Here is a 57671-nt window from a genome sequence, read left to right as displayed (position 1 = left end):
ACGACGCGACGCCGAGGCGTCGGCCGAGCAACCGACGGCGACGCGGTGCCGAGGCCTCGGTCGCGTTCGACTCGAGGTCGTCGAGCAATGAGGCGACGGTCTGCGCCGAGTCGGTCTTGTTGGTGCCGATGAAGCCCGACGGACCGCGCTTGATCCAACCGGTCACATACATCCCGGGTACGGGCTCGGTCCCGTCGAGCACGCGGCCGTCGAGGTGCGGGATGATCCCGGCCGCGTCGTCGAACGGGAGACCCGGGACCGCGACACCGCGGTAACCGACCGAGGTGAGGACGAGCCCGGTGTCGAGCCCCACCGTCTCGCCGGTGGGTTCGATGCCGACCGCGGCTCCGGAGTCGTCGACGACCGGACGGTTGCGGCCGGCGGTCAACGTGCGCGCGCGGCCGTCCGCACCGGCGGTCACCTCCATCGGAGAGGCGAAGAACGCCAATCGGATTCGACGGCCCTCGGGTTCGGGGCGGGCGGCGCACTCGGCCAGGAGATCGAGCTTGGCACGAGTCGTGGTGTCCAGGTCGGCGGGTGCGGGCAGCGCTTCGAGGTCGGCGGCGTCGACGGTGACCGGGACCCCCGAATCGACCAGTCCGATGAGTTCGGGCAGGGTGAAGGCCGCGTGCGCGGGTCCGCGGCGGCCCATCACCACCACCTCGCGGACCGATGAGGACCGCAGCTTCGCCAGTGCCGGACGGGAGATGTCGGTGGCGGCGAGGGTGCCCGGGTCGGCGACGAGGATGCGTGCGACGTCGAGGGCGACGTTGCCGTTGCCCACGACCACGACGCGCTCGGTGTCGAGATCGACGTCGAGGTCGGCGAAGTCGGGATGGCCGTTGTACCAACCCACGAAGGATGTCGCGCTGGACACTCCGGGGAGATCGAAACCCGGCAGCGCGAGTTGCCGGTCGGTGGGTGCCCCGCCCGCCCAGATCACGCCCTGGTGACGGGCGCGCAGGTCGGCCAGGGTGAGGTCCCGCCCGACCTCGGTGTTCAGCAGGATCTCCAGTCGGGGGTTGCGCGCGATGTCGTCGAACAGCTCCATCACCTTGCGGGTGTGCAGATGATCGGGCGCGACGCCGAACCGTGCCAGCCCGAACGGCCGGTCGAGACGTTCGTACATGGTGACCGAGACCTGTGGCTGCCGCAGCAGCTCGTCGGCCGCGTACATCGCCGACGGGCCCGAACCCACGATGCCGATCGAGATCGAGGTGTCGACGGCCAGCTGCCGCGGACGATCGATGGGCGCGAGGGGTAGCCGACGGGCCGGGTCGACGGGGAAGCGCGCGGCTCCGTCGGCCGGATCGTGGTACTGGGTCGCGTTGACCTCGACGAACCGTTCCTGCCCAGCCGGCAGGCGATGTCCCGGGACGATGGCGCCGACCGGGCACGCACTGACACATGCGCCGCAGTCGACGCAGGTCGCGGGATCGATGTACAGCATCTCGGCGATGCCGAAATCGGGCTCTTCAGGCGTGGGGTGGATGCAGTTGACGGGACATGCGTACACGCACGACGCGTCGCCGCAGCACGCCTGGGTGACGACGTGGGGCATGGTCTCGGGTTCTACCTGCGTTCGGGGTTCGGGTTCAGGCCGCGGTGTAGGTGGGCTCGCTGCGGAACCGCGACGGGCGGCCGCTGATGCCGAGCGCGCGCCACAGCAGGCGCGAGACCGGGTTCATCAGTCCGCTCTGCTCGCCGAGCATGCGGACGTCACCGAAGACGTTGCGCAGGAACCGCTTCGACTCCGGCGACCGCCAGAAGATGTCCTTCATGACCGCGTCGGGCACGTCGAACCGCTTGGCGAAGCTCCGCGGGGGCACCACGATGGCGCCGCAGAGGATGCGCATGGTCAGCGGGAGAATCAGCGACAACAGGAAACGCTGGACGCGTCCGCGCTGCGGCACCTGCTCGCGGATCAGGTGGTGGGCGAAGGAGATGTGGCGTGCCTCCTCGGCGACGTGCAGCTGCATCACCGCGGCCATCGTCGGGTGCAGGCTCGCGCGGGTGCGCAGGAAGTCCTTCTGGATGTGGTCGATCGGCTCCTCGCCGCCGAGCACACCGAAGAAGAAGACGGTGGGGAAGACCGTCGAGACCAGCGGAACGAGAGGAGAGATGAGGCGATAGCCCAGCTTGGCCCCGGGAACGTCCATGCCGGTTCGGTTGACGAACTCCTGGAACATCAGGGTGTGGTTGCACTCCTCCTTGGATTCGTGCGTGGTGTAGCGGAATTCGCGGGCACCGTTGGGGAGTTTGAAGCTGTACTGCATCAGGCCGCGGATCAGGAGCGACTCGAACTGCAGGCCGACCTTGGCGACATTGGCCTGGCGCCACATGCCGATCTCGATCTGCTTCTCCTGCGGCAACTGCTGGTACCACGGGTGGCGGCCGATCGGGTCGACCTCGTAGGACAGAATCCACCGCGGATCGTTCTTGACGATCGCCATGTCCGGCGCGTCCCAGTCGATGTCGACGTACGGGTCGAAGTTGCGATGGACCGATGCCGCGGACAGGTCGTCGAGGACCTGGTCGTAATCGTGGTCGCTGCCGGACTTGTCGTGCTGCGGCACGTAGCGGGCGGGGGCCTCGTGCTCCCGGTCGGTCGGGGTCAGTGCTTTCGTCATCGTCGCATCCCTTCGGGGTGGGCGGCTCGGCCGGTGAAACAGACCACAGCGGATGACTCGAACGTATTTCGACGGGCCGCTATTGTCAACACTCGATGTCACGTTCGATACCGGCACAATGCACCGGTGCGTTCACCGGCAAGCCTGCCCGACTCCGCGCAGTTCAGGGGCTGACCTGGTGCGACGGGTGTAATTCGTTCGGGTTATATAACCCCGTCGCGAGCATCGCCGCGGGTTAGAGTTACCGCACCATCCGTGCCCGCGTCTGCTCACCTGGAGGAGCGATGTCCCGTCGTGTTCCGCACGCGTCCCGGCATTCTCGGGGCGCGACGCATGCCGCCCGCGTCGGTCGACGCGGCCTGCCGGCGGTACCACGCACCCGGGTCCGGTCGTGACCCAGCCGCCGCACGGTCCGACGCGTGTCGTCCCCGACCCCGGAGGGCCCCTGCCGGGCGCACCGGGTCCGCGGCCACCGGGGCCCGCCCCGCGTCGCCCGGGACCCCCACCGCCCGTTCCGCCTCGTCCCGGACCGATGCCCGGCCAGGCGCCCCCCGCGCCGCGGCCGGGCCCTGGGCCTGTTCCGGCGCCCGGACGAGGCGCTCCCGGGCCCGCGGGCGCCGTCGGCGATCTGACACCGGGGCTGGTCGACACCGACATCTGGACCGATGCGATGGTCGAGGCCGCGGGCATCCCGATCGTCGACGTCCCGTTCGTCACGGTCGGCTCGGGCATCGGGTCATTCGTGACCGTCGACTATCTGCGCATCTGCGGGGTGCCGCTCGACCGGATCGCGGTGCTCGGCCCCCAGGACGTGCCCTGGCACAGCTACGAGTACCTGACCCGGGTGTCGCAGATCCCGCGCACGGAGCGCCTGCGTTCGGATTCGGCGTCGACCCCGGACAACATCTGGGGTTTCCCGTCGTACGCGGTGCGGGAGGCCTGGGCGGACAAGAAGCTCAAGCCACTGTGGAATGTGCTGGTGGAGCCCGTTTTCGCGAACTTCTACACGCCGAGGGCCGGGCAGGCGTTCGAGTCGATGCAGAAGGAATGCGAGCGGATCGGCTATCTGAAGTGCCTGCACCGTGGTCAGGTCCGGATGATCCGACGCCGCGCCGCCGGTGGCTACTTCACGATTCTCACACCGCCGCAGGGGACTTCGCCCACCAAGCGGGTGGCCTTCCGCAGCCAGTGGGTCCATGTCGCGATCGGATACCCGGGGATCAAGCTCCTGCCCGATCTCCAGGCGTTCCGCGAGACCTACCGCGACGCCAGCAAGGTCGTCAACGCCTACGAGTCGCACGAGCACATCTATCAGTCGCTGCAACGCAAACCCGGCACCGTGGTGATCCGCGGTGCGGGGATCGTCGCGTCGCGGGTCCTGCAGCGGCTCATCGACGATCGCGACGCGTACGGGCTCCAGACGCAGATCGTGCACCTCTTCCGCACGTATTACGACAAACCCCACGGCCCACACATCTTCATGCGGCGCAAGGGCAAAGACGGTTGGGCCTACCAGGGCTTCAACTATCCGAAGTCGGTCTGGGGCGGGCAGCTCAAGGCCCGCATGCGCAAGCTCGAAGGACACGAGCGCGCGGAGGCGTACAAGCAGATGGGCGGGACGAACACCCCTGTCCGCGACGACTGGCAGGAGCAGTTGGCCCGTGGGCGGCGCGAGGGCTGGTACCGCGTCGCCGTCGGCAAGGCGGAGAGTCTGCTGCCGGCTGCGGGCGGGCAGGGGGTGGTGACCACCGTGCGGGTCGACCCGCATGCACCGATCCGGCAGGACCACCGGCCCGACGGCACCTTCGAGATCTACGCCGACTACGTGATCGACTGCACCGGACTCGAAGCCGACGTCCGCGAGCACCGCCTGCTGCGTGATCTGCTGGACCACACCGGCGCCGGCATCAACCCGGTCGGCCGCATGGACGTCGAACGCGACTTCGAGCTGAAGGGGACACGCAGCGGAAACGGCAAGCTGTACGCCTCGGGCAGCGCGACGCTCGGCGGTTACTTTCCCGGCGTCGACACCTTCCTCGGTCTGCAGATCGCCGCCCTCGAGATCGTCGACGACCTTGCCCGCCAGGGGTTCTGTCGACGACTGACGCCCTGGCGATCGACCGCCCAGTGGTGGCGCTGGATGAACAACAAGGGAGTCGACTGACATGTTGCCCACCCTGTGGGGGCGAATCCAGACCCGCGTGCTGGTGCTCGGCATCCTCGGCGGCCTGTGGACCATCGTGCTCGTCCCGTTCCTGTGGCTCATCTCCTCGGGGGACCCGTCGATCCTCGACGTCTACCGGGTCGCCTTCACCGTGCTCGTCACCGTCATCGTCCTCGGGGTGCTCTGGGAATTCCTGTACCACTTCCTGCAGCAGTTCCGCTGGGAGAAGGACTGGCCGACGCTCTTCGGGCTCCTCACGGCGATCAACGAGGGCATCCTGGTGTGGATCGTGATCGATGGCACCGGACTGATCCCGGAGTCGCTGCAACCGTCGCCCGTCGTGTTCACCGTCCAGTTCGTCACCACCTGGTTGCTGGTGTGGGTGGCGGTCAACGGTCCACTACGCGCCGTCTTCCCCCACTGGCGATTTCAGGGAGGACGGTTCCTGTGACCGGTCCGGGCGACATCCCGAGCGTCACGCCGACGGTGACGCTGATCCCCGGTGCGGGGATCGTGATCCGTACCCCGGCGTTCCTGTGCCTGACGAACGACGCGGTGCCCGTGTCCTTCCTCACCGATCTGCTCGACATCGAATCTGCGGTGGTCGTGCCGGATTCGGCACCGCGGCGGGGCCGGCACCTGGTACGGGCGCTGGCTCAGCTGGTGGCCACCGCCGACGACCCGGTCGACATCGCCTTCGCGGCTCCCGACAATGCCGGCATCGCGATCTTCCTCTCGGGCCGGGTGTACGGGGAGACTGACGGCAAGCGGATCGAGCCGCCCGCGGGCGATTCCTATGACCGCGCCGTGCCGTGGCCGTTCGAGGGTCTCGGGCTCTACCTCGCCGGCACGAAGCCCGCGGAGGTCGGTGACGAGCGCTTCGACCTGGTCCAGGGCACGGTGCCTGCCGCGGGCGCGCTGCTGCACACCCCGCTGGGGTTGCGCGGCACCGAATTCCACTCCCTGGCGGAGCGACCGGCGCAACCGCGGCCGGAACCGGCGGCGGCGCGGCCGGAACCGGCCGTCGAACCGTCCCGACCCGACCCGGACGCGGGTCCACCGACCGAGGCCCTGGACGATCTCGACAAGCCGGCACCCGGGGCGTCGGAACCCCCGGCGCCCGAGCCCATCCGGAAACGGTCGCCCTTCGACGACTTGCCGCCGGAGCCGGACCCGATGGGCACGACCGAGCGGATGGCGCCCGGCGCCGATGGTGGTGCCGACCTGCCGGCACCCGATCCGTTGCCGTTCACCTCGACTCCGCTGGGCGGTCCGTTCGGGTCGGAACCGTTGTCCCCGAACGTTTCCCACCCACCTGAGCGGCCGCCGCGGGACGCCAACCCGCCGAGCGGCCGGCCTCGCGTCGAGCCGGCTCCCGCGCCGAATCCGTTCGCCGAACCGCTCGAACCGCGCGCGCCGCTGCCCAAGGAGGAGCATCAGAAACCCGCGACCGAGGTCGTCAAGATCGAGGCGTCGCGGGCCATGGTGCACGGCATCCGTTGTTCGCGAGGCCATCTGAACCATCCGCAGTCGTGGCTGTGCGGGGTCTGCGGAATCCGGATGGACCAGTTGACGACGTTCCTCGTCGAGGGGGAGCGGCCGCCGCTGGGCTGGTTGCTGCTCGACAACGGGTTCACCTTCCTCCTCGACGAGGACCTGGTGATCGGCCGGGAACCGGGCTCGGCCGGCGGTGGACCGGCGGGTTCGCCCAAACCGATTCGCGTGCAGGACGAGACAGGTCAGCTCTCGCGTCGCCACGTGGAGATCCGGCTGGTGGAGTGGACGGTGCAGCTCGTCGACCTCGGGTCGGCGAACGGCACCTTCGTCACCGATCCGAGCAGCGGCAACCGGGAGACCCGGCTGCTCCCGCATCGTGCCCACGTGCTGGTGCCGGGGTCGCATGTCCGGATCGGCGGGCGCCACTTCATCTTCGAGTCACACCACGCCCGTATCTGAGAACGGATCCGAGGTCATGGACAAACACACGGTCGCCTTCCTGCTGCTCGACGTCGCGATCGTCATCGCCGCCGCCCGGGTGGGTGGGATGATCGCGCGTGCCTGCCGTCAGCCGGCCGTGGTGGGCGAGATCGCCGCCGGGATCGCGTTGGGTCCCAGCCTGCTCGGGCTCCTGCCCGGCAATCCCGACCAGTGGCTCTTCCCCGACGACGTCCGGCCGCTGCTGGGAGCACTGGCCCAGATCGGCCTCGTGCTGTTCATGTTCATCGTCGGCCTCGAACTGGACATGCGGCTGACCAAAGGGCGTGAACGCGCGGCGGCCAGCATCTCGGCATTCTCGATCGCGCTGCCGTTCGCCCTCGGCGCAGCCCTCGGCCTGCTGCTCTATCCCTCGCACGACATGGTCGGGGGAATGGAGATCGAGCGGCTGGGGATGGTGCTGTTCATGGGTGTCGCGATGTCCATCACCGCCTTCCCGGTGCTGGCGCGGATCCTCACCGACCGCGGGATGATGAGAACGATTCCCGGGGTGTTCAGCCTGGCCGCGGCCGCCATCGACGACATCCTCGCCTGGACGCTGCTGGCGTTCATCATCGCCATCATCCAGGGCGGCAGTCCGCTCGAGGTCGCCAAGATCGTCGGACTCACGCTCGTCTACGCCGCGGTGATGTTCGGTGTCGTCCGTCCACTGCTGGCGAAGCTGATCGCCTGGCGCGACAGCGCCGGCCGGCTCACGCCGGACATCCTGGCGGTCATCCTGATCGGACTCTTCCTCTCGGCGACGGCCACCGACGTCATCGGCATCCATCAGATCTTCGGCGCCTTCGTGTTCGGCGCGGTGATGCCGAAGGTGGGAGCCGAACAGCTGCACCGGGAGATCCTCGAACGGCTCGAGCAGGCGAGCGTGCTGCTCCTGCTGCCGATGTTCTTCGTCGTCACCGGCCTCAACGTCGACCTCACCCAGATCGGCGTCGCGGGCATGGGGCAGCTGCTGCTGGTCCTGCTCGTCGCGATCGCGGGCAAGTTCCTCGGCGCCTATGCGGGCGCGCGGGCGAGCGCCATCCCCACCAGACAGAGCGCGGCCATCGCGGTGCTCATGAACACGCGGGGACTCACCGAGCTGGTGATCCTGGCCGCGGGGCGCGAACTCGGTGTGCTGAGTGACGAACTGTTCGCGATGCTCGTGGTGATGGCGCTCGTGACCACGATCCTGACCGAACCCCTGCTTCGCGTGGTGTATCCGGACAAGGTGGTGGCCAATGACATCGCCGCCGCCGAACGTCGCGCCCTGGCCACCGCCACTGCCCCGCGGGTTCTGGTGCTGTTGCGTGATCCCGTCGGCACGACCGCCGACCTGCGGGCGCGGCATCGGCGAATGCTGGACTGCACCACGGGATTCGACGTAGTCCTGGCCGGGTTGCTCACCGCCCCGGACCGGTCCGTGCGTCCGCTCGAGGTCGGGATTCCGGTCGTACCGGACTTCGCGGCGATCGCATCGGCCGTCGAGCGCCTCAACGAGCTGGGCTCGTCGCTGACCGGCGCCGGTGCGGTGTCGGTGCTGTGCCGGTTCAGCGCCGATCCCGCAGCCGACCTCGAGGCCATGTCGGAGAACGCCAATGCCGACCTCGTCCTCGTGGACAGTGGCGACCGGCTCTTGGGGGAGTCGCTGCGATCGGCTCCGGTGGCCGTCGTCGACGAGACCGCCGATGACACCGTGGCACCGAGTCGTAGCACCATCACGTGTATCGCCGCGGACGATCGCAGCGGGCGGACCGCTGCGCTGATGGCCGCGGGTCTGGCGCTCTTCGGGTCGCGGTCGCTGACCGTCGTCGCATCCGGCTCTCGGCGTCGGTGGCTGGCCGACCTCAACGCTGTTGCCGAACAGGGGGTTTCGGTGTCGGTGCAGGATCCCCGCCGACACCGCGACAATGCCGTGTCGTTCACCGTCGCCGGATCGGACGAAGGCGATCCGGCCGTACCCGTTCCGGTCACCGTCGTCGACAACACCGAGACGAGCGAGGAATCGCTGGGCGACCGCGTCGCGATGCTCTACCCGTCTCCGGCCGCACCATCCGCACCCACGAGGGCGGCCGACGACCCGTCCAGTCCGAACATCGGTTCATCATCGGAGAGGCACTGACATGCCAGAAGTCGAGATCCCGCAGCAGCTGGCGGATTTCACGGTGCTCGAGAAGCTCGGCATGGGGGGCAACGGCACGTTCTATCTCGCCGTACCCCCCGCGCGACTGGGCCTGGCCACCGACCGCGTCGTGGTGAAGGTCTTCGGCGGCGTCTGCAGCGACGACGCCTACCGCCGCGGGGTACGCGAATTGCGGGCGTTCGCCGCCGTCGTGTCGCCCTACCTCGCCGGGCTCTACGACGCCGTGCTGCAGGGCCAGTTCATGTATGCGATGGAGTATTTCCCGCTCGGCTCGCTGGGTAGTCCGGCGCGCGAGCTCAGTCGAGACGAGAAGCTGGCGGCGATCGCGGACGCGGCGCGCGGCGTGGACGCATTGCACGAAGCCGGTATCGCGCACGCCAACGTCACGCCGTCGAGCATCATGGTCACCGAGACCGGCGGCAAGATCTCCGATCTCGGTCTGGCCCGGGTGCTGGCGGCCGACGAGCCCATCACGAGCTTCGCCCAGCCCGGGGCGGTGCAGTACATGGACCCCGCATTGTTGGCCGGCGATGTGCCGTCGCGGGCGACCGACATCTGGTCGCTCGGGGCGTGTCTGCACCGTGCCCTCACCGGCGACGGGGTGTACGGGGAGGTGCCGGACACCCAGCCGCTGCTGGCGATCCGGGCGGCGCTGTCGACGCCGCCGGCACTCTCGGAGAACCTGGACCGCGACGAGCGCACCCTCATCGCCAACTGTCTCGCCCTCGCCGGCTCCCGTCCCTCGACCGCGATGGAGGTCGCCGTCCGGATCGACGGGCTGCGCGGGCGCTGACGACAGACGTCATCGGGCGGTTCGCGCCCCCTGCTCCCTGCGTCACGAAGGGTCGACCTTCGTCTCGGTTACGGTCGTCAGCCGAGGGGCGCCGTGCGCCACCAGTCGTCGAGGATGTCGCGGCCGGTGTGTCCGGGCCACGTCGTCACCAGCGTGTACTGCGCATGCGCTGGCCCGCTGAAGTTGGTGACGACCCAACCGTCGACGACGCTGTCCCGGCTCGCCGACGCCGGACCGTCGCGCCAGCTGATCTCATTCCCGGGGTAGCCCTTGAGGCCGGTGGTGACGGCAGCGCGTGATGGTGATGTCGGCGTGTGCCACACCACGAATCCGACGTTCGCGACGTCGGTGCACGAGATCCCGTCGATGCCGTCGCGGACGACGGGCTCACAGTCGGCATCTCCCCACCCCGGCGCCTCGGGCGTCTCCGGCAGGAGTTGCGGGAAGGCGGCGGCGATAGGGGCGACGCCCGCCGGCCACGGCGGCGGTGTGGTGCGCGCGCCGAGCAGCATCACCGTTCCGACGACGACCGCGACGATCGCCGTGGCGACGAAGAACGGCGCGATCAGCCGTCGTCGACGCATCGACGGGGAGGCCGTCGGCGGGGGCGCCAACGGTGGGGGTGTCGGCGGCCGGTTCACCGGCCCGGCCCCCCGCGGCCGGTCGGTGACGACCTCGGTCGGCCGATCCGGATGACCGGCGGGCTGGAACACGCGCGGGACGCCGGCGGCCGCCCCCGCGTCCACGACCTCCGTCGTGTCGGAATCGGTTGCGGCGGACTCATACTCGGATTCAGGGTGGCTGGCGGGGATGATCTCGGTCGGCGGTTCGCCGTCGGAGTGGGTGAGGTGCAGGGCGAGCTCGGCCGCTCGGACGAATTCCGCGCAGGTGCGGTATCGGTGTTCTGAATCGGCGTCGAGCGCCCGTGCCAGCACGGCGTAGAACGCCGGCGACACTGCACCCGACACCCGGTGCCGAGCGACCGAGCTTGTGCCGGTCACATTCGGCCCGCTCGCTTCGCTCCCGGCGCCGGTGAGCATTTCGACGAGGGTACGTCCCAACGAGGCGACATCGGCTGCCGGGTGCGGCATCTCGTCGCCCGCTATCGGTGCGGTGAGGCCGAAACCGGTGAGCGTGACGGCACCGGGCACCGACGCCCCGGCGACGGTCGGGTCTGCGGAGCCGTTGAGCAGGATGTCGGCGGGGGAGACGTTGCCGTGGACCAGGCGCCGGCGATGGGCCGCGTCGAGCGCCTCGCCGACGACGGTGACAACGCGCACCGCCAGAGCGATGTCGATGCCGTCGGGGTGGCGCCGGATCAGCAGGGCGGCGTCGGAGGCGGGCACGGGAGCCACCGCAACCCAGGCGCGTCCGTCGACGATGCCGTGTCCGGTGATGCGCGCGATCCCGGGATGCGCCATCGCGGAAGCCTTTTCGATCGCATCCCGGAACCAGTTGCCGTACGCGGGAGTAATCGAGGCGGCCCGGTCCACGACGGTGAGCAGCACGCGCTCGGCGGGCGCCCCCGGATATGGGGCCGTCGCCAGGTAGTCGGCGCCGGCGACGCGTCTGCGCAGGAGGCGCTCGATGCGGTGACGCCCGACGAGAGCGCCCGGAGGAAGTGGTTCGTCGTGGGTCGGACCGACGGACACGGCGCCTCCCTCACCTCACGTGAAAGGACCGACTCTACCGGTCAGAGGGCGTCCACCGGCGCGAACAGGCGCCGGGCGACCCCGCCCGGGTCATTCGAAGAGGACCGGCGCGGAGTTGAACAGCATGACGATGAAGAAGAACAACAGGAACCACGCCGCCCCCTGCCACACCTGCCAGCGACCGTTGCGTTTCCAGACCCGGTACGTGCGGTACAGCATGGTGCTCGCGCCCAGGAGAACCACGACGGGAGAGGCGACGACCAACACGGTCTGGAGGGGATCCGACGACGCATGCGCGAAGAACAGCAGGCCGAGTCCGAGTGCGACGGTGATCCCGATGTGGATCATGATTGCGCGAAAGTCGTTGGTGCCGTTCTGCGGAAGGGGTGACGTCATGGTGTCCGCCAGGTTACACGGCGCCCGAATCGTGGAGAAAGCGACGGTGGTCGGGACCTCGTACTCATTGCCGCGGCAACGGCGCCGGGGCAGGATGGGGGCCGGGGCCGACACCGGGCCGTCCGGGGCGAGCCCGGGCCGACCCGCGGCCGAACCGAAGACCCCGCCAGGGGCCGTCGCGATCAGAGGAGATGAGCCACAACATGAATGCGATACTCGTCGGCGTGGACGGGTCGGACGCGGCCACGGGCGCGGTGCGCTGGGCGGCGCGGGCGGCCGCTGCCGAAGGTCTCGACCTCAAGGTCGTCGGTGCGTACGACGCCAGCACGAGTGACTACGCCCCCGGCCTGATCATCCCGCAGGACGTCGTCGACGCCATCCGCCAGGACGCCTCCGACGCGGTCCATGCGGCCGCCGACGCCGCCAAAGAAGCGGCACCCGGCGTGACGGTCGCCACCTCGATCGTCGACGGCGACGCCGCGCGCGTGCTGCTCGAGCTGGGCAAGGACGCCGCGATGATCGTCGTCGGCACGCGCCGTCTCGGCAGCGTCAAGGGCCTCTTCCTGGGTTCGGTGAGCACCAGTGTCGCCGCTCACGCACACGGCCGGGTCACGGTCGTCGCCGCCGAGGGCAACCCCGACGGACCGGTGGTCGTGGGGGTCGACGGTTCACCGGTCAGCGATGCCGCGGTCGCCGAGGCGTTCCGGCAGGCCTCGCTGCGCAACGTGCCGCTCCGCGCGGTACACACCTGGACCCCGCTCGACGCGGACGCGCTCCACGGGTACGGCATCGGCGCCGACGAGGTGGCACGGATGACCCAGGACGCGGTCGAGGTACTCGCCGAGCGCCTCGCCGGATACGCCCAGGACTACCCGGACGTGACGATCGAACGATCAGTCCTGCCCGAGGAGCCGGCGAAGGCGCTGCTCGACGAGGCGGGCGCGGACGCATCGCTGCTCGTGGTCGGCAGTCGCGGCCGCGGTGGCTTCCGCGGACTCCTGCTGGGCTCGACCAGCCAGAAGGTGATGCACCACGCCGACTGCCCGGTGATGGTCGTCCGCACCTGACCCCACGGTGAGCGCTGCCCGTCGTCCCCGGTCGCGCACCGGGGACGACGCCGTCGGTGGCGCATACCATCGACCCATGACGCTGAAGAAGCCGGAGCTCTCGGTCGGCGAGCTGGCCCAGCGAGCTGGGATCGCCCCGTCGGCGGTCCGCTTCTACGAGGACCAGGGCCTGATCTTCAGCCGGCGCACCTCCGGGAACCAGCGCCGGTATCACCGGGCGATGCTGCGGCGCGTCGCATTCATCCGCGCGTCGCAGGTCGCCGGGATTCCGCTGTCGGTCATCGGCGAGGTGCTCGCCGAACTGGGCGACCACGAGTCGCCCCCGAAGTCGATGTGGGAAGCGGCGTCCAAACGCTGGATGGACGACATCAACCAACGCATCGCACTGCTCGAGAACATGCGGGACATGATCGGGTCCTGCGTGGGTTGCGGTTGCCTGTCGCTCGGGGAGTGCCATCTCCTCAACCCCGGCGACGAACTGAACAAACTCGGCCCGGGGCCGCGGCGACTCCTCACCGAGCAGTAGCCGTCTCCGCCAGTTGCGATGTCGGGGAGCAGAACAGGCGGCGGTACTGTTGGCCCATGGCTCGACCGTCGCGCGTGGCGCTGGCTCTGGGAAGTGGCGGCGCCCGCGGTTACGCGCACATCGGGGTGATCGCCGAACTCGAGGCGCGGGGGTTCGAGATCGTCACCGTCGCCGGCTCGTCGATGGGTGCTCTCGTCGGCGGGTTGTATTGCGCGGGGAAACTCGACGACTACGTGGACTGGATCTCGGGTCTGTCCCAGCTCGACGTCGTCCGGTTGCTCGACGTCTCGCTGACCAAGCCGGGCGTCATCGGGGCCGAGCGGATCCTGCTGCGGGTGCGGGAGATCCTCGGAGACACCGCGATCGAGGACCTGCCCGTCCCGTTCACCGCGGTCGCCACCGATCTGAACGCCGGCCGCGCGGTCTGGTTCCAGCGCGGTGTCCTCGCCGACGCCCTGCGTGCGTCGATCGCGATCCCGGGCGTCATCAGCCCGCACGAGCACGGTGGGCGGCTGCTGGCCGACGGCGGGATCCTCGACCCGCTGCCGGTGGCGCCCACCTCGACGGTGCCGAGCGATGTGACCATCGGCGTCATCATCGGTTCCGACGGTGGCCCGGAAGCGGGCGCCACGCGCGAACAGAAGGCCAGGGGACTGCTGCGGCGCAACGTGGCGCCGATCCTCGACAACGAGTTCATCCGCGCGGTCCGCGACCGGCTCGGCCACGAGATGCCCTCGGAGGAGGCAGCGGCGTCCGATGCGGCGGTGGCCGCCACCGGTGGCGGCGCCGTCGCGGTCGATGCCGCGGCCGAGTCCGGCTCCGTCCCGTCCGCCGAACAGGTGGCGCCCGCGTTCGGCGTCGACGAACCGGCCCGGATGGGACGCGTGGAGGTGCTGAGCCGGTCGCTCGACATCATGCAGGAGGCCCTGACCCGCTACCAGGTCGCCGGCTATCCGCCCGACGTGCTGATCCGGGTACCCCGCCGGACGGTCCGCACGCTCGACTTCCACAAGGCCTCGGAGATGATCGAGCTCGGCCGGACCCTCACCGCGCGGGCCCTCGACGACCTCCCCGAGCTGCCATGAGGCAGATCCCCCGCGGCATCTGGGTGCTGCTGTCGGCGAACGTCGTCATCGCACTCGGATACGGGTTCATCGCGCCCGCGCTGCCGACCTTCGCCCGCACCTTCAACGTCTCGTTCACCGCCGCGACCGCGGTCATCTCGGCGTTCGCGGTGATGCGCCTGGCGTTCGCGCCCGCAACGGGACGGTTGGTCACCGTCTTCGGCGAGCGGCGCATCTACCTGACCGGTCTGCTGATCGTCGCGGCCAGCACTCTGGCGTGCGCGTTCGCCCAGTCCTACTGGCAGCTGCTGATCTTCCGCGGTCTCGGCGGCATCGGGTCGACGATGTTCAGCATCTCGGCGATGGCCTTGCTGATCCGTATGGCGCCGAGCGACATTCGCGGTCGCGTGTCGGGCTTCTTCTCGGCGGGGTTCCTCATCGGCAGCATCACCGGTCCGCTCATCGGGGCGGCGCTGGTCGGTTTCGGACTCCGGGTCCCGTTCGTGGTGTACGCGGTCGCGCTGCTCGTCGCGTCGACGGTGGTGGCCACCCAGTTGCGGGAAGTGATCGCACCGGATCAGGCCGACGTCCCGACGGGCGGGCTGATCGGTTTCCGGACCGCCTTGCGCGACAGCGCCTACCGGGCGATCCTCGCGTCCAACTTCACCCAGGGCTGGGCGTCGATGGGGGTCCGGGTCGCGGTGGTGCCGCTGTTCATCACCGAGAGTCTCGGTGCCGGAGCGGGAATGGCGGGAATCGTGCTGGCGATCTACGCCGCGGGCAACGTGCTGGCGATCCTGATCGCGGGCCGTCTGTCGGACCGGTTCGGACGGCGGCCCATCATGCTGCCCGGACTCGTCATCACCGTCGTCGCCACCATCGCGCTCGGGTTCTCGCCGAACGTGGGCGTCGCACTGGCGTTGTCGGTGGTCGCCGGGGTGGGCTCGGGACTGTTCGCACCCACCCATCAAGCCGCTCTCGCCGATGTCCTCGGCAACCGTCAGCAAGGCGGTTCGGCGCTGGCCGCCTACGGCATGTCGTCGGACCTCGGTGCCGTCACCGGTCCGGTCATCGTCGGATTCGTCGCCGATCGGGTCGGCTTCGGGCCGGCGTTCGTGCTGACCGGGGTGGTGGCCGCGGTGGCGCTGGTCCTGTGGATCTTCGCGCGCGAGACCGCGCCGGTGATCGTGGGCGACGGTCCGACGATGACGCCGACCGACACGAAGGCCCGCGCAGACGATGAGTGATGTGCGCGCGCGGACGACGAATTACGGTTGAGCGATGACCGCGCTCGCCTACGACTACGCCCTCGGCGCCGACTCGGAGGTCGGCACCCTGCGAGCGGTCATGCTGCACCGCCCGGGCGACGAGTTGCGCCGGCTCACCCCGCGTAACAGCGACCAGCTCCTGTTCGACGGGCTGCCGTGGGTCGGGCGTGCGCAGGAGGAGCACGACGCCTTCGCAGAGGTGCTGCGCGAGCGGGGAATCGACGTCTATCTCCTCGGTGACCTGCTCGCCGAGACCATCGCGCACAGCGGTGCGGCCCGCATCCAGGGCATCGCCGCGGCGGTGAGCGCGCGGCGGCTGGGCACACACCTCGCGGAAGATCTCGCGACCCATCTGCGAGGGTTGTCGCCGACCGACCTCGCGTACGTGCTGACGGCCGGCATGACGTTCGACGAGCTGCCGATCACACCCTCTGCCGAGCGGTCCTCGCTCGTGCGGCGGATGCACCACGGACCCGAGTTCGCGATCGAACCGCTGCCGAATCTGCTGTTCACCCGCGACAGTTCGTTCTGGATCGGCGGCCGGTTCGCGATCACCTCGCTCGCGCTTCCCGCCCGCGCGCGGGAGACGTCACTGACCGATCTCATCTACGCCCACCACCCGCGATTCACCGGGGCGCGGCGGGCCTACGAATCGCAGGTCGCGCCCATCGAAGGCGGTGACGTGCTGTTGCTCGCCGCCGGTGTGGTGGCCGTCGGGGTCGGCGAACGGACGACGCCCGCCGGGGCGGAAGCGCTGGCGCGCAGTCTGTTCGACGACCACCTGGCGCACACAGTGCTGGCGGTGCCGATCGAGCAGTCGCGCGCCTTCATGCACCTCGACACCGTCTGCACGATGGTCGACACCGACGCCGTGGTGATGTATCCCAACATCCGCGACACCATGTCCGCATTCACCCTCGTGCACGACGCCGCGACCGACGCGGTCCGGATCACCGGGGAGCGGCCCTTCGTCGACGCCGCCGCCGAGGCGATGGGCATCACCAAGCTGCGTGTCATCGACACCGGGCTCGATCCGGTGACGGCCGAGCGGGAGCAGTGGGACGACGGCAACAACACCCTCGCCCTCGCGCCCGGGGTGGTGGTGTCCTACAACCGGAACGTGGAGACCAACCGGCGACTCCGGGACTCGGGCATCGAGGTCATCGAGATCGAGGGTCGGGAACTGGGATCGGGCCGCGGTGGGCCGCGGTGCATGTCGTGTCCGTTGGCCCGTGATCCCCGGTGAGGAGGGATATCCGGTGACCCCCGACACCCCGGTGGCGCTCGACGCACTGCAGATCGACCCGGCCTCCGACCGGCCGCCCTTCGAGCAAGTACGAGTCGGCATCATCGAGCTCATCGAGTCCGGCGAACTGCTCAGCGGCGAGCGTCTGCCGACGGTCCGGGCGCTCGCCTCGCGGCTCGGCGTGGCCGCCAACACGGTCGCGCGGAGCTATCGGGAACTCGAGGCGGCCGGCGTCATCGAGACCCGCGGGCGGCAGGGCTCGTTCATCAAGGCGGGTCGCCACGATGCGCTCGACGCGGGTTTCGCGGCTGCCAAGCAGTACGTCGAAACCGCTCGCGAGCTGGGCCTGGACGATCTCGTGATCGTTGAGATACTCAACCGTGCGCTCGGGCGAACTTGAATACCTGAACCGAGATTGATTGGCTTGACGAATGACAAGTGAACAGGATGTGATCACCGGGCGTCCGAAGCAGACACTGGACCCGGTGGTCTTCACGGTCACCGCGGTACTGGTCATCGCGTTCGTGATCTGGGGGATCGGGGACAAGGAGAGTCTCAACACGACGACCACCGAGGTGCTGGGTTGGATCACCAAGAACCTCGGCTGGCTGTTCATCCTCTCCGCCACCGGCTTCGTGATCTTCGCGGTGTTCCTCGCCGTGTCCAAGTACGGCCGGATTCCGCTCGGCCGCACCGGGGAGAAGCCGCAGTTCCGCACCGTGAGCTGGATCGCCATGATGTTCAGTGCCGGCATGGGCATCGGCCTCATGTTCTTCGGTGCCTACGAGCCGCTCTACCACTTCGCCAGTCCGCCACCGGAGATCGGCTCCGACGACATCCGCGCGGCCATGGCGACGACGATGTTCCACTGGGGCTTCCACCCGTGGGCCATGTACGCGGTCGTCGGGCTGGCGCTGGCCTACAGCACGTACCGGCTGGGCCGGACCCAGTTGATGAGCGCGGTGTTCACCCGGCTCCTCGGACCGCGGGTGGCCAACGGCCCGGGCGGGAAGATCATCGACATCCTCGCGATCTTCGCGACGCTGTTCGGGACGGTGGCATCACTCGGCCTCGGCGCGCTGCAGATCGGATCGGGACTCGACACCCTCGGTTGGGTCAACGAGCCGACGAAGATGCTGCTGGTCGCGATCATCGCCATCCTCACCGCCGCGTTCGTCGCGTCGGCCGTGTCGGGGATCGCGCGCGGCATCCAGTGGCTGTCCAACATCAACATGGTGCTCGCCATCGTGCTGGCACTGTTCGTGTTCGTCGTCGGACCGACGATCTTCATCCTGAACCTGCTGCCGACGACCCTCGGCGCCTACTTCACCGATCTGACGAGCTTCGCAGCCCGCTCGGACGCCACGATCATGACCGAGGAGGGTCATCAGTGGCTGGCGGACTGGACGATCTTCTACTGGGCATGGTGGGTGTCCTGGACCCCGTTCGTGGGTCTGTTCCTCGCGAAGATCAGCCGCGGCCGCACCATCCGCGAGTTCGTGATCGGTGTGATGGTGGTACCCACGACGGTCTCGCTGGTCTGGTTCTGCGTCTTCGGCGGTACCGCGATCCATCAGGACATCGAGGGCACCCTGGCGTTCGATCCGGCCACCGCGGCCAGTGAGAGCACGCTGTTCGATGTGCTCGCCCACCTGCCGTGGACCGGGGTGGCCTCGGCGCTGGTGATGATCCTGGTCGGCATCTTCTTCGTCTCCGGCGCCGACTCCGCGTCCCTCGTGATGGGCACTCTCTCGCAGCGCGGCGTCGAACACCCGTCGCGTCCCCTCACCGTGTTCTGGGGTGTGCTGACCGGTGTCGTGGCTGCGCTGCTGCTGGCCATCAGCGGCGACGACGCCCTCGACGGCATCAAGACGATGGCGATCATCGCCGCGTTGCCGTTCGTCGTGGTGATGATCGGCATGTGTCTGTCGCTCTATCTCGACCTCCGACACGATCCGCTGATCGTCTCCCGCCACGTGCTGACCGCTCAGGTCGACGAGCATGTCCGGGACCAGGCCAACGCCATCGCGACCGGGGAGCTCGAGGCGATCGATGCCGACGCGATACGACACCTCGAGAAGATCGACCCCGACTACGTCGACCAGGCAAACGGATCGGCGCCCGCCGAGCCGACGGTCGACCCGGGGCCGGACGACGAGCCTCGGGACAAGGGCACTCACGGCACCGACCGGTTGACCGGACCGACGGTGTGACAACCCCCACCGGGGTCGGCAACCGATCCCGGTGGGTGAGTCGTCGTCGGGTCGGTGGGTCCTCAGCCCTGTCCGACCGCCCCGGCGAGCGCTGTGCCGAAGGTCTTCGCGGTCGCCCGGTCGAGCCGGGAGGTGGTGACGCGCAGACCATTTCGCTGCTCGGCCCCGTCGACGGCGAATACCGTCCCGGGTTGCACGGCCCACCCCAGGCGCGCCAGTTCGACGCCGACCCGCTCCGCGGGCACCTCGGGCGGAAGATCGACCCACACGTTGATCCCGTCGGGCGGTCCCATGGTCGACGCCACCCCCCGGGCATCGAGCACGTCGGTGAGAAGTCGTGTGCGACGGGCGTATTCGAGGCGTGCGGTGGCGATGAGCTCGGTCGTCGCCGGATCGGTGAGCAGGTGCGCCGCGGTGGTCTGCAGCAGGTGGCTGACCCAGGGGCGGCCGGAACGCAGCCGGGCGTCGAGCGCGGCGGCCGTGGTCGGGTCGGCATCGACGAGCGCGACCCGCAGATCCGGACCCAGGAATTTCGCGACGGACCGGACGACCGCCCAGTGTCGGCTGTTGTCCGGGATCACCCGCTGATAGTCGCGAACCGACAGGAGTGAGAAGTGGTCGTCTTCGATGACGAGCACCTCGGGGTATCGCTCGAGAACCGTGCGTAGTTCATCGGCACGAGCCGCGGAGAGGGCGATCCCGCCGGGGTTGTGACCGCGGCAGGTGACGATGACCGCTCGGGCGCCCGCACCGAGCGCCCGCGCCAGATGATCGGGGCGCATGCCGTGCTCGTCGAGCTCCATGGGGAGCGCGCGGTACCCGTTGACGCGGATCGTGCCGACGCTGGCGAGGAAGCACGGATTCTCCACTGCGACGCAGTCGCCGCGGACGAGGTGGGTGTTCAGCAGCCGCTCCATCGCGTCGACGGCTCCGTGGGTCGCGATGAGTTCCCCCCGTTGCGGGTGCTCCCCGAACAGCACCGACGCCGCCTCCCGCAGTGCCGGCGCCACCGCGGCGGTTCCGTACATCGTCGGTCGGTAGGGGGCCGCGGCGATCGCGGCGCGCAGGTCGGGCAGGAGATCGGGATCGGGATTGCCATCGGCGAGATCGATGGTGTCCGCGGGAGCGGCGAGTTCACTGCCGGGGTGGAGCCGGTCGGCGACCACCGTTCCGCCCCGGCCGCGGGTGTCCGCGGCGCCCACCGAGACGAGCTGCCGGTACGCAGCGGCCACGGTGTTGCGGTTGACTCCCAACTCGGCTGCGAGTTCACGGATCGGCGGCAATGAGTCGCCCGGTCGCAGACGGCCGGAGACGATGGCGTCTCGCACGCTCTGGACGATGGCCTGCACCGTCTGCCCGGTGATCACGACGCTCACCACGACCTCCCTGCTGATCAAGATCACGTTCTTTTGTCCTAGGACAAATGCTACGGTGGTCGCACGGCACCGAGATCAGGAGTTGTGCGCCATGAACCGAAGTCCCGAATCCGCCCGTCCGACCTGGGGTCGCCAGGTTGCCTACTGGTACGGCGGGCGACTGCCCGCCTCGATGACGGAATGGGTCGGCAACGACCTCGCCGGTCCCGGTGCGTCCGTGCGGATGGTCGCCCGGTGGTCGATACCGTGCATCCTGCTCCTGCTGCCGATGTTGTTCGTCCCCGCCCCGTGGGGAGTGCGGATCACCATGACGATGCCGATCCTGCTGTCGTACCTGTTCTTCTCCATCGCCCTGAACCGGGTCTACCGTCGCTACCGACTGGTCCAGCACGGACTGGACCCCGAGCTCGTCAACGCCGTCGATCGTGTGAAGAACGCCGACCTGTACGCCGAGTACCACCGGAAATACCGCGGCGAGAACGGCCGGCCGGTGTCCGTCTCCCGGTAGGGGACCAGGCCGCGTCACGGTTGCTCAGCCCCAGCTCGGCAGCCAGATCTGCTGCCGCCAGAGGCCGGGCGAGATCGGGGAAGCGGTGAGGATCGGCCACAACCACACGAAGTTGGTGACGACCAGACCCACGTAGATCGCCACCACCATGATCGCGAGGGCCCGACGCTCGGGCCGGGCGCGGGCGGTCGCCGCGGCCGAACGCAGCAGGTCGCCGCAGCACAGCGCGAGGCCCATCACCAGGAACGGCGCCAGCACGGTCGCATAGAAGAAGTACATCTGCCGGTCCAGGGCGAGGAACCACGGCAGGATCCCGGCTAGGTAGCCGACCAGGACCGCCGCGTACCGCCAGTCACGCCGCACGATCCACGACCACAGTCCCCACAGCAGCATCGGCAAGGCCAGCCACCAGAGAGCCGGCGACCCGATCAGCATCTGCGCGCGCACGCACTCGCCCGCGCCGCACTGGTCGGGACCGTTCTCGAGCGCGTAGAGCATGGGGCGCAGGCTCATCGGCCACGTCCACGGCTTGGACTCCCACGGATGCTGGTTGCCCGCCGAATTGGTCAGCCCCGAATGGAATTCGAGGATTCCCGACTCGTAGTACCACAGCGATCGCCAGGCGCCCGGGACCCAGGCGAACGGTCCGTCGGGGCCGATCGTGTTGCCCACCTGATAGCGGTAGACGGCCGTCTCGCTGTTGAACCAGGGCAGGTAGGTCAGGAAGTAGATGACGACCGGCATCACCGCGAGGCTCGCGCCGCTCGGCACGACGTCGCGCACCAGGGTGCCCACCCAGGGGCGTTGCACGTGGTACGCCCGGCGGGCGGCCACATCGAGGCCGATCGCCAGTGCGGTGAAGAAGATGACGTAGTAGATGCCCGACCACTTGGTGCCGCAGTTGAGCCCCAGCATCACGCCGGCGACGAACCGGTACCACCGGAAGCCGAGGCGCGGCCCGAAGGGACTGTCGGCGATCCGGCCCTCGCGGTACACGCGGTCCATACGCTCCCGCACCTGGTCGCGGTCGGCGACGAGCGCGGCGAAGGTGGCCACGATGAACAGCGTCTGGAAGATGTCGAGCATGCCCATCCGGGACTGCACGAACAGCACGCCGTCGCAGATCGCGAACACACCCGCGATCGCTCCGACGAGCGTCGAACGCGTGAGCCGCCGAACCGCACAGTAGATCAACACGACGATGAGGACGCCCGAGATGGCCGGTGCGACGCGCCATCCGAGCGGTCCGTAACCGAAGACCGCTTCCGAGGCGGCCAGCATCCACTTGCCGACCGGCGGATGCACGACGAGGCCGTACGCCGGGTTGTCCTCGATCCAGTTGCCGCCGGTCAGCACCTGCCAGCCCTGCGGGACGTAGTGCTTCTCGTCGAAGACTGGCGTGCCCTTGTCGGTGGGGTGGGTCAGGGCCCAGAAGCGGGTGATGGTGGCCAGCAATGCGATGACCACGCCGACGAGGAGTCCACGCCCGCGGTCGGGGGCACCGAAGAGCGGTGCGGGCACGTCCGGGCCCAGGCGAGGTGGCACCCGATCGATCCTAGTGGTCCCTCGTAAGCTGGCTGTCGATGAACGCCGCCCAGTCCGACTCGCCCCAGCTCGACGACGATACGACCGTGTCTCGTGACGCCACCGGGGACGCCGATCCCGGTCCCGGTCACTCGTCGGACGCGCGCGGCCGGCTGGTGTTGGCGGCCACCCCGATGGGACAGGTCGACGACGCCTCGCCGCGTCTGCGTGCGGCGCTGCGGACCGCGGACATCGTCGCCGCCGAGGACACCCGTCGCGCCCGTGCGCTGGCCGCGGCGCTCGATGTCGAGATCGGCGGGCGGTTGGTCAGCTATTACGACCAGGTCGAGGCCGCCCGTACGCCGGGTCTCGTCAGCGCGATCGCCGAGGGGCAGACCGTACTGCTCATCACCGACGCCGGGATGCCGTCGGTCAGCGATCCCGGATACCGCGTCGTCGTGGCATGCGCGGACGCCGGACTACCAGTCACGGCACTGCCCGGACCGTCGGCGGTGACGACGGCCCTCGCGGTGTCGGCACTGCCCTCCGAGCGGTTCTGTTTCGAGGGGTTCGCTCCCCGCAAGCCCGGCGCCCGGGCCGCGTGGCTGCGCGAACTGGTGTCCCAGCCCCGGACCGCGGTCTTCTTCGAATCGCCGCACCGGCTCGCCGACACGCTGGCGGCCGCGGCCGAGATCCTCGGTCCGGACCGTCGCGCGGCGGTGTGCCGTGAGATGACCAAGACCTACGAGGAGGTCCGGCGCGGCGGACTCGCCGAACTCGCGGAATGGGCGAGTGGGGGCGTCCGCGGCGAGATCACCGTCGTGATCGCGGGTGCGGTCGCGGCCGAACCCGACATCGACGACCTCGCCGATCGAGCCGAGGAACTCGTGGCCGGCGGCATGCGCCTCAAAGACGCCTGCGCCGCGGTCACGCAGGGTTCCGCTGCCTCTCGACGCGACGTCTACCAGCAGGTGCTCGAAAGACGTCGAGCTGATCCGGGCTGACGCGCAACTCCACCCGCGGCGCGAGGCGGTAGGGGCGGCTCGAGACGAGCGCGCCGACCACCCGGCGCAGCCGCGACAGTTCGGCGCGCACGCTCACCGTGTGGCCGTCGTCGCCGAAGAGCAGCTGGCTCAACCGCTGTGAGGTGAGGCCCTGCTCGCCGGCGTCGGCGAGCAACAGCAGGATCTGGGCGTGGCGACGGGTCAGGACGGTGCGCCACGGTTCACCGTCGCCGGTCACCGTGACCGTCGGCTCACCGTCGAGGGAGAGCTCGGCCAGGACCGGGCCGGACGGACCCGCCGGACGCACCAGCCATCCGCGGCCGAGACGTTCGACCACACAGATCCCCAGTCCCGGCACGAACTGACGCATGTCGTCCGTCGGGACCGCGACGCGCACGGGCGGGGTGCAGCCGCGGCCTTCGGCCACCCACCCGTCGTCGTCGATGAGCAGTCCCGGTCCGTGCAGGCCGGCCAACTGCGCCTGGCCGGAAAACCGGAGTTCGGCGAGCTCTCGCTGGTGGGCGAGGGTGATCTCGTGTTCGCCGAGTGCGGCCAGCGCCGAGGTGAACGCCGATGCCGCCGGCTGCATCTCCATGGCCGGGCCCGCCAGGCCGGCGATGGCGATCATGTCGCCGGTGCGGTGGTCGTGCACCGGCACCGCGGTGCAGAAGAGTCCGTGCAGCGAACTGTAGTAGTGCTCGGCGCCGAACAACCGGGTCGGGCGCTGGAGATGAACCGCGAGGCCCACGGCCGTGGTCGCGGTGGAGTTCTCGTCCCAGCGGCTGCCCTCGACGAGGTCGAGTCGATCGGCCTCCGGGAGAACCGACGCCGAACCTCCCCGCCACAGCAGCACGCCGTCCGCGTCGAACACGCCCAGGGTCATCGATGCGTCGTCCGCCGACTGGGCGAACAGACGCTGCAGCGGCTGCACCGCGTCCCGTAGCGGGTGCGCGGCCCGGCGTGTCTCGAGTTCGTCGTCGGAGATGTGGCCCGGATCGTGCGTGTCGACGGTGGACCGGTGTCGACCCGACCGGACACGACCCCATGATTCGACGACATCCCCCGGGACCTCGGCACGCGGGGTGCCGCCCGACATGAAGGCATCGTGGTCACGGCGCAGATCACGATCGAGCACCGCGAGATCGGTGGACGACCGGATGGGCACAGTCATGGCGGAATCGTACCCAAAGCGGCACTCGATCATGCCGATCCGCGCGACCCCACGATGCTCGCGGCCTTGTCGAGGCACTCCTGCCATTCCCGGGCCGGGTCGGAATCGATGGTGATCCCACCGCCGACACCGAGGGCGAGGGCCCCGTCGGGTGCGATCTCCACGGTCCGGATGGCGACGTTGAGATCGAGGGCGCGGTCGGGTCCGGCCATGCCGATGGCCCCGCAGTACACACCGCGAGCATCGGCCTCCCAGTCGTCGAGGAGTTCCATCGCCCGCAGCTTCGGGGTGCCGGTGACCGACGCCGGCGGGAACGTCGCCGCGAGAACGGCGTCGTTGCCCGTGCCCGGTGCCACGATGGCCTCCACCCGCGAGACGAGGTGCCAGACGCCCGGGGCGGGCACGACCGACAGGAGCTCGGGTACCCGCACGCTGCCGGTCACCGCGATGCGTCCCAGATCGTTGCGGACCAGGTCGACGATCATGATGTTCTCGGCGATGTCCTTGGCCGACGCCGCCAACGCGTCGGGGTCGGCGTGCGCGGGCAGGGTGCCCTTGATCGGCGACGACGTGATGATGTTGCCGGTCCGGCGCAGGAACGTCTCCGGCGACAGGCTCGCCACTGTACCCCAGTCACCTTGTAGGAAAGCGGCTTTCGCCGGTGCGGTGGCGCCCGCGAGTTCGGTGAAGAAGTCGACGGGGTCGCCGCTGAGCGTTCCGGTGAAGCGGGTGCACACACAGGCCTGGTAGACCTCGCCGTCCCGGATCGCGTCGAGGCATCTCGCGATGGCGGCGAGGTGCGGAACCCGCTCGGGGGCATGCCATTCCGTCGCCGACAGTGGGGTGGTGGCGCTCGGCCGGGCCGAGGAACGGTCGCCGGCGGCACGGATGGTCGCCGTCACCCAGTCGGGGATGCCGGTGCCGACGGACTCCCATCGGCCGTCGCGGAGCACGAGCACGCCGTCGGTGTGCCCGCCGACGTTCGCCGGCAACGGCGCCTCGTCCGGCCGCACCGGGAACCCGAGGTAGCCGAACCAGAACCGGTCGGGATCGTCGGGCGGGAGGCAGCCGGGCGTCAGCGCGACCGACGGTGCGATGACCGCGTCGGCGTCGTACCAGTCACCGATCAGCGCGGCGGGCGGCGGCAGGCGACGGGCGGCGGTCTCGGCGTGCAGGGCGCGGAGCACGTCGAGCGCCGGCGCTGCCGCAACCGGGCCGGGCAACGCAGATCCCACCCCGTTCGACGCGACCATTCCGGATGCGCGAGTTCAGTTCTCGTATCGCGGGAACACCGGAGTCGGCTTCGGCAGCACGGTTCCCGGTTCCAGCCGGGTGGCGACCGCGGTGAACTGACGATCGACGTCGGCGACGAGCAGATCGAGGATCTTGTTGGACGACTCCGGCATGACCGGCTGGCTCAGGAGTGCGACGATGCGCACGACCTCGGCGCAGACATAGAGAACCGTGCCGGTGCGCTTGAGGTCGGTTTTGGCCAGCTTCCACGGTTCCTGCGCCGAGATGTACCGGTTGGTCTCGGCCAGCGTCGCCCACAGGGTCTCCAGCGCCAGGTGGATGGCCTGGTTGTCGATGTGGGCCCGCACGGCGTCGAGCAGGGAGTCGGCACGCGCGAGGAGCGCGGTGTCGACGTCGGTCAGTTCGCCCGGTGCCGGCAGGGTGCCGTCGAAATACTTGCCGATCATCGACAAGGTGCGCTGGGTCAGGTTGCCGAACTCGTTGGCCAGGTCGGCGTTGATACGCGACACGATCGCCTCGGCGGAGTACGAACCGTCCTGTCCGTAGGACACCTCACGGAGGAAGAAGAACCGCACCGGGTCGAGCCCGAACTCGTCGATGAGGTTCTCCGGGTCGACGACGTTGCCGACCGATTTGCTCATCTTCTCGCCCTTGTTGAACAGGAACCCGTGCGCGAACACCCGCTTCGGCAGTTCGACGCCCGCACTCATCAGGAACGCGGGCCAGTAGACACAGTGGAACCGGATGATGTCCTTGCCGATGATGTGCAGGTCGGCCGGCCAGAACCGCGCGAAGGCTTCCGGGTCGTCGACGAATCCGACGCCCGTGAGGTAGTTGGTCAGGGCGTCGACCCACACGTACATGACGTGTTCGGGATGGCCGGGCACCGGGACGCCCCAATCGAAGGTCGTGCGCGACACCGACAGATCGGTGAGACCGCCCTTGACGAAACTGATGACCTCGTTGCGCCGGACGTCGGGGCCGACGAAGTCCGGCTGGGACTCGTAGAGCTCCAGGAGTTTGTCCTGGTATGCCGAGAGGCGGAAGAAGTAGGTCTCCTCCTCGGTCCAGGTGAGCACGTGCCCGGTGTCGGTCGCGACGCGGTCGCCGGACTCGTCGACCCGGGTGTCCGCCTCGGCGTAGAAGGTCTCGTCGCGGACGTCGTACCAGCCCGAGTACTTGTCCAGGTAGATGTCGCCGCGGTCGCTCATCCGCTTCCACAGTTCCTCCGACGCCCGCTTGTGGTCCTCGTCGGAGGTGCGGATGAAGCGTTCGAAGCTGGACCCGAGGCGTTCCTGCAGGGCCTGGAATCGGTCGGAGTTCCGCTTGGCCAGTTCCGCGGTGGGGATGCCCTCCGCGGCGGCGGTCTGCTGCATCTTCTGCCCGTGGACGTCGGTGCCGGTCAGGAACCGGACGTCGAACCCGTCGAGCCGCTTGAACCGCGCGAGTGCGTCGGCGGAGATGTACTCGTAGGCGTGCCCGATGTGCGGAGCGCCGTTGGGGTAGGCGATCGCGGTGGTGATGTAGTACGGGCGTCCGCCGCCGTGGGACGCGCCGGACGGATCAGGGCTGGTCAGATCGGGTGCCATAGTGCCCAACAGACTACCGACCGCGCGCGACCGGACCCAATTCCGGTCCGGCCGATTCGGTCGGTTCACACCCACCCCTTTTCGGTGAACCCACGGCCCGGTGTGGACGTGGGTTCACCGAAATGGGGTGGGTGTGCGGCTCATGAAACCTGGCGCTCAGTCCACCGGCCGCTGGTCCAGAATCACGACCGCTGTCCTGGCGACCATGTCGTCGGCATCATGGATGTACACCTGTAGCGCCGAAGTCGATGCGGTACCGGGGATTTCGGCGAGCGCCTGCACCAGCCTCGATCGGACGGCCGCGTCCGGGTCGGCGCCCAGGCGGTCGACGAGCAGGTCGACGATCCGCTCTCGATGTGCCTCGTGGCCGGCGAGGATCTCGGCGGCCTCGACGTCCCGGTCGCCGGCTGCGATGAGCTCGACCAGTGCATCGACCGCAGCGGCGAAGCCGCGACGCCCGAGGGTCAGGGCGGCGATGCGTCGGACCACGGTGTCGGGGTCGTCGAGCAGTCCGCGCAACACCGAGGCGACCTCCGGGGTCTCGTCGACGGCGGCGAGGGCGGTGACCGCTCGGCGTCGGATCGACGGGTCGGGGTCCGACGCGCCGGTGGCGAGACGCTCGACGCCGCCCGGCCGCTGCGCGAGGGCCCAGCGCAGCGCGCCGGCGACGTTGGGATCGGTCTCGGCCAGCAGCGCGTCGGCCAGCGAATCCCCGGACACGCCCACCTCCCCGGCGAGCAGTGCGGCCTGCTGACGAAGCGCCGCATGCTCGGACTGGACCGCACGGAGGAGGCCGATCACACCCAGCACCGACGACCAGTCCGAGGGGCCCGTCGCCCGGACATGTTGCAGGCGCTCGAGGAGTTGCGCGTCGGCGGCCATCCTCGCCTTCGTGTCGTCGACGAGCCGGTCCATGAGCGAGTCCGGCGCGAACTCCGGGTCGTCGAGCGCGAGTCCCACCTCCCGCAGCGACAGTCCGAGCGAGCGGAGACTCTCGACGTGCATCAGCCGTTCGAGGTCGGCGTCGGAGTATTCGCGATAACCGCCCGACGTCCGGCCCGTGGCCCGGACGAGGCCGAGCGAGTCATAGTGGCGCAGCATCCGGTTGCTCAGACCGGTATGCCGCGCCACCTCGCCGATCAGCACCGCTACGTACCGTCCTCTGGCCCGATCGCCGACGAATCCTCAGCCGCGGCATCGCTGTTCACCAACCGTGTCGCGTACTCCAACGCAGCGGCGAAGTCGCTGTCCGGGTCGTCGATCAACCGCTCGGTGGCGGCCACGTGTGCCCGTACCGTCAGATCGCCGCGCCTCTTCGCGGCGGTCAATGGTCCGGCGGCGAAGCCTCCGAGCCCGGCCAGGGCACGGCTGAGACTCCGCTGCACGTCCGTGCTCCCACGACCGAGTTCGCCGGCCAGTTCGTTCGCGAGCCAGGTCTCCCGCCCGGACGGGACCAGGCCGACGGCGGTCCGCCACGCGGCGCGCGCCACCTCGTCGTCCGTGTCGTGCAGGAGCGCGAGGGTGATCGACGTCCACGCCGATCGATCCCCGATCTTCGACAGGGTGTGCAGGGCCTGGGCCCGCGCCTGCGGCGACGCCGACTCCAGCTCGGTCACGAGTCCGGGAACCGTGAGATCGACGGGCAACCGCGTGAGGGCCCAGGTCAGCATGTCCCGCACGAAGAAATCCGGCTCGACGCCGCAGCGTCGGATCAGCTCCTCGGCGTAGCCGGGATGGGGGTTGCTGCCCGCCGCCATCGCGGCACGCAGCCTCGTCGAGGCGTCGTCGGCGGCGAGCGCCGCCAGCAGGGCAGGGTCGGGCGCGTGGGTTGTCTGGTCGGTCATCGTCGACCACCTCCTTCGCCACCCATCTGAGCGCTTGACACAGTGAGAAGGTCAAGCACCGAGAGCTAGATCTCCCGGCGATACGGTTCGCACCCCGGCGGGGCCTTCGGCGGTTCGCGGTATTCCAGCTCCGGAATGTGCATGGTCATCGGCGCGGATTCGAGCGTGAACTTCTCGCCGTGGTGCGCCAGGTCGATCGGCGGACCCGACAGCAGCCGGTATGTCGCGTTCTCCTTGTCGACGGCCACCACGATCTTCGAGTCCCGGATGATCATGCGAAAGGACATGTAGGTCAGTCGTTTCGGGAGCCGCGGTGCGAACGTGATGTTCCCGCCGAAGTCGCGCATACCGCCGAAACCCGCCACGCAGTCGGTCCAGGCACCGGCGAGAGCCGCGATGTGCAGGCCACTGCTGACGTTGTTGTGCAGGTCGTGCAGGTCGGTGAACACGGACTCGGCGAGCAGGTCGTAGGCGAGATCGGGGTAACCGACCTCGGCGGCGGTGACCGCCTCGCAGCAGGCCGACAGCGACGAGTCACGAACGGTCAGCGGGTAGTAGTAGTCGAAGTTGCGCAGCTTCTGCTCGGGCGTGAAGGCGTCCCCGAACAGGTAGGTCGCGAAGACCAGGTCGGCCTGCTTGACCACCTGCTTGCGGTAGAGGTCGTAGTACGGGTAGTTCAACAGCAGCGGATAGCGTCCCACCGACGACTCGAAGTCCCAGGCGCCCAACAACGTGAACGACTCACACTGCTGGTGCACGCCGAGCGCGTCGTCGAAGGGGATCGTCATGTCGTCGGCGCACGCTTCCCAGTGCGCCGCCTCGGCGGTCGTGACCCCGAACTGCTCGGCGAGATCCGGACGGCGATGCACCGCCGCCACGGCGTCGCGCAGATTCTGTTGCGCCGCCAGGTTGGTGAAGGTGTTGTTGTTCACGACGGCGGTGTACTCGTCGGGACCGGTGACCCCGTCGATGCGGAACTTACCGTTCACATCGTGGTGCCCGAGCCCGGCGAACAGTCGGGCGGTCTCGACGAGAAGTTCGACGCCGCATTCGGTTTCGAACTGTTCGTCGTTGGTGGCCCGCAGGTAGCGCGCGGTGGCGTTGGCGATGTCGGCGGAGACGTGGACGCCCGCGGTGCCCGCGGGCCAGTACCCCGAACACTCGTCGCCGTTGATCGAGCGCCACGGGAACATGGCCCCGCGTTGCCCCAGTTCGGCGGCCCGGGACTTCGCCTTGTCCATGGTGGAGTGGCGCCATCGCAATTCCTCGCCGGCGGCGGCGGGCACGGTGTAGGTGAGCATCGGGAGGATGAAACTCTCGGTGTCCCAGAAGGTGTGACCGTCGTAGCCGGGGCCGGTGAGACCCTTGGCCGGGATCGCGCGGGACTGACCGCGCGCGCCGGCCTGCAGGACATGGAACAACGCGAAGCGAACCGCCTGCTGCAGTTCGGGATCGCCGTCGAGTTCGACGTCGGCGTCGCGCCAGAAGTCCTCGAGGTACCGGACCTGGTCGGCCTTGAGCGAATCCCAACCGGTCTCCATCGCCATCGCGAGGGCCGCGTCGACCTGGGCGCGCAGCGCCGGCACCGAGCGTCGGGCCGACCAGCCGTACCCCATGTACTTGGTGAGGGTGAGACTCTTGCCCTTCGGCACGTTGGCCGCGATGGTGAGCCGGGCCAGGTCGCCGTCGGCGCGGATGAAGGTGTCGGCCTTGTCGGGGAAGTAGATCTCGTGGTCCATGCCGGCCGCCATGTGCAGGCCGGACTTCTTGGTGTGGTGGACCAGCATGCCCCAGTAGTTGCGACAGGTGGCGAGGTCGGAGACAAGCGGGGCGTCGAGTGCCGCCGCCAGGCGCGGGTCGTTGCCCGGTGCCGGAACCGGCTCGTTGGCCAGGAGATCGGACTGCAGAACGAGTTTCATGTCCTCGTCGACCGGCTCGACCTCGTATCGGATCGCGGCGATCGTGCGTTTGGTGAAGGACACGAGGCGCTCGGACTTGATGCGGACCTTCCGGCCGGTGGGTGAGGTCCACACCGTGTGACGACGCAGGGTGCCGGTCCGGAAGTCCAGCGTCCGTTCGTGCTCCTCGGTACGCCCGTACCGAAGGTCCATCGGCTCGTCCTCGACCAGCAGCCGAATGATCTTGCCGTCGGTCACGTTGACGACGGTCTGTCCGGATTCGGGATATCCGTAGCCGCTCTCGGCATAGGGCAGGCCGCGCAGCTCGTAGAAGCCGTTGAGGTACGTGCCGGGATGATCGACCGGCTCACCCTCTTCGAAGGACCCGCGTAAACCGATGTGCCCGTTGGACAGTGCGAACAGCGTCTCGGTTCGGCCCAGCATGTCCAGATCGACGCCGCCGCGCCACTTCAGCTGCCACGGATGGATCTCGAAGCCGAAATCGTGGCCGTGCTCGGCGGTCATGCGGGGAGCAATTCGACGAGGTCCTTCACGACGATGTCGGCGCCGGCGGCACGCATCGCCTCGGCCTGGCCGCCGCCGACCCGGTCGATGCCGACGACGTAGCCGAAGGCTCCCGCGCTCCCGGCCGCGATGCCGGAGATGGCGTCTTCGAAGACGACCGCCGCGGCGGGCTCGACGCCCATCAGTTCGGCGCCAAGGAGGAACGAGTCGGGTGCGGGTTTGCCCTTCAGGCCTTTCGACACGATGTCGAGTCCGTCCACCCGGACCTCGACGAATTTCGACAGGTCTGCCGCATCCAGCACTGCTGCTCCGTTCTTCGAGGAGGTCACCACGGCGATCCGGAGACCGGCGTCGCGCGCCGCCTCGAGATATCGCACGGACCCCGGATAGGCCTGCCCGCCGTCCTCGGCCAGGCTGACCAGGAACATGTCGTTCTTCCCGTCTCCGATCGCGGTCACGGTCTGCGCGTCGACATCGTCGATTCCGCGAGAGGCGAGGAAGGCCCGGACGCCGTCCTCACGGGGACGTCCGTCGACGTAGTCCAGATAGTCCTGGTCGGTGAACTCGACGAAATCGGCGTGGTCTGCGCCGCCCGCACGGGCGGCGAGAAAGGCGTCGAACGCCTTCTTCCACGCCTTGCGGTGTAGCACCGCGGTCTCGGTGAGAACCCCGTCGAGGTCGAACAGTGCGACGGTGATCGAATCTGGCAATCCCAACACGCTTCGCCACGCTACCCGTCCCGGGCGACTCCGGCGCGATTTGCGTGGCCACCCCGGGTGTTTTCTGCCGGCCGCGGGCGCGCGATCGCACGCGTCGTCCCGGACAGCGGTTCCTCCGGCGACGCCTGCGCGCCCGAAAAGGCTTTGACCGGGCGACAACTGGAGGTGAGACGATGGTCCGATGACTCGACGATTCGCTCAGATCGATGTGTTCTCCGCTACCGGGACCGGTGGTAACCCGGTTGCCGTGGTGCTCGATGCCACCGACATCCCCGACGACCGGATGGCCGCGTTCGCGTGCTGGACGAACCTGTCGGAGACGACCTTCGTGCTACCGCCGACCGACCCTGCCGCCGATTACCGTCTGCGCATCTTCACCCCGGACGGCGAGTTGCCGTTCGCCGGGCATCCCACCCTCGGCTCGGCACATGCCTGGCTGACGACGGGCGGCCGGCCTGCGGGGGAGGACATCGTGCAGGAGTGCGGCGTCGGCCTGGTGCGACTGCGGCGCACTGGTGCACGGCTGGCCTTCGCGGCGCCGCCGTTACGGCGGTCCGGACCCGTCGACGCCGCCGTCGTCACCGAGGTCGCCGCGGCGCTACGGGTCGACACGGCCGAGGTCCGCGCGGCCGAGTGGGTCGACAACGGGCCGGAATGGATGGTGTTGCAACTCGAATCGGGCGAGCGGGTGCTCGAGGTGACCCCGGACATCCCTGCCCTCGGCGATCACAAGGTCGGGTTGTTCGGGCGGTACGGCTCGGGGGACGGAGAGGTCTTCGGCGAGGTGCGCGCGTTCGTGCCGGGCATCGGGGTCCCCGAGGACCCGGTGACGGGCAGTCTCAACGCCGGCATCGCCATGTGGTTGCGGGCCACCGGGCAGGCGCCGGCGTCCTACGTCGCCGCGCAAGGTGCGGCGCTCGGTCGGGCCGGCCGCATCCACGTCCACGACGACGGCGAGCACATCTGGATCGGCGGCGACACGACAACGGTGATCGAGGGGACGGTGACGCTCTAGTGGTGTCGCGACCGCACCGGATGGTGTCGGCGCGCTGTGCCAAGGTGGGTGCCATGACCTACGCCCCGGAGAACTCGGCGCCGGGTGATGCCGAGAGCGGTGGCGGCGAGACCCTGAGCAACAAAGCCGCCAAGAAGCGACGTCGACGCGAACCGCCACCGGACCCGGCGCCGCTGCCCGGCCTCGTCGACGCGCACACCCACCTCGCTGCATGCGGCGGACGCGACGCCGAGACGGTCCGCGCGATCTGCGACCACGCGCAGGGCGTCGGCGTCGGCCATGTGGTCACCGTCGCCGACGACATGGTCGATGCACGGTGGGCGGTCGCCGCCGCGGAGTGGGACGATCGCGTCTACGCGGCGGTGGCCCTGCACCCGATGCATGCCGGCGATCTGAACGACGAGACCGCCGCCGAGCTCGAGCGGATGGTGCGTCACCCGCGAGTCGTCGCGGTGGGCGAGACCGGGCTCGACTACTACTGGCCCGGGAAGTCCGACGACTGTGCGTCGCCCGAGGTGCAGCACGAGACGTTCCGCTGGCACATCGACCTCGCGAAGCGGGTCGGCAAGCCGCTGATGATCCACAACCGCGAGGCCGACCGGGATCTACTCGACGTCCTGGCCGCCGAGGGCGCCCCGGAATCCGTGATCATGCACTGCTTCTCCGGTGACCGAAATGTTGCACGCGAATGTGTCCAGCGTGGGTTCATGCTCAGTTTCGCCGGCACTGTGAGCTTCGCCAACGCCGACGAGCTCCGGGTCGCGGCCGAGCTGGTCCCCGACGACCAGATCCTCGTCGAGACCGACGCGCCGTTCCTGACCCCGCATCCCTACCGTGGCCAGCCCAATCAGTCCTATTGTCTGCCGTACACAGCCCGGGCCCTCGCGGCCGTGCGTGGCGTGGCGGACGAGGAGATGGCTCGCATCCTCGGGGCGAACGCGCGGCGCGTCTACGGCATCCCTTTGCCATAATCTGGCCGGTTCGTTATCGTACTGTGATCCAGCTGGCCGACGTGCTGATCCACTCGGCCGGCGTGGTGCCAGTGTTGCCTATCAGGATGTCGTGCCCTTGTCTTCTCTGCCCAACCCAGAGCTGCAAAACCCCGAACTGTCGAACCCGGAGCCGTCCGCTCCGACATCGTCGGGTTCGGTGTTCGCCAAGATCAACGGCTCGAAGTCGTTGCGTGTCCGTGTCGCCGTCGGCGCCGTGTGCGCCACCGTCGCGGCCGGCGGGGTCATGGGCGTCAGCATGCACAAGAACGTCGCGATCGACGTGGACGGCGACATCCGGCACGTGTCCACCATGGCGATGTCCGTCGAGAGTCTCCTCGAGTCGGAGGGGCTGGCGCCCGCCGACGGTGACAAGGTGAGTCCGGCACCCGACTCGGGCTTCGGCGACGGCCAGACCATCAAGGTCAACAAGCTCAAGGAACTCACCCTCGACATCGAGGGCAAGCGCGAGACCATCGTCACCAACGCCTCGACCGTGGACCAGTTGATGGCCGAACGCGGACTGACCCACGCCGCCGAGGAGACCGCCTTCGGCGAGGAACTGCCGGTCGACGGCGGTCAGATCGAGGTCGCGCTGCCCAAGCCGGTGAACCTCGTCGACGGACCGGCCCGCAAGCGCCCGACCGTCGCCGCGCACACCGTCAAGGATCTGCTCGAGTCGCTCGGCACCCCGCTGGGCGCCGAAGACAAGGTCACCCCGGCCGCCGACACCAAGATCACCCCGAACCTCAAGATCGTCGTCACCCGGATCAAGACCGAGGACGTCACGCTCACCGAACCGGTCGCCCCGCCGGAGGTCAAGAAAGAGGACCCGACCCTCGTCCGCGACCGCAAGGTCGTCGAGAAGAAGGGCACGCCCGGCGAGGCGCGTGTCACCTACAAGGTGACCACCGTGAACGGTCGGGTCGTCAAGCGCGACAAGCTGACCAGCGAGGTGCTCAGCGAGCCCGTCGCGGCCACCGTTCGCATCGGCACCAAGCCGGGTGCGCCGTTCGTGCCGCCGGGGTCGGTGTGGGACGCGCTCGCCGCGTGCGAGGCGACCGGCAACTGGGCGATCAACACCGGCAACGGCTTCTACGGCGGCGTCCAGTTCGACCAGAACACCTGGGAACGCTGGGGCGGACTCGAGTACGCGCCGCGCGCCGACCTCGCGACCCGCGAAGAACAGATCGCCATCGCGAAGAAGACCCAGGCGGTCCAGGGCTGGGGCGCATGGCCGTCCTGCTCGTCCAAGCTGGGCCTGCGCTGATCAGCGACTCGACAGCGGGTTCACCCGACGGCGCGCCCGACGAGGCTCCGCGTCTCCTCGGGCCGGCACAGATCAGGGAGCTCGCGGCGGAGGTCGGCGTCCGGCCGACCAAGACTCTCGGACAGAACTTCGTCCACGACGCGAACACCGTGCGAAGGATCGTCGCGGCATCGGGGGTCGGGCCTGACGACACCGTCCTCGAGGTCGGGCCCGGGCTGGGCTCGCTCACCCTCGCCCTCCTCGGGACGGCGGGCAGGGTCGTCGCCATCGAGATCGATCCGGTGCTCGCGGAACGTCTTCCGGCGACGATCGCGGAGTATGCCCCTAGTCGGCAGGGCAACTTCGAGGTCATCCTCGCCGACGCGCTACAGGTGACGCGCGACGACCTGCCGGTGGTCCCCACCGCGCTGGTCGCGAACCTGCCGTACAACGTGTCGGTGCCGGTCCTGTTGCACCTGCTCGGACTCTTCCCGGAGATCACCACCGCCCTCGTGATGGTGCAGGCCGAGGTCGCCGACCGCCTCGCCGCCGGCCCGGGCAGCCGCACCTACGGGGTGCCGAGCGTCAAGGCGCGCTACCACGGTCGCGTGAGCCGGGCCGGTGCGGTGGGGCGCAACGTCTTCTGGCCCGAACCGAAGGTGGAGTCGGGTCTCGTCCGCATCGAACGAACCGACGACCACTCGACCGATCCCGTTGTGCGGCAACAGGTGTTCGCCGCGATCGACGCCGCATTCGCCCAGCGACGCAAGACGATGCGATCAGCGCTGGCCGGCTGGGCCGGTTCGGCGGCCGAGGCCGAACGCCGACTCCGTGAGGCCGGTATCGATCCGGGTGTGCGGGGCGAGAAGCTCGACGTCGACGACTTCGTCCGCCTCGCTCGCACGACCTGATCTCGACGCCGGGTCGCTGATCGCGGGAGACCGCGGCTCGTCGTGGGGGCGGGCGCAAAACCGCTCGCCGTCGGCGGGGAGAAGCTCGTACCGTGTTGTGCATCCGCAGCATCGACGACGAGGTCCGACATGGTTCCACCACAGACTCTGACGACGCCGAGGCTGCGGCTGCGCCCACCCGCCGACCGTGACATCGAACCGACCTTCCGCGCCTGCCAGGATCCGGACATCCAGCGCTTCACACTGGTCCCGGTCCCGTATACGCGTGCGCACGCCGAACGTTTCGTCCGCGACATCGCCCCGGCCGCCGGGTCGTCGGTGTGGGCGATCGAGATCCCCGGCGGTGAACTCGTCGGCACCATCGGACTGCGAACCGTCGAGAAAGGCGTTGCGTCACTGGGCTATTGGTGCGCGCCGTCGCATCGGGGCCATCGCTACCTCACCGAGGCGCTCGCCGCGGTCCTCGACCACGCCTTCGCCGACCCCGCCGACGGCGGAGCCGGGTTCGATCGCGTGATCCGGCGGGCGCTGGTCGACAACGTGGCCTCGGCGCGGCTGGCGGCGTCGGCCGGCTTCCGCTACACCGGCCGACGCCCGGAGGACGAGATTGATCAGCTCCCGTCGGGTCGCCACGTCGGCGATGTGCACACCGCCGTGCTGCGGGTGGGCGAGGACCGCACCCCGCAGTCCTGGAACCTCGAGCAATCGGACTCAGTTCGACGCGGCGCGCAGTTTCTCCAGTAGCTCGGGAGCGGCGTCGCGCAGGAACGCGTCCTGGGTGTCGCCCCCGATCTGCACCAGCGCGATGTCGGTGAACCCCGCCTCCCAGAAGGGTTTCACCGCCTCGACGATCTGGTCGAGGTCCGGGCCGCAGGGGATGTTGCCCGCGACGTCGTCCGGCGTGACGAACTGCGTCGCCGCGGCGAAGCCCGCGGTGGTGCGCAGGTCGGCGTTGACATCCCACCCGCCGGCGAACCACCGGAACTGATCGTGGGCGCGCTCGATCGCCTTGTCGCGGTCGGGATCCCAGCTGATGGGGATCTGCCCGATCGCGCGGGACCGCTGTCCGTCGACGGTCGGGGTCGACGAATGTTCGTTCCACGCCTTGATGAAGTCGGCGTCGGGTTCGACGGCGATCAGGTGGTCGGCCAGTGGCCCGAACGTCTCGATACCCGCATTGCCCGCCACTGCGACGCCGATCGGGACGGGCTGGTCGGGCAGATCCCAGATCCGGGCGGCGTCGACCTGGAAGAACTCGCCGCGGAAGTCGACGAGCTCACCGGTGTGCAGTTTGCGGATGATCTCGATCGCCTCGGCGAGCATGTCCTGGCGGTCGGCGACCGAGGGCCAGCCCTCGCCAACCACGTGCTCGTTCAGGTTCTCGCCCGAGCCGAGGCCGAGAGTGAAGCGACCGTCGGCGAGGATCTGCAGCGTCGCAGCCTTCTGCGCGATGATCGCCGGGTGGTAGCGGATCGTCGGGCACGTCACGTAGGTCATCAGGTCGACCCGCTCGGTCGCGTGGGCCACGGCTCCGAGGACCGTCCACGCGTACGGTGCGTGTCCCTGGGCCGAGAGCCACGGGAAGTAGTGGTCGCTCGACACCTCGAAGTCGAAGCCGGCGTCTTCGGCGCCGACGGCGTACCGCACCAGCTCTTTCGGGCCCGCCTGCTCGGTCATCAGGGTGTAGCCGAAACGTGTTGCCATGGAGGTCTCCTCTGCGAGATGGGTCGCTTCGGTGTAGCCATGAGTCATGGGTCCGAAACCCGGGACGCTCGAGACAGTGGTGCCCGGACGACGGACGTTCGACGACGGGGCGCGGTTCTCGACCCCGGAAACGAGGCGCAGATGCCAGACCAGAAAGCGGACGGGTCGGTCGACACCGTGCTGCTCGATGTCGACGGTACGCTCGTCGACTCCACCTACCTCCACGCATTGGCGTGGATGCGGGCCTTCGCTGCTCACGACCTGATCCCGCAGTGGTGGCAGGTGCACCGGGCGATCGGCATGGGCGGCGACCGTCTCGTCGGCGAGCTGCTCGGCGACGACGTGGAGGAATCGCTCGGCGACACCTTGCGCGACGAGTGGGAGGACGCCTATCGCGACCTGCTGCCCGACGTGCGGCCCCTGCCCGGCGCGGCCGATCTGGTGCGGGGACTGCTGGACGCCGGCTACCGGGTGGCGCTCGCGTCGTCGGGCAAGTCGGAGTTCACCGACGCCGCCCTCGAGTCGATGGGATTGTCGCGGAACGACTTCGCCGCGGTGACCACCTCGGACGACGCCGATTCGTCCAAACCGGCGCCCGACATCCTGTCGGTCGCCCTGGACGAGGCCGGCGGCGGTAAGGCCGTCGTCGTCGGCGACACCGTGTGGGACGTGGCGTCGGCGCATCGCCTGCCGGCGGAGTGCGTGGCGGTACGGTCCGGTGGTTTCGCGGAGGGTGAGTTGCGCGACGCGGGCGCGGTGCTGGTCGTCGAGCACGTCGGACAACTCGTCGACCGCGGCTGGCGCCCCTGATCGACGGCGGCTGGAGCGCCGGACCGACCGCATCGGTGGGCGCGGGGCCGACGCCGGGGCGCTAGGCTGGATCATTGTGTCGCGAACGTCGCTGTCGGTGGTGTCGGACTCCGTCACCGCGCGGGCTCCGTCGAAGGTCAATCTGCACCTCGGGGTCGGTCCGCGCCGCGAGGACGGCTACCACGACCTCGTGACCGTCTTCCAGGCGCTGTCCCTGCACGACGACATCAGGGTCGCCCGGGCCAACGAGATGAGCATCACGGTTCGTGGCGAAGGCGCCGGGTCGGTCCCGACGGACGAGTCCAATCTGGCGGTCCGGGCCGCGCTGGCACTGGCCGAGTGGGCGGACCGTCCCGGCAAGGTCGCGATCGACATCGACAAGACGATCCCGGTGGCCGGGGGCATGGCCGGTGGCAGCGCGGATGCCGCCGGGGCGCTGGTCGCACTCGCCGCCCTGTGGAAGCTCGACATCGGCCGCGACGACCTCGCCGCGATCGCGGCGGACCTGGGCAGCGACGTCCCGTTCGCGTTGCACGGCAACACCGCCCTGGGTACCGGACGCGGCGAGCGGCTGATGCAGGTCCTCTCCCGCGGTGACTTCCACTGGGTGCTCGCGCTCGCACGCGACGGACTGTCCACGCCCGCGGTGTACCGCGAACTGGATCGGCTGCGCGACAGCCGTTCCGGAGAATGCGCCACCGACGACGAGCGGGACCTCCTCCGCCGCCCGGACGAACTCATGCAGGCCCTGGCGTCCGGTGACCCGCATGCGGTGGCGCCCCTGCTGCACAACGACCTACAACCGGCGGCGCTCTCGCTGCAACCCACCCTCCGCCGGACCCTGCGTGCCGGAATCGACGCCGGAGCACTGGGCGGCATCGTGTCCGGCTCCGGTCCGACATGCGCCTTCCTGTGCGCCGACGAGACCGGCGCGGTGAACGTCGCCGCCGAACTGTCCGGCGCCGGCGTCGCCCGGTCGGTCCGCACCGCCAGCGGTCCCGCCGCCGGTACGCGCGTCCTCGGAGCCGACGTCCGCCACTGATCGCCTACGGTTGCCTGATGTCCCGCAGACCCGCCGCAGTCGTCGCCCCGCTGCGCGCGGTCAGCGCCGTCGTCGCTCTACTGCTCGCGCTCTGCATCGTCACGGCCGGCCCGTCGACGGCCGCCGCACCCGCCGACGGTTTCGTCTTCACCACCTCCGACGTCCCCGACGGCGAACTCCCGTCGGCGGCCGGCTCGGGCACCCGCCTGACCTATGCGACGCGCGATCAGAACGGCCGCCCGGCGATGTCGAGCGGCGTGTACTGGGTGCCGAAGGGTACGCCGCCCGCCGGTGGCTGGCCCGTCGTGTCCTGGGCACACGGGACGGTCGGCCTGGCCGACGAGTGCGCGCCGACCCTGCACCGGCTTGGCGACGGTGTCGAGGCCCCGGTGCGCGCGGCGCTCGACGCCGGGTTCGCGGTCACGGCAACCGATTACGCGGGTCTCGGGTCGGCGGGGGAGACCGAATACCTCGGCGGTCGCGCGGCGGCTCACTCGGTGATCGACATGATCCGCGCGGCGCGGTCGGTCGACGCCTCGCTCGGATCACGCTGGGTGTCGACCGGGCACTCGCAGGGCGGCCACGCTGCGCTGCACGCGGGCCGTCTCGCCGCGGAATTCGCACCGGATCTGCCGGTCGCCGGCATCGTCGCGATCGCCCCGGTCTCGTCGTTGGAGAACCTGTTCGGTCTGTTCGGTCCCCGCGTGCCCGGCCTCGGCGCGCTCAATGTGCTGAGTGCGCCGTTCCTGTTCACCCTCGCCGGTCTCGACCACGCGAACCCGGAACTCCGCGTCGCCGATTCCCTGACGTCGGACGGCAAGCGTTTCCTCGACCGCGCGCGTGCCCGGTGCAACGGGGATCTCGTGGACGCGTTGCGGTCGGTGCCGCCGGGCTCACTCGTGGCGTCGTCGTTCACCGCGGAGCAGGACTTCCGGGACGCCCTGCGGGAGTACGCCGAGGTGCCCGTCTCCGGCTACCCGGTGAAAGTCACGCTCGCACATGGTCTTCTCGATCCCGTGCTGCCGTACCCGCTGAGTCGTTCACTGCGGTCCGAGATGCGCGACGCCGGCACGGATGTGGACCTCAAGACCTACGCGCGGGCCGATCACAGCGGCGTCGTCGACGAGTCGCTGCCGGACGTGCTGGCCGCGATCCGGGAGTCGTTCGGCCGTTGAAATCGGGCCGACCGGTTCTCGCGGAGTCGATCACTCGACGCTCTCGCCGAGTTCCATCCAGCGTTCCTCGAGTTCCTCGAGTTCGGATTCCATGCTGCGGATGCTCTCCGTCTCCGCGGCAAGGCCTTGGTAGTCGGACTGATCATGGTCGGCCAGCGCGGTCCGGGCAGCATCGATCTTGCTGTGCAGCTTGTCGATCCGACGCTCGAGCGAGGCGAGCTCCTTGTTGGCCGCGCGCAGCTCGGCGCCGCTGAGGGACGAGCCCGACGCGCCGCCGTTCCCCGAAGCTGTGGCGCTCGTACCGGATCCGCCCGATGTCGATCCGGAACCCGACGTCTTCGCCTGTGCCGAGCGGAGTCTCAAGAACTCGTCGACGCCGCCGGGGAGGTGGCGGAGCCCGCCGTCGAGGACGGCGAACTGCTGATCGGTGACCCGCTCGAGGAAGTACCGGTCGTGCGAGACGACGATCAGCGTGCCGGGCCACGAGTCCAGCAGGTCCTCGAGCGCGGCGAGCATGTCGGTGTCGAGGTCGTTGGTCGGCTCGTCGAGGATCAGCACGTTCGGCGCGTCGAGCAGGATGAGCAGCAACTGCAGCCGCCGCTTCTGCCCGCCCGAGAGGTCGCGGACCGGGGTCGAGAGTTGCGCGCCGTCGAAGCCGAGCCGTTCGAGCAGCTGTGACGGCGACAGCTCCTGTGCCTTCGATCCGGAACCGAAGGTGTACGTGGTCTGCAACTGCGCGATGACCACCCGCACCGGGTCGTCGAGGTACCGGTCGAGGTCGTCGAGGCGTTGGGTCAGGGTGGCGACCTTGACCGTCTTGCCGCGTTTGACCCGGCCGCCGGTCGGTTCCACGGTTCCGGCGATGAGGCCGAGCAGCGTCGACTTGCCCGCGCCGTTGACCCCGAGGATGCCGGTGCGCTCACCGGGCGCCAGCCGCCACTCGACGCCGTCGAGGACGTTGCGGTCACCGTAGGAGACCGACACGTCGAGCAGGTCGACGACGTCCTTGCCCAGACGAGCGGTGGCCAGTGACTGCAGGGCGACCGTGTCGCGGACCGGTGGGACGTCGGCGATGAGGGCATTGGCCGCGTCGATGCGGAACTTCGGCTTCGACGTCCGGGCCGGCGCGCCGCGGCGGAGCCAGGCCAGTTCCTTGCGGGCGAGATTCTGTCGTCGTGCCTCGATCGCGGCGGCCTGCCGGTCCCGTTCCACCCGCTGCAGGATGTATGCCGCGTAACCACCCTCGAAGGGTTCGACGATGCGGTCGTGGACCTCCCAGGTGACCGTGCACACCTCGTCGAGGAACCACCGGTCGTGGGTGACCACCAGTAGTCCGCCGGCGTTGGCCGGCCAGCGTCGCTTCAGGTGGTCGGCGAGCCAGGTGATGGCCTCGACGTCGAGGTGGTTGGTCGGCTCGTCGAGCGCGAGGACGTCATGCTCGCCCGCGAGGAGTCGTGCCAGCGACACGCGGCGGCGCTGACCACCCGACAACGAACTGGTGGGCGCCGTCCACTCGACGTCGCCGAGCAACCCGCCGATGACGTCGCGGACCTTCGCGTCACCCGCCCATTCGTGTTCGGGACGGTCGCCGACGACGGCGTGCCCGACGGTCTCGTCGTCGTCGAAGACGTCGACCTGGTCCAGCACGCCGATGCGGACGCCGCCGCGGACGGTGACGCGACCGGAATCGGGTTGCATCCGTCCGGCGAGCATCGCCAGCAGGCTCGACTTACCGTCGCCGTTTCGGCCCACGATGCCGATCCGGTCGCCCTCGTTGACCCCGAGGGACACCGACTCGAAGACCTTGGTGGTCGGGTATTCGAGGCCTAGGGTTTCCGCGCCGAGTAGATGAGCCACCCGACAAACGCTAGTGGGTGACCGGTCTCGGCCTAACGGCGGATGGCCCCGTTGATCATGGCCGCGAACGCGACGGCGCCGGCCTGGTTGACGTGGAAGGGCAGCGCGATCCGATTCGACAGCGCGCTCTCGTACCAGGGGTTGATGAGGTTGCAGGCATCGTGTCCCGCCGATCCTCGGTTCGCGTCGATGAAGGTGCCGCCGACCTTGGTCGACGCCCGCCAGAGCGCGCCGTTGGCGCGGTTGAAGACCTTGCGCATCCACCGGACGTCGGGGTCACTCAGCGGGACCAGCGGCCAGCACCCGGTGAACCCGATGAAGCCGCCCAGGCCGACGACGATGATCTGGGCGTGCGGCGCCTTGTTCCGGATCGCGCGCAGAGCGGGGGTGACGCGGTTCTCCATGAGTTCGATCCGCCACCGGACCTCGTTCTCGAGGGCACGGTTGTGGCGGCAGCGCCGGTCGGTGAACGCCGGGGTACGGCACTGGCCGAAGATCGCGCCCCACCGCATGTCGTTGCCGCCGATGCTCACGGTGATCAGCTGGGCGTCGCGCGGAACCAGGTGCAGCTGAATGGGTTTCGTGCCACCGCTGGTGTGCTGCGGGGCCCGGTGCAGGTGTGCCGACTGCGCGCCCGCACACGAGGCGTCGATGAAGCGTCGCGGCAGGGTCGCGGCGGCGACGAGGGTGGGGTAGTTGAACGCCGACCGCTTGCATCCGCCGAAGTAGGCGGGCGTCGGGGTGTAGAAGCTGCCGGACGCACGCGAATCACCGAGAGCGACGTAGGTACCGCCGGTGTAGCGCGTCGGGGCCGCCTGCGCGGGCGCGGCCACCGCCGCCATCATCGACACCACGAACGCGGTGACCAGCACCGTCGCCAAGATCTGGACCCCGCCCCGAAACCTGCCTACCACCGAACACCGCTTCCACTGCCCACCGAGTTTGCTCAGGGAATCTTAAGGCACGACCTCGGGTCCGACGACAGAGTGCGGGATCCGTATTGGAAACCGGCACGAATCCCGCACTCTGCGGGAAGTGGAACCGGCGCGATCCCGGGTGCGTCTACAACCACATGGCTACTGCACCTGCGTTGCGGACCTTCATCCTCACGCGCGACGGCGTGATCACCGCGGCGCAGGCCCGCGAGCACGGTCTCAGTCGTGCCTCGGTGGCCCGGCGGGTGAAGTCCGGTGAGTGGGTTCGTGCGAGTTCCGGCGTCTATCGCCTGGCCGATCATCCGGTGACCGCACGGACCCGGACCCGACTGGCGACCCTGCAGGTCTCCGCGGACGCCGTTCTCAGCGGACTCGCGGCGGCGTGGTGGCACGGCCTCGTGACCAAGCGGCCGACGACGATCACCGTCACCGCTCCCCGAAGCTGGCACGGTTCGCCGGAGAAGGGGACGGTGGTCATCCGGAGATCCCTCGACGCGGCCGACGTCGTGGTCGAGAAGGGACTCACGGTGACCGCGGTGCCGTTGTCCGTCCTCGAAGGCGCCCTTGAAGGAAAGATGGACGTACTCGACCGGGCACTTCAGAACAAGAAGGTCACGGTTGACGCTCTCCTCGAGACCTACCAGCGGCGGCGCCGCTGCCGTGGTGCAACCGAGATGGCGAAGATGCTCGTGCTCGTCGGTTCTGGTGCCCGTTCGGCTGCCGAACGGCTGACCGTGAAACTGTTCGCCGAGCACGACATAGCGGGTTGGGTCGCCAACCACCCGGTGTCCGGTTACGAAATCGACTTCGCCTTCGTCGGGAGGAAGGTGGCGGTCGAGATCGACGGTATGGCTCATCACCGGGACGCCGAAGCGTTCCAGCACGACCGCACCCGCCGCAACACCCTCATCGCCCTGGGCTGGACGGTGTTGAACTTCACCTGGGCGGATCTCGTGGAACGCCCGGGATACGTCGCGTCGCAGGTGCGACGAGCGACCGTCTGATCACCCTCCGCAAAGTGCGGGATTCGTACTGGAAACCGTTACGAATCCCGCACTTTGGAAGAGCTCTGGACCACCTACAGGCCGAGATCCTTGGCGATGATCGTCTTCATGACCTCGCTGGTGCCGCCGTAGATCCGCGTGACGCGGGTGTCGGCGTAGAGCCGGGCGATGGGGTACTCCAGGACATAGCCGTACCCGCCGTGCAACTGCAGGCACTTGTCGATGACCTTGCCGGCGGTCTCGGTGGCGAACAGTTTCGCGCGAGCAGCATCGGGGACGGTGAGCTCACCCTCGTTGTGGAGTTCGAGTGCGCGGTCGACGAACTGCCGGATGGCCTCGACCTCGGCGGAGCACTCGGCGAGGACGAACTTGGTGTTCTGGAACGCCGCAACGGGTTTGCCGAAGACGTCGCGCTCCTTGGTGTAGGCGATCGCGTGCTGGACGGCCGCGGCGGCGGTGGCCGACGCCCCGATGGCGATGGTGAGTCGTTCCTGCGCGAGATTGTGCGCCAGGTACGAGAAGCCGGCACCCTCCTCGCCGAGCCGGTCCTCGACCGGCACCTTGACCGAGCTGAACGAGAGCTCGGCGGTGTCGGAGGCCTTGAGGCCGATCTTCTCGATCCTGCGTCCGACGGCGAAACCCTCCGACGAGGTGTCGACCACCAGGATCGACAGGCCCGCACGACGATTCGACTCGTCGAACGGTGCGGTCCGGGCGACGACCAGGATGCGGTCGGCCAAGGCGCCGCCGGTGATGAACGTTTTCGCGCCGTCGAGCACGTAGTGCGACCCGTCCTCGGACAGCTTGGCGGTGGTCGAGATGTTGGCGAGGTCCGACCCGGTGCCGGGTTCGGTCATGGCGATCGCGAACATGAGTTCGCCGGAACAGAATCCGGGCAACCACCGCTGCTTCTGCTCGTCGGTGGCGTACTCGACGAGGTAGGGGAGGATCAGGTTCGAGTGCACCGAGTAACTGCCGAAGGTGACACCGGCCGCCGATGTCTCCTCCGCGATCACCATCGAATAGGTGAAGTCCGAGACGCCACCGCCCCCGAACTCCTCGGGTGCCTCGATGCCCAGGACGCCGAGTTCGCCCAGCCTGTTGTAGAACTCACGCGGCGGATGGCCCTGCTTCTCCCAATCGTGGTACACCGGCGCGACCTCTTTGGCGATGAAGTCACGGATGGTCTTGCGGAAGGACTCATGGTCCTCGGTGAAGATGCGACGCTGCATTGGTCCCTCGAAACTGTTGTGGGCGGACGGGTCTGACGACATTCACCTCAAGTGGTCATCGCTCCTGATATTCGCGTAGGAGCCCCTTGGAGATGATCTGTTTCTGGATCTCGCTGGTGCCCTCGCCGATCAGCAGGAAGGGCGCGTCGCGCATGAGGCGCTCGATCTCGAATTCCTTCGAGTAGCCGTAACCGCCGTGGATGCGGAAGCTGGCCTGGGTGACCTCGGCGCAGTACTCACTGCACAAGTACTTGGCCATCCCGGCGGCGACGTCGTTGCGCTCGCCGGAGTCTTTCAGTCGTGCCGCATTGACCATCATCAGGTGTGCCGCCTCGACCTTCGTCGCCATCTCGGCCAGCGAGAACGCAACGGCCTGGTGCTCGGCGATGGGTTTGCCGAAGGTGGACCGCTGCTGCGCGTACTTCACCGCGAGTTCGAAGGCGCGCTGGGCGATTCCGCAGGCGCGGGCCGACACGTTGACGCGCCCGACCTCGACGCCGTCCATCATGTGCGCGAAACCGCGGCCCGGTTCGCCGCCGAGGATGTCGGTGGCGGGCGCGCGGTAACCGTCGAAGATCAGTTCGGTGGTGTCGATGCCCTTGTAGCCCATCTTGTCCAGCTTGCGCGGGATGGTCAGGCCTGGGAGTACCTCGCCGAAGCCGGCCGGCTTCTCCACCAGGAACGTCGTGAGGTTCTTGTGCGGCTTCTCGTTGCCCTCCTCGGTACGGACAAGAGCGGCAACGAGAGTCGACGACCCGCCGTTGGTCAGCCACATCTTCTGGCCGTTGATGACGTATCCGTCGTCTCCGTCCCGCTTCGCGCTGGTCTTGATCGCCGCGACGTCGGACCCCAGTTCCGGTTCGGACATCGAGAACGCGCCGCGCACCTCGCCCGTCGCCATGCGGGGGAGGAAGCGCTGTTTCTGCTCGTCGGTCCCGTGCTGGCGGATCATGTACGCCACGATGAAGTGGGTGTTGATCACCCCCGAGACGCTCATCCATCCACGTGCGAGCTCTTCGACGCACAGCGCGTAGGTCAGCAGCGACTCGCCGAGTCCGCCGTACTCCTCGGGGATCATCAGGCCGAAGAGGCCCATCTCGGCCATGCCGTCGACGATGGCTTGCGGATACTCGTCGGCGTGCTCGAGTTCCTGAGCGGTGGGGATGATCTGCTTGTCGACGAACGAGCGGACGTTGGCCAGGATCTCCGTCTGGATCTCGGTGAGGCCCAGGGTCTGCGCGAGGCGGGTCATGGTGGCTGTTCTCCGAAGTCGGTCGGGGTGCGCTCGCACCGTCGGGCGGACGTGGTGCGCGACTCGCCACGCGTCCGTCTCACAGCATGCCCGGCGGCGGCCCGGCGAAGTAGTCGCGGTGAACTAAGGGAGCGATAGCGCGAGCCAATGGCTCTCGGGTGCGCCACCGGCGCCTATCGATCCGATAGCCATCGCCGATGACCCCTCTCGCATCGCCGTGTCCTCAACACATAGGCAGCGACAGTCAGGTCGTTCGCCGAGCGAACGTTGTCAGAGGGGTTCGACCCTGGTTTGAATCGGAACGGATGTGAGCCATAACACTGACGGAGCGCATCGCAACCCAGATCACTCGGCTGGAAGAGGTAATGCCATGACGGTCTCCACCGCCTCCGGATCAGGAGCCGGCGACAAGCCCGGGTCAGCGGCGCGCACGGGACCCGATGGTCCCGCCCACACCGTCGACTTCGAAGCGGCCCAGACGCCGCGTGGTCTCGGCCCGCGCGGCGAATCACGCGCCGGCGCCTGGGGTCTCACGGCTCTGCTGGTCAGCCTCTACGTGATCAACTACGCCGACAAGGCGGTGCTGGGCATCATCGCGCAACCCTCGCGAGGAGCTGGGTCTGAGCTCCTCGCAGATCGGTCTCGTCGGCAGCCTGTTCTTCCTCACGTTCACGATCGGCGGCTTCTTCGCGGGACTGCTCAACCGCTGGATGACCCTGCGCTGGTCGCTGGTCGCTGGTCCTCCTGGCCCTGTGCTGGGCCGCGGCCATGCTCCCCATGGTGGTCGTGGCGTCGTTCGCGGTCCTCGTCCTCAGTCGGCTGTTCCTCGGTCTCGCCGAAGGTCCGAGCTCGGCGCTCCTGCACACCGCGGCCTACTCCTGGCATCCGCCGGCCCGGCGCGCCTTGCCCGGTGCCCTCCTCGCCGGTGCCGCGTCAATCTCGAAGATCGCGATCGCTCCGCTGCTCGCCGTGATCACAGTGAGCTTCGGGTGGCGCTGGGCACTGATCGCCCTCGCCGCCGGTGGTCTTATCTGGTGTGTCATCTGGCTCTCGACGTGGCGCAACGGCCCGTACATCGCTAGTGGGAAGACCACCGCGAGCGCCGACGCCGAACCCGCGACGCCGTGGATCTCGATCTTCCGCTCACGCACCTTCGTCACCGGCGCGCTCGTCGTGATGAGCGTATATGCGCTGGTCAGTGTCGTGCTCACGTGGTTGCCGTCGTACTTCGAAGAGGGGCTGGGCTACAGCCGCCTGCAGTCCGGGTCGATGTTCGCGTTCCCCTCGATCGTCGGCCTGCTCCTGATGGTGCTGAGTTCGATCACGAGTGACCGGATGATCTCGAAAGGGGCGACCTCGCGGATGCTGCGCATCGTCGTGCCGTCGGTCGGGGTTCTCGTCTCCGGCGTCCTGCTGTTCCTGCTGCCCTCGGTCGGCACACCGATCGTCGCGGTCGCGATCCTGTCGATCGGTTATGGATTCGCGGCCACGGTGTTCCCGCTGTTCAACGCGGCCGTCGCCGAGATCTGCCCGCCCCGGCAGACCGCCGGAACGCTGGGTGTCTTCCTGGCGATCATGGCGATCGGCGGTCTCGTCGCGCCGTACGCGACGGGTGTCATCGTCGACGCGGCCGCCACGCCGGCCGAGGGTTACGCCACCGCGTTCCAGGTGCTCGGAATCGTCGCCGCGGTGTGCGCGGTGCTCGCGCTGGTCTTCGCCGATCCCGAGCGCGATCGTGCTCGGTTGCGTCCGCACGCGCCGACCGTCGAGGCGCCACCTCGTGACTTGCGCGTCCCATAGGTAGGGCCTCATCGACTGTGAGTGTGAATCGACTTGTCTGCCAAGCGCCCCGGTGGTCGGCTCGTCTCAACGGGCGATCGGCGTCCGCCGGCGTGGTGCACGTCGGTCACAACTTCATCCCTTGCCCTGACATCGAGGAGTCCCCATGCGTGATGCAGTGATCGTCGACGCGGTCCGCGCGCCCATCGGCCGCCGCCGCGGCGCCCTGTCCGGTATCCATCCCGCCGACCTGTCCGCCCACGTACTGGAGGCGCTCGTCGAGCGGACCGGCATCGATCCGGCCGTCGTCGACGACGTCGTCTGGGGATGTGTCAGCCAAGCCGCCGAGCAGGCGGGCAATGTCGCCCGGACGGCCGTGCTCGCCGCCGGCTGGCCCGAGAGCGTCCCCGGAACCACCGTGACGCGCGCCTGCGGGTCCAGCCAGCAGGCGGTCAGCATGGCGGCCGCGGCGGTGGTGTCCGGCCAGCAGGATGTCGTGATCGCCGGCGGGGTCGAGTCGATGAGCCGGGTCCCGATGGGCAGCGCCGCACCGAATGGCGAGCATCAGCCGCCCACGGTCCTCGACCGTTACGGCGTCGACAAGTTCAGCCAGGGGATCGGCGCCGAGATGGTCGCCGCGAAATGGGGATTGGACCGCACCCGCCTCGACGAGTACTCGCTGCGCTCGCACGAACTCGCTGCGCAGGCGGCCGACCGCGGTGCGTTCGACGCCCAATTGGCGCCGATCCCGGGGGTACTCGAGGGGGACGAGGGCATCCGCCGCGGTGGGACGCTCGAATCGCTCGCCAAGCTCAAGCCGGCCTTCAGCGAGGACGGCGTGATCCACGCCGGCAACTCCTCGCAGATCTCCGACGGGTCGGGTGCCCTGCTGATCATGTCCGGCGAGACCGCGAAGTCGCACGGTCTCACGCCGATCGTCCGCATCCACACCGCGGTCGTCGCCGCCGATGACCCGGTGATCATGCTGACCGGGCCGATCCCGGCCACGGCCAAGGCGCTCAAGCGCTCGGGATTGTCGATCGACGACATCGGGGCCTTCGAGATCAACGAGGCGTTCGCCCCGGTTCCGCTTGCGTGGCAGGCAGAGACGGGTGCCGACATCGAGCGTCTCAACCCGCTCGGCGGTGCGATCGCCGTCGGTCACCCGCTCGGCGGCTCGGGCGCCATCCTCATGACGCGGCTCGTACACCACATGCGCGACAACGGCATCCGGTACGGACTGCAGTCGATGTGCGAGGCCGGTGGCATGGCCAACACCACCATCCTTGAACTGCTCTGATCCGAAAAAAGCGCAGCACCGCTGGCCCTCCTGCTCCCTGCCCTAATCCGAAAGAAGCGACCCCATCCCATTGCTCCCTGAGGTGTGAGGAGCGATAGCGACGAGCCACGAAGGGCCTGGTGAGACACGTTGCGGAGCCCTTCGTGGCTCGCTTCGCTCGCACCTCAGGGAGCAACGGGGGCTCGCTTCGCTCGCACCTCAGGGAGCAACGGGGGCTCGCTTCGCTCGCACCTCAGGGAGCCGGGGCCGGGCTCGCAAGCTCGCCCCTCAGGGGGCACGGAACAATTTCATCGAAAGGTACTGAATAACAATGAAACTCAATGGACTGTCGGTCGCGATCACCGGCGGCGCATCCGGTCTCGGGCTCGCAACTGCTCAGCGCGTCGTCGACGCCGGTGGCCTGGTCACCCTGATCGATCTGCCGACCTCGGACGGTCAGGCCGTGGCCGACGGACTCGGCGCCGCAGCGTCGTTCGCGGCCGCCGACATCACCGATCGTGAACAGTTCGCCGCCGCACTCGATGCCGCCGACGACCGAGGTGGCCTGCGCGGACTCGTGCACTGTGCCGGCGCGGGCCGGCGCATGCGCATCCTGGACAAGGAGGGCAAGGCGGGTTCGGTGGAGGACTTCGAGTTCGTCATCAAGCTCAACCTCGTCGGGTCGTTCCATGCGCTCTCGCTCGGCGCGGAACGTATCGCTCGACAGGAGCCCGTCGACGGGGAGCGGGGCGCCATCATCATGACCGCGTCGGTCGCGGCGTACGAGGGACAGATCGGGCAGATCAACTACTCGGCGTCGAAGGCGGGCATCGTCGGGATGACGCTGGTCGCCGCACGGGACCTGGCCAGCAAGCTCATCCGCGTCAACACCATCGCGCCGGGCACGATGGACACGCCGCTGCTCGCCCGGCTGCGCGACGACGTGCGCGATGCGCTCGCCGCGAGCATTCCCAATCCGGCGCGGCTCGGTAGGCCGGACGAGTTCGGTCAGCTCGCCGCGTCGATCCTGGAGAACACCTATCTCAACGGCGAAACCATTCGCCTCGACGGGGCGATCCGGATGGCGCCGCGGTAACCCGAACCCCGACACGTCCGTTCTGCTTCCCCCACAACGCCTTTCGAGAGGAATCATCGCGATGTCTGTCACGGCGCCCACCACTCTGAGCTATCCCGACGCCACGATGGCGGTGCTGCCGGCGAGTATGGCCGCCCTCTACGGCGAGCGCGCGGCCGTTGTCGACGGCGCGACGACGCTCACGTTCACCGAGCTCGACGTGCGCTCGGCCGCCGTGGCGTCGGCCCTGCGTGCGGTCGGAGTGAGCGATCGCGATGTGGTCCTGCTGTACCTGACCAACAGCGTCGAGTTCGTCGTCGCCTACTACGGATCACTCCGGGCCGGTGCGGCGGTGACCCCGGTCAATCCGTTGCAGCCCGTACCGGGTCTGCGACGTCAGATCGCGGAAACCGCTGCGGTGGTGGGTTTCACGCAGGTCGAGCAGTCCGCGCGTCTCCTGTCCGCCGCCGTCGGGACGGCGCTGACGACGGTGGTGACGGTGGACGGGGCCGCGGATGCGCCGGAGGGCATCGACTCCGTCTCCCTGGCGGAGTTCGTCGTCGGGCAGGAGACGGCCCCGCCGGTCTCGACCACGAGCGACGATGTCGCGCACCTCGCCTTCACCGGCGGCACCACGGGTGTTTCGAAGGGCGTTCGGGTCCTGCACCGCAACGTGCTCGGCAACGTCACGCAGATGATCGCCTGGCGGGCAGGTCATTCCGTGGAGGCGGGAACCGACGGTTTCCTGACCCTCACTCCCCGGTCGTCGGAGAACCCGGGGGTGGTCCCCGGGCATGCGGCGACGGTCGTCGTGTCCCCGCTGTTCCACGCGCACGCCCTCATCAACATGTCGTTCCTCCTGCTGTGCGGCGCCACGCACGTGTTCGCCGGTCGGTTCGAGCCCGGGCGGATGCTGGCCCTCATCGAGGCGCATCGGGCGTCGTACGTGACCGGGAGTCCCGCGATGTGGCATGCGCTCGCCGTGCACCCCGACGTCTCCACACGGGACCTGACCTCGGTGCGGGTGGTCTCCTCCGGCGCGGCGCCGATCGATCACGTGACCCTGGAGCAGCTCGAGAACGCGTTCCCGGCAGCGGCGATCGTGGAGGGATACGGCCTCACCGAGGCGACGTGCCTGGTGTCCTCGGCGCCCCTGACGTCCGGGGGTCGATACCGGCTCGGGAGTGTGGGTCTGCCGACGTTCGACACCCAGATCGAGATCCGCGCCGTCGACGATCCGGCCGTCGTCCTCCCGCCGGGGGAGAAGGGACAGTTGTGGGTGCGCGGCCCGCAGGTCACCGGCGGCTATCTCGATCACCCCGAGAAGACGGCCGAGCAGTTCGTCGACGGGTGGCTCGACACCGGTGACATCGCCTACCGCGACGCCGACGGGTACCTCTACATCTGCGACCGCGCCAAGGACATGCTGATCTACAAGGGCTACAACGTGTATCCGCGCGAGCTCGAGGAGATCCTGGTGACGCATCCCGACGTCGGTGCGGCGGCGGTCGTCGCCCGGGAGGCGGGTGCGGTGGGGCAGGAGCCGGTGGCCTTCCTCGTCGCCCGGGACGGTCACGTCATCGACGCCGATGCGGTGTCGGACTTCGTCGCCGCGCAGGTGTTGCCCTACAAGAAGATCCGGGACGTGTACGTGGTCGACGAGCTGCCCACCTCGGCGGCCGGCAAGGTCCAGAAGGTGGCGTTGCGGGAGCGCCTGGCGAACGCCTGACAGGGTCAGCGCCGGCGCCCGAGGCGCCGGCGCACGCGCGTGTGGTCAGCGCTGCGCGCGCTTGACCAGGTTGCGCCCGATGATGAGTCGCTGGATCTCGCTGGTGCCCTCGTACAGGCGCAGCAACCGCACCTCGCGGTAGATGCGTTCCACCGCGACATCGCGCATGTAACCGCTGCCGCCGTGGATCTGCACGGCGAGATCGGCGACCTTGCCGACCATCTCGGTGCAGAACAGCTTGGCAGCCGACGGGGCGATGCGGCGGTCGGTGTCGTCGACCCACGCCCGGGCGGCCTCGCGCACCAGTGCGCGCCCGGCCATCACCCCGGCCTGCTGGTCGGCGAGCATGGCCTGGACCAGTTGGAACTCGCCGATCGCGGTACCGCCCTGGGTGGCGGTGGCGGCCCAGGTGACCGACTCGTCGAGCGCACGCTGCGCGGTGCCCACCGAGAGAGCCGCGATGTGCACCCGGCCTCGGGCCAGGCTCATCATCGCGGCCTTGTAGCCCACGTTCTCGCTGCCGCCGACCAGTGCCGACGCCGGCACCCGCACGGCGTCGAAGTGCACGTCCGCGGTCCAGGCGCCCTCCTGGCCCATCTTGCGGTCCTTGGCGCCGACGCTGAGGCCGGCGGCGTCGGCGGGGACCAGGAACACCGCGATGCCCGTGCCGTTCTCGTCGGCCGGACGGGTACGTGCGAACACGACGAACAGATCGGCCAGCGGCGCATTGGTGATGAACCGCTTCTCGCCCGTGATCACCCAGTCGTCACCGTCGCGGACGGCCTTCGTGCGCAGTCCGGCCGGATCGGACCCGGCCCCCGGTTCGGTCAGCGCGAACGAGGCGACAACCTCGCCGGACGCGATCTTCTCCAGCCACGCGGACTTCTGCTCGTCGGTGCCGAAGTGGACGAGGACCTGGCCGGCGATGCCGTTGTTGGTGCCGAACATCGAGCGCAGCGCCAGGGATGTGTACCCGAGCTCCATCGCGAGTTCGACGTCCTGGGTCAGATCGAGGCCGAGACCGCCCCACTCCTGCGGGATGGCGTAGCCGAAAAGGCCCATGCTCTTCGCCGTCTGGCGAATGTCGTCGGGGATGGCGTCGGTGTCGAGGATCTCCTGCTCCCGCGGGACCACCACCTCGCGGACGAACTCGCGCGTCGCGGCGAGGATGTCGGCGAAGTCCTCGTCGCCCACCTCGGAGGAGGTCGTCCGCGCTGAATGCATCACTCCGGTCATGCTGTCACTCTCGCGGCCGGCGGGCGAGGGGTCCAATACGAAACCGGGATCGCTGCGATAGCCGTTGCGTATGAGCGCGGACGGGTCGATCGGGGCGGAACCTCGATAGATTTGTCCCCGCGGCACTCACCGCGGGCCCGGCGCTTCGCGACCGGTTGCCCGACGACCGTCACCCCGCCGCCCTCGAAAGGACTCCGATACATGTCATCGCACCCGCCCGCCGCCGCGTTGCTGGAGGGTCGTACGGCCGTCGTGACCGGCGGAGCCCAGGGCATCGGTTTCGAGATCGCCCGCTCGTTCGTCGACGCCGGCGCGCGAGTCGTGCTCGGTGACCTCAGCCTCGACGCCGCGCAGGCGGCCGCGGACGAGCTCGGCGGCCGCGACGTGGCCCGCGCGGTGAGGTGCGACGTCGTCGACGCGGGGGAGGTCGACGCGCTGCTCGCGGCCGCGGTCGACGGGTTCGGGGCACTCGATGTGCTGGTGAACAACGCCGGGATCACCCGGGACGCGACGATGCGCACCATGACCGAAGACGATTTCGATCAGGTCATCTCGGTGCATCTCAAAGGCACCTGGAACGGCACACGCAAGGCGGCGGCGATCATGCGCGAGGCCAAGCGTGGTGCGATAGTGAACATCTCGTCGCTGTCGGGCAAGGTCGGCATGGTCGGGCAGACCAACTACTCGGCCGCCAAGGCGGGCATCGTCGGCCTCACCAAGGCCGCGGCCAAGGAGATGGCCCATCACGGCGTGCGGGTCAACGCGATCCAGCCCGGCCTCATCCGGTCGGCGATGACCGAGGCGATGCCGCAGAAAGCGTGGGACCAGAAGATGGCGGAGATCCCGATGCGGCGCGCCGGCGAGGTCGGTGAGGTCGCGAGCGTCGCGCTGTTCCTGGCGTGTGACATGTCGTCGTACATGACGGGCACCGTCCTCGAGGTGACCGGCGGCCGTTTCATGTGACCGCCGGCCCTGCTCCACGCCTCCTCTGACACCGAAAGGTCACCCATGCGCGACGTCGTCATCTGCGAACCGGTCCGTACCCCGATCGGCCGTTACGGCGGGATGTTCAAGAATCTCACCGCCGTTGATCTCGGGGTCGCCGCGCTGACGGGGATGCTCGACCGGACCGGACTCGACCCGGAGAAGGTCGAGGACGTCATCCTCGGTCACTGTAACGGGAACAGCGAGGCGCCCGCCCTGGGACGAGTCATCGCACTCGATGCCGGGTTGCCGATCACAGTGGGCGGCATGCATATCGATCGTCGTTGCGGGTCGGGACTACAGGCCGTCATCCAGGCCGCCTACCAGGTGTCCTCGGGGGACAACGACGTCGTGGTCGCCGGCGGTGCTGAGTCGATGAGCAACGCGTCGTTCTACTCGGTGGACATGCGGTGGGGTGGGGCCCGGACCGGAATTGCCATGCACGACAGCCTCGTCCGGGCGCGCTCGACCGCCGGCGGCAAGAACTACCCGGTGCCCGGCGGCATGATCGAGACGGCCGAGAACCTGCGCAAGGACTACGAGATCTCCCGGGAAGAACAGGACGAGCTGGCTGTGGCATCGCACGAACGAGCGGTGCGGGCCCAGAAGGATGGCGTACTGGCCGAGGAGATCGTCCCGGTCACCGTGGCTTCGCGATCTGGTGATCAGGTCATCGACACCGACGAGCATCCACGCCCAGATGTCTCGGTCGAGTCGCTGTCGAAGCTGAAGCCGATCATGGGCAAGACGGATCCGGACGCGACGGTGACGGCGGGCAACGCCAGCGGTCAGAACGACGCCGCGTCGATGGCGCTCGTGACCACCCCCGAGGTCGCCGAGAAGCTGGGTCTACGCCCGCTGGTGAAGCTGGTGTCATGGGGTCTGGCCGGTGTGCCGCCGCGCACCATGGGGATCGGGCCGGTCCCCGCGACCGAGAAGGCGCTTGCCAAGGCCGGTCTGACGCTCGCCGACATCGACGTGATCGAGCTCAACGAGGCGTTCGCCGCGCAGGCACTCGCCGTCACCCGCGAGTGGGGTTTCGGCCGTTTCGGTGCCGGCGGCGATTTCGACCGCACCAACGTCAACGGCTCGGGCATCTCGCTGGGCCACCCGGTCGGCGCCACGGGCGGACGCATGCTGGCCTCCCTGGCGCGTGAACTGCACCGGCGCGAGGCCCGCTACGGCCTGGAGACCATGTGTATCGGCGGTGGCCAGGGCCTCGCCGCGGTCTTCGAACGCGTCAGCTGACCCCGAGACTCACCGGGCCCCACCTGATCCGCACCGGTGGGGCCCGGTGTTCCACCCGTTCATCCCGCAGTTTCGCGCACGAGGTCGACGAAGGCCTGACCGACGGCCGACAGCGACGGCGGGTGGAATGCGATGGCAAAGGGTCGCACCACATTCGGTTCGATCTCACGGATCACGACCGGCTCGTCGGCCGACTCCGCCACCGATCGTTCGAGTAGAGTGCCGCCGATTCCGGACTCCACCATCGGGAGCCGTTCCTCGCGGATCTCCGACAGCACGGCCAGCGGCGGGCGGACGCCCCCGACGCGGATCGCCTCCTCGAACTCGTCGGCCACCGAGTAGCCGCGTGGCACGAACACCATCGGGATCGCCGGCAGATTGTTCAGCGGGATCGGGCCCTCGGGTACGTCGGTGCCCGGCGGGTAGACGAGCACGTGTTCGTGTTCGCCGATCACGATCACCTCGAGGTCGTCGCCGGCGATGGGTAGGTGGGCGACGGCGAACTCGCAATGACCGTCCTCGATGGCCGACGCGGCCCTGGTCTCATCGCGTAACTCGCCGAGTCGCACCGAAACCCGCGGATAGGCGGCCCGGAACCGGGCGACGAGATCGACGACG

48 protein-coding genes and 1 pseudogene (2 of these 49 running past the window's edge) are annotated in these 57671 nt (G+C 69.0%); 29 read left to right on the top strand and 20 right to left on the bottom strand.

All coding sequences use genetic code 11. The features are described 5' to 3' along the window. Together KB201_RS02320 and KB201_RS02315 are read right to left on the bottom strand one after the other, a co-directional pair. Positions 1-1561, bottom strand: partial view of a 4Fe-4S binding protein gene (locus KB201_RS02320; RefSeq protein ID WP_058251472.1) — the 5' portion only. The gene continues 20 nt to the left of window position 1, outside the view; only the first 1561 of its 1581 coding nucleotides appear in the window; it begins with the start codon at positions 1559-1561; its stop codon lies beyond the left edge, outside the window. Positions 1562-1595: 34 nt separating this feature from the next. Then, a complete protein-coding gene (locus KB201_RS02315; RefSeq protein WP_211538234.1) occupies positions 1596-2630 on the bottom strand; it encodes a diiron oxygenase in 1035 nt (344 codons plus the stop codon). Between the two features lie 532 nt (positions 2631-3162). On the opposite strand from KB201_RS02315, the gene KB201_RS02310 reads away from it, so the two are divergent. The 5 genes from KB201_RS02310 to KB201_RS02290 are packed head-to-tail and all read left to right on the top strand — an operon-like array spanning position 3163 to position 9704. Beyond that, positions 3163-4794, top strand: a complete 1632-nt coding sequence (locus KB201_RS02310) for a hypothetical protein (RefSeq protein ID WP_078112165.1) — start codon at positions 3163-3165, stop codon at positions 4792-4794. A 1-nt stretch (position 4795) separates the two neighbouring features. Next, the gene (locus tag KB201_RS02305; protein ID WP_058251470.1) at positions 4796-5245 is read left to right on the top strand and encodes a hypothetical protein; all 450 of its coding nucleotides are present in this window, start codon (positions 4796-4798) and stop codon (positions 5243-5245) included. Further along, complete coding sequence (locus KB201_RS02300; RefSeq protein ID WP_211538233.1) at positions 5242-6750, top strand: FHA domain-containing protein; 1509 nt, start codon at positions 5242-5244, stop codon at positions 6748-6750. Before KB201_RS02305 ends, KB201_RS02300 begins: the two co-directional genes overlap by 4 nt. A gap of 16 nt (positions 6751-6766) precedes the next feature. Beyond that, positions 6767-8890, top strand: a complete 2124-nt coding sequence (locus KB201_RS02295; protein ID WP_211538232.1) for a cation:proton antiporter — start codon at positions 6767-6769, stop codon at positions 8888-8890. Between the two features lies 1 nt (position 8891). Further along, on the top strand, positions 8892-9704 hold the full coding sequence (locus KB201_RS02290; protein WP_078112162.1) for a protein kinase: 813 nt from the start codon (positions 8892-8894) through the stop codon (positions 9702-9704). Between the two features lie 77 nt (positions 9705-9781). Here the strand turns inward: KB201_RS02290 and KB201_RS02285 are convergent, their stop codons facing one another. Continuing rightward, complete coding sequence (locus tag KB201_RS02285; protein WP_211538231.1) at positions 9782-11356, bottom strand: serine/threonine protein kinase; 1575 nt, start codon at positions 11354-11356, stop codon at positions 9782-9784. A 90-nt stretch (positions 11357-11446) separates the two neighbouring features. Further along, positions 11447-11752, bottom strand: a complete 306-nt coding sequence (locus KB201_RS02280; RefSeq protein ID WP_058251465.1) for a hypothetical protein — start codon at positions 11750-11752, stop codon at positions 11447-11449. Positions 11753-11955: 203 nt separating this feature from the next. On the opposite strand from KB201_RS02280, the gene KB201_RS02275 reads away from it, so the two are divergent. The 7 genes from KB201_RS02275 to KB201_RS02245 all read left to right on the top strand — a co-directional run bounded on the left by KB201_RS02275 (position 11956) and on the right by KB201_RS02245 (position 19136). Then, positions 11956-12819, top strand: a complete 864-nt coding sequence (locus KB201_RS02275; RefSeq protein ID WP_058251664.1) for a universal stress protein — start codon at positions 11956-11958, stop codon at positions 12817-12819. A gap of 76 nt (positions 12820-12895) precedes the next feature. Continuing rightward, positions 12896-13345 (top strand): redox-sensitive transcriptional activator SoxR, encoded by a 450-nt coding sequence (soxR, locus tag KB201_RS02270; protein WP_211538230.1) that lies wholly within the window; start codon positions 12896-12898, stop codon positions 13343-13345. A gap of 56 nt (positions 13346-13401) precedes the next feature. Next, a complete protein-coding gene (locus KB201_RS02265; RefSeq protein ID WP_078112160.1) occupies positions 13402-14430 on the top strand; it encodes a patatin-like phospholipase family protein in 1029 nt (342 codons plus the stop codon). Beyond that, the gene (locus KB201_RS02260) at positions 14427-15656 is read left to right on the top strand and encodes an MFS transporter (RefSeq protein WP_211538229.1); all 1230 of its coding nucleotides are present in this window, start codon (positions 14427-14429) and stop codon (positions 15654-15656) included. The genes KB201_RS02265 and KB201_RS02260 overlap by 4 nt, the downstream gene beginning before the upstream one ends. A gap of 34 nt (positions 15657-15690) precedes the next feature. Then, positions 15691-16923, top strand: coding sequence for an arginine deiminase (locus KB201_RS02255; RefSeq protein WP_211538228.1), 1233 nt, complete (start codon positions 15691-15693; stop codon positions 16921-16923). Between the two features lie 13 nt (positions 16924-16936). Beyond that, complete coding sequence (locus KB201_RS02250; protein WP_307848022.1) at positions 16937-17323, top strand: GntR family transcriptional regulator; 387 nt, start codon at positions 16937-16939, stop codon at positions 17321-17323. Positions 17324-17354: 31 nt separating this feature from the next. Next, on the top strand, positions 17355-19136 hold the full coding sequence (locus KB201_RS02245) for a BCCT family transporter (RefSeq protein ID WP_176455887.1): 1782 nt from the start codon (positions 17355-17357) through the stop codon (positions 19134-19136). A 62-nt stretch (positions 19137-19198) separates the two neighbouring features. Here the strand turns inward: KB201_RS02245 and KB201_RS02240 are convergent, their stop codons facing one another. Then, positions 19199-20512 carry an aminotransferase class I/II-fold pyridoxal phosphate-dependent enzyme gene (locus KB201_RS02240; RefSeq protein WP_211538227.1) on the bottom strand — a complete coding sequence of 438 codons (1314 nt, stop codon included), beginning with the start codon at positions 20510-20512 and terminating at the stop codon, positions 19199-19201. A gap of 91 nt (positions 20513-20603) precedes the next feature. On the opposite strand from KB201_RS02240, the gene KB201_RS02235 reads away from it, so the two are divergent. Further along, on the top strand, positions 20604-21020 hold the full coding sequence (locus tag KB201_RS02235; protein ID WP_068972385.1) for a DUF5313 domain-containing protein: 417 nt from the start codon (positions 20604-20606) through the stop codon (positions 21018-21020). A 24-nt stretch (positions 21021-21044) separates the two neighbouring features. Here the strand turns inward: KB201_RS02235 and KB201_RS02230 are convergent, their stop codons facing one another. Then, positions 21045-22574, bottom strand: a complete 1530-nt coding sequence (locus KB201_RS02230; RefSeq protein ID WP_211538257.1) for a glycosyltransferase family 39 protein — start codon at positions 22572-22574, stop codon at positions 21045-21047. 29 nt (positions 22575-22603) lie between these two features. On the opposite strand from KB201_RS02230, the gene rsmI reads away from it, so the two are divergent. Continuing rightward, the gene (gene rsmI / locus KB201_RS02225) at positions 22604-23548 is read left to right on the top strand and encodes a 16S rRNA (cytidine(1402)-2'-O)-methyltransferase (protein ID WP_058251457.1); all 945 of its coding nucleotides are present in this window, start codon (positions 22604-22606) and stop codon (positions 23546-23548) included. Here the strand turns inward: rsmI and KB201_RS02220 are convergent. The 7 genes from KB201_RS02220 to KB201_RS02190 form a co-directional block, all read right to left on the bottom strand. Further along, a complete protein-coding gene (locus KB201_RS02220; protein ID WP_058251456.1) occupies positions 23472-24719 on the bottom strand; it encodes a helix-turn-helix domain-containing protein in 1248 nt (415 codons plus the stop codon). The genes rsmI and KB201_RS02220 overlap by 77 nt on opposite strands. A gap of 29 nt (positions 24720-24748) precedes the next feature. Beyond that, entirely contained in the window at positions 24749-25972 is a 1224-nt protein-coding gene (locus KB201_RS02215) for an aminodeoxychorismate synthase component I (protein ID WP_058251455.1), read from the bottom strand. Positions 25973-25987: 15 nt separating this feature from the next. Then, positions 25988-27562: a methionine--tRNA ligase gene (gene metG, locus KB201_RS02210; protein WP_211538226.1), complete on the bottom strand. Its 1575-nt coding sequence runs from the start codon at positions 27560-27562 to the stop codon at positions 25988-25990. Between the two features lie 156 nt (positions 27563-27718). Next, a complete protein-coding gene (locus KB201_RS02205; RefSeq protein ID WP_078112157.1) occupies positions 27719-28708 on the bottom strand; it encodes a HEAT repeat domain-containing protein in 990 nt (329 codons plus the stop codon). 2 nt (positions 28709-28710) lie between these two features. Beyond that, entirely contained in the window at positions 28711-29406 is a 696-nt protein-coding gene (locus KB201_RS02200) for a HEAT repeat domain-containing protein (RefSeq protein ID WP_211538225.1), read from the bottom strand. Between the two features lie 65 nt (positions 29407-29471). After that, the gene (locus KB201_RS02195) at positions 29472-31829 is read right to left on the bottom strand and encodes a glycoside hydrolase family 65 protein (protein WP_165630310.1); all 2358 of its coding nucleotides are present in this window, start codon (positions 31827-31829) and stop codon (positions 29472-29474) included. Then, entirely contained in the window at positions 31826-32548 is a 723-nt protein-coding gene (locus KB201_RS02190; protein ID WP_078112155.1) for an HAD family phosphatase, read from the bottom strand. The genes KB201_RS02195 and KB201_RS02190 overlap by 4 nt, the downstream gene beginning before the upstream one ends. 181 nt (positions 32549-32729) lie before the next feature. Between KB201_RS02190 and KB201_RS02185 the strand changes: the two genes are divergently transcribed. The 5 genes from KB201_RS02185 to KB201_RS02165 all read left to right on the top strand — a co-directional run bounded on the left by KB201_RS02185 (position 32730) and on the right by KB201_RS02165 (position 37456). Further along, positions 32730-33563 carry a PhzF family phenazine biosynthesis protein gene (locus KB201_RS02185; RefSeq protein ID WP_078112154.1) on the top strand — a complete coding sequence of 278 codons (834 nt, stop codon included), beginning with the start codon at positions 32730-32732 and terminating at the stop codon, positions 33561-33563. A 53-nt stretch (positions 33564-33616) separates the two neighbouring features. After that, entirely contained in the window at positions 33617-34534 is a 918-nt protein-coding gene (locus KB201_RS02180; protein ID WP_078112217.1) for a TatD family hydrolase, read from the top strand. 136 nt (positions 34535-34670) lie between these two features. After that, on the top strand, positions 34671-35822 hold the full coding sequence (locus KB201_RS02175; protein ID WP_205333112.1) for a resuscitation-promoting factor: 1152 nt from the start codon (positions 34671-34673) through the stop codon (positions 35820-35822). Then, complete coding sequence (rsmA, locus tag KB201_RS02170; protein WP_205333085.1) at positions 35786-36712, top strand: 16S rRNA (adenine(1518)-N(6)/adenine(1519)-N(6))-dimethyltransferase RsmA; 927 nt, start codon at positions 35786-35788, stop codon at positions 36710-36712. The genes KB201_RS02175 and rsmA overlap by 37 nt, the downstream gene beginning before the upstream one ends. Before the next feature lie 129 nt (positions 36713-36841). Further along, positions 36842-37456 (top strand): GNAT family N-acetyltransferase, encoded by a 615-nt coding sequence (locus tag KB201_RS02165; RefSeq protein ID WP_211538224.1) that lies wholly within the window; start codon positions 36842-36844, stop codon positions 37454-37456. On the opposite strand, the gene KB201_RS02160 is transcribed toward KB201_RS02165, so the two are convergent. Continuing rightward, positions 37424-38416, bottom strand: a complete 993-nt coding sequence (locus KB201_RS02160; protein ID WP_058251659.1) for an LLM class F420-dependent oxidoreductase — start codon at positions 38414-38416, stop codon at positions 37424-37426. The genes KB201_RS02165 and KB201_RS02160 overlap by 33 nt on opposite strands. A gap of 141 nt (positions 38417-38557) precedes the next feature. On the opposite strand from KB201_RS02160, the gene KB201_RS02155 reads away from it, so the two are divergent. The 3 genes from KB201_RS02155 to KB201_RS02145 all read left to right on the top strand — a co-directional run bounded on the left by KB201_RS02155 (position 38558) and on the right by KB201_RS02145 (position 41443). Next, positions 38558-39226 (top strand): HAD family hydrolase, encoded by a 669-nt coding sequence (locus tag KB201_RS02155; protein ID WP_211538223.1) that lies wholly within the window; start codon positions 38558-38560, stop codon positions 39224-39226. A gap of 76 nt (positions 39227-39302) precedes the next feature. Continuing rightward, positions 39303-40268 (top strand): 4-(cytidine 5'-diphospho)-2-C-methyl-D-erythritol kinase, encoded by a 966-nt coding sequence (locus KB201_RS02150; RefSeq protein ID WP_058251444.1) that lies wholly within the window; start codon positions 39303-39305, stop codon positions 40266-40268. Between the two features lie 17 nt (positions 40269-40285). After that, positions 40286-41443 (top strand): lipase family protein, encoded by a 1158-nt coding sequence (locus KB201_RS02145; protein ID WP_211538222.1) that lies wholly within the window; start codon positions 40286-40288, stop codon positions 41441-41443. 30 nt (positions 41444-41473) lie between these two features. Here KB201_RS02145 and KB201_RS02140 read toward each other — a convergent pair whose 3' ends face one another. Then, entirely contained in the window at positions 41474-43300 is a 1827-nt protein-coding gene (locus KB201_RS02140) for an ABC-F family ATP-binding cassette domain-containing protein (RefSeq protein WP_058251442.1), read from the bottom strand. Between the two features lie 32 nt (positions 43301-43332). Beyond that, on the bottom strand, positions 43333-44145 hold the full coding sequence (locus tag KB201_RS02135) for an SGNH/GDSL hydrolase family protein (protein ID WP_249145001.1): 813 nt from the start codon (positions 44143-44145) through the stop codon (positions 43333-43335). A gap of 227 nt (positions 44146-44372) precedes the next feature. Here KB201_RS02135 and KB201_RS02130 point away from each other — a divergent pair, with 227 nt between their 5' ends. Beyond that, the gene (locus tag KB201_RS02130; protein ID WP_211538220.1) at positions 44373-45239 is read left to right on the top strand and encodes a type IV toxin-antitoxin system AbiEi family antitoxin domain-containing protein; all 867 of its coding nucleotides are present in this window, start codon (positions 44373-44375) and stop codon (positions 45237-45239) included. Positions 45240-45313: 74 nt separating this feature from the next. Here KB201_RS02130 and KB201_RS02125 read toward each other — a convergent pair whose 3' ends face one another. Together KB201_RS02125 and KB201_RS02120 are read right to left on the bottom strand one after the other, a co-directional pair. Next, complete coding sequence (locus KB201_RS02125; protein ID WP_058251440.1) at positions 45314-46471, bottom strand: acyl-CoA dehydrogenase family protein; 1158 nt, start codon at positions 46469-46471, stop codon at positions 45314-45316. A gap of 55 nt (positions 46472-46526) precedes the next feature. Then, positions 46527-47723, bottom strand: coding sequence for an acyl-CoA dehydrogenase family protein (locus KB201_RS02120; RefSeq protein ID WP_068972399.1), 1197 nt, complete (start codon positions 47721-47723; stop codon positions 46527-46529). A gap of 370 nt (positions 47724-48093) precedes the next feature. On the opposite strand from KB201_RS02120, the pseudogene KB201_RS02115 reads away from it, so the two are divergent. The 4 genes and pseudogenes from KB201_RS02115 (at position 48094) to KB201_RS02100 (ending at position 53585) form a co-directional block, all read left to right on the top strand. Continuing rightward, positions 48094-49523: pseudogene (locus tag KB201_RS02115) on the top strand (MFS transporter). 145 nt (positions 49524-49668) lie between these two features. After that, the gene (locus KB201_RS02110; RefSeq protein ID WP_211538219.1) at positions 49669-50802 is read left to right on the top strand and encodes a thiolase family protein; all 1134 of its coding nucleotides are present in this window, start codon (positions 49669-49671) and stop codon (positions 50800-50802) included. A gap of 310 nt (positions 50803-51112) precedes the next feature. Then, positions 51113-51877, top strand: a complete 765-nt coding sequence (locus KB201_RS02105) for an SDR family NAD(P)-dependent oxidoreductase (protein ID WP_211538218.1) — start codon at positions 51113-51115, stop codon at positions 51875-51877. 61 nt (positions 51878-51938) lie between these two features. Continuing rightward, positions 51939-53585 (top strand): class I adenylate-forming enzyme family protein, encoded by a 1647-nt coding sequence (locus KB201_RS02100; protein WP_211538217.1) that lies wholly within the window; start codon positions 51939-51941, stop codon positions 53583-53585. Positions 53586-53630: 45 nt separating this feature from the next. On the opposite strand, the gene KB201_RS02095 is transcribed toward KB201_RS02100, so the two are convergent. Then, a complete protein-coding gene (locus KB201_RS02095; RefSeq protein ID WP_211538216.1) occupies positions 53631-54821 on the bottom strand; it encodes an acyl-CoA dehydrogenase family protein in 1191 nt (396 codons plus the stop codon). Positions 54822-55022: 201 nt separating this feature from the next. Between KB201_RS02095 and fabG the strand changes: the two genes are divergently transcribed. Then, a complete protein-coding gene (gene fabG / locus KB201_RS02090; protein WP_068972403.1) occupies positions 55023-55784 on the top strand; it encodes a 3-oxoacyl-ACP reductase FabG in 762 nt (253 codons plus the stop codon). 45 nt (positions 55785-55829) lie between these two features. Then, positions 55830-57053 carry an acetyl-CoA C-acetyltransferase gene (locus KB201_RS02085; RefSeq protein WP_065630899.1) on the top strand — a complete coding sequence of 408 codons (1224 nt, stop codon included), beginning with the start codon at positions 55830-55832 and terminating at the stop codon, positions 57051-57053. Positions 57054-57112: 59 nt separating this feature from the next. Here KB201_RS02085 and KB201_RS02080 read toward each other — a convergent pair whose 3' ends face one another. Next, positions 57113-57671: the 3' portion of a LysR family transcriptional regulator gene (locus KB201_RS02080; protein ID WP_058250859.1), read on the bottom strand. It continues 314 nt past the right edge of the window; the window shows 559 of its 873 coding nt (coding positions 315-873); its start codon lies beyond the right edge, outside the window; the stop codon is at positions 57113-57115.

Origin of the sequence: Gordonia sp. SCSIO 19800, from assembly GCF_018132775.1 — a bacterium.
In the GTDB taxonomy this organism is placed as follows: domain Bacteria; phylum Actinomycetota; class Actinomycetes; order Mycobacteriales; family Mycobacteriaceae; genus Gordonia; species Gordonia hongkongensis.
This window is presented reverse-complemented; position numbering and strand designations above follow the sequence as displayed.

What these genes read in the sequence shown, in the direction of transcription:
- KB201_RS02310 (WP_078112165.1), top strand. Translation starts at nt 3,163, where the DNA reads ATGCCCGGCCAGGCGCCCCCCGCGCCGCGGCCGGGCCCTGGGCCTGTT.
- KB201_RS02130 (WP_211538220.1), top strand. Translation starts at nt 44,373, where the DNA reads ATGGCTACTGCACCTGCGTTGCGGACCTTCATCCTCACGCGCGACGGC.
- KB201_RS02315 (WP_211538234.1), bottom strand. Translation starts at nt 2,630, where the DNA reads ATGACGAAAGCACTGACCCCGACCGACCGGGAGCACGAGGCCCCCGCC.
- KB201_RS02220 (WP_058251456.1), bottom strand. Translation starts at nt 24,719, where the DNA reads ATGACTGTGCCCATCCGGTCGTCCACCGATCTCGCGGTGCTCGATCGT.
- KB201_RS02290 (WP_078112162.1), top strand. Translation starts at nt 8,892, where the DNA reads ATGCCAGAAGTCGAGATCCCGCAGCAGCTGGCGGATTTCACGGTGCTC.
- KB201_RS02110 (WP_211538219.1), top strand. Translation starts at nt 49,669, where the DNA reads ATGCGTGATGCAGTGATCGTCGACGCGGTCCGCGCGCCCATCGGCCGC.
- KB201_RS02105 (WP_211538218.1), top strand. Translation starts at nt 51,113, where the DNA reads ATGAAACTCAATGGACTGTCGGTCGCGATCACCGGCGGCGCATCCGGT.
- rsmA (WP_205333085.1), top strand. Translation starts at nt 35,786, where the DNA reads ATGGCCGTCCTGCTCGTCCAAGCTGGGCCTGCGCTGATCAGCGACTCG.
- KB201_RS02265 (WP_078112160.1), top strand. Translation starts at nt 13,402, where the DNA reads ATGGCTCGACCGTCGCGCGTGGCGCTGGCTCTGGGAAGTGGCGGCGCC.
- KB201_RS02255 (WP_211538228.1), top strand. Translation starts at nt 15,691, where the DNA reads ATGACCGCGCTCGCCTACGACTACGCCCTCGGCGCCGACTCGGAGGTC.
- KB201_RS02085 (WP_065630899.1), top strand. Translation starts at nt 55,830, where the DNA reads ATGCGCGACGTCGTCATCTGCGAACCGGTCCGTACCCCGATCGGCCGT.
- soxR (WP_211538230.1), top strand. Translation starts at nt 12,896, where the DNA reads ATGACGCTGAAGAAGCCGGAGCTCTCGGTCGGCGAGCTGGCCCAGCGA.
- KB201_RS02100 (WP_211538217.1), top strand. Translation starts at nt 51,939, where the DNA reads ATGTCTGTCACGGCGCCCACCACTCTGAGCTATCCCGACGCCACGATG.
- KB201_RS02235 (WP_068972385.1), top strand. Translation starts at nt 20,604, where the DNA reads ATGAACCGAAGTCCCGAATCCGCCCGTCCGACCTGGGGTCGCCAGGTT.
- KB201_RS02145 (WP_211538222.1), top strand. Translation starts at nt 40,286, where the DNA reads ATGTCCCGCAGACCCGCCGCAGTCGTCGCCCCGCTGCGCGCGGTCAGC.
- KB201_RS02180 (WP_078112217.1), top strand. Translation starts at nt 33,617, where the DNA reads ATGACCTACGCCCCGGAGAACTCGGCGCCGGGTGATGCCGAGAGCGGT.
- KB201_RS02165 (WP_211538224.1), top strand. Translation starts at nt 36,842, where the DNA reads ATGGTTCCACCACAGACTCTGACGACGCCGAGGCTGCGGCTGCGCCCA.
- KB201_RS02280 (WP_058251465.1), bottom strand. Translation starts at nt 11,752, where the DNA reads ATGACGTCACCCCTTCCGCAGAACGGCACCAACGACTTTCGCGCAATC.
- KB201_RS02135 (WP_249145001.1), bottom strand. Translation starts at nt 44,145, where the DNA reads ATGATGGCGGCGGTGGCCGCGCCCGCGCAGGCGGCCCCGACGCGCTAC.
- KB201_RS02195 (WP_165630310.1), bottom strand. Translation starts at nt 31,829, where the DNA reads ATGACCGCCGAGCACGGCCACGATTTCGGCTTCGAGATCCATCCGTGG.
- KB201_RS02185 (WP_078112154.1), top strand. Translation starts at nt 32,730, where the DNA reads ATGACTCGACGATTCGCTCAGATCGATGTGTTCTCCGCTACCGGGACC.
- KB201_RS02200 (WP_211538225.1), bottom strand. Translation starts at nt 29,406, where the DNA reads ATGACCGACCAGACAACCCACGCGCCCGACCCTGCCCTGCTGGCGGCG.
- KB201_RS02275 (WP_058251664.1), top strand. Translation starts at nt 11,956, where the DNA reads ATGAATGCGATACTCGTCGGCGTGGACGGGTCGGACGCGGCCACGGGC.
- KB201_RS02160 (WP_058251659.1), bottom strand. Translation starts at nt 38,416, where the DNA reads ATGGCAACACGTTTCGGCTACACCCTGATGACCGAGCAGGCGGGCCCG.
- fabG (WP_068972403.1), top strand. Translation starts at nt 55,023, where the DNA reads ATGTCATCGCACCCGCCCGCCGCCGCGTTGCTGGAGGGTCGTACGGCC.
- KB201_RS02305 (WP_058251470.1), top strand. Translation starts at nt 4,796, where the DNA reads ATGTTGCCCACCCTGTGGGGGCGAATCCAGACCCGCGTGCTGGTGCTC.
- KB201_RS02215 (WP_058251455.1), bottom strand. Translation starts at nt 25,972, where the DNA reads ATGGTCGCGTCGAACGGGGTGGGATCTGCGTTGCCCGGCCCGGTTGCG.
- rsmI (WP_058251457.1), top strand. Translation starts at nt 22,604, where the DNA reads ATGAACGCCGCCCAGTCCGACTCGCCCCAGCTCGACGACGATACGACC.
- KB201_RS02155 (WP_211538223.1), top strand. Translation starts at nt 38,558, where the DNA reads ATGCCAGACCAGAAAGCGGACGGGTCGGTCGACACCGTGCTGCTCGAT.
- KB201_RS02120 (WP_068972399.1), bottom strand. Translation starts at nt 47,723, where the DNA reads ATGACCCGCCTCGCGCAGACCCTGGGCCTCACCGAGATCCAGACGGAG.
- KB201_RS02295 (WP_211538232.1), top strand. Translation starts at nt 6,767, where the DNA reads ATGGACAAACACACGGTCGCCTTCCTGCTGCTCGACGTCGCGATCGTC.
- KB201_RS02245 (WP_176455887.1), top strand. Translation starts at nt 17,355, where the DNA reads ATGACAAGTGAACAGGATGTGATCACCGGGCGTCCGAAGCAGACACTG.
- metG (WP_211538226.1), bottom strand. Translation starts at nt 27,562, where the DNA reads ATGGCACCCGATCTGACCAGCCCTGATCCGTCCGGCGCGTCCCACGGC.
- KB201_RS02260 (WP_211538229.1), top strand. Translation starts at nt 14,427, where the DNA reads ATGAGGCAGATCCCCCGCGGCATCTGGGTGCTGCTGTCGGCGAACGTC.
- KB201_RS02095 (WP_211538216.1), bottom strand. Translation starts at nt 54,821, where the DNA reads ATGACCGGAGTGATGCATTCAGCGCGGACGACCTCCTCCGAGGTGGGC.
- KB201_RS02125 (WP_058251440.1), bottom strand. Translation starts at nt 46,471, where the DNA reads ATGCAGCGTCGCATCTTCACCGAGGACCATGAGTCCTTCCGCAAGACC.